This is a genomic window from Streptosporangium sp. NPDC049376, assembly GCF_044466505.1.
Lineage (GTDB): Bacteria > Actinomycetota > Actinomycetes > Streptosporangiales > Streptosporangiaceae > Streptosporangium.
Genome location: NZ_JBITMT010000003.1, coordinates 112,101 through 166,757 on the forward strand (window position 1 = coordinate 112,101; position 54,657 = coordinate 166,757).

Genomic DNA, 54,657 nt, shown 5'->3' on the forward strand with positions numbered 1-54,657 from the left:
GCCAACCTGGCGGGCCTGGCGAGGAACCGCCCGGTGTACGCGGTGGACCTCATGGGAGAGCCGGGCCTGTCCGTGCAGACCCGGCCGCTGACCTCCTCCGAGGACCAGGCGGCCTGGCTCACCTCGCTGGTCGACGCCCTGCCGGAGCCGGAGCTCCACGTGCTGGGGCTGTCGATCGGCGGCTGGTCCGCGCTCAACCTCGTCGTCCGCCGACCGGCCGGGATCCGCTCGCTCGTCCTGCTCGAACCGGCCGTCACCTTCGGCGGCATCACCTGGAAGGTCGTCGTCGTCTCCCTGGGGTCGGTGCTCCCCATGCCCGGCGCGGTACGGCGACGCCTGCTGAGCTGGATCTCCGGTGGCGCCGACGCCTCGGAGGACGAGCCCGTCGCCGAGCTGATCGCCTCCGGCATGCGTGACTTCACCGCCGCCCTTCCCCGGCCCGACTACCCCACCGACGAGCAGATCGCCGGGATCGACCTGCCCACCCTGGTGGTGATCGGCGGCCGGAGCATCATCCACAATCCGGAGAAGGCCGTGGCACGGGCACGCCGCCTCCTGCGGCACGGCACCGTCAAACTCTGGCCGGAGGCGTCGCACGCCGTCAACGGCGAGTTCCCCGAACGCGTCGAGACCACCGTCAACGCCTTCCTGGCCGAGGTCGAGCGCCGCCCGTGAACATGACGTCCGTCAAGTGAGAAAGCGGATCCGGCGGCCGTCGAACTCCGGAGAATCATCCCGAAAGGACGACCCACAACCACGGTGACCGCGACCGTGGCGACGCCGGTGCGGCCGACGCCCTCGCCTCCCCATCGAGGAACCGTCCGCCCCGCTGCCCGGTGGTCAGCCGGCCCCTCCGAATTCGAGGATTCTCCAGGGGGCGTCGTCCGCCTGCCTGCCGACCAGGAAGCTGTAGGGGTAATGGCGGTCGTCGTCAGGAGGCTCTTCGCTGCACCGGCGGATCTCGACATCGACGTGGACTCTTTGAACCTGCCGATAACCGCCGGGTCCATAGGTGTCGGAAATCGGTCTGCCGACTTTGGAGACCTTCACGTCGGCCCACGTGTTGATCGGGTCGTTCAGCCAGCCGTGGAAACGCCGGTGATAGGACGGCGTCGACAAGGCGCGGGCAACGTTGGAGTCACGCGCCGCGACGGCGGCGAGATAGGCGCGGACCACCACGTCCGCGGTGGCATCGTCCTTCGGCATGGTGACCGGTGGCCCCTGCGAAACGTCGCACGCGGCACAGCTTCTGCCGTTGACCAGGAGGAACAGGATGGTCAGCGCGAGAACCGCACGTCCCGGCTTCGTTCGCACGATGCTCCGATCCCGGCGCCCGTCAGAATAGCCCGATCTTCGTGATTCAAAAGAATGTCATCCGGCGAAATGCTCAGGTGGTGAAACGCTCGCGGTAGTCCGTCGGGGTGACGCCGAAGCGCTGTCTGAAGACCCGGTGGAGTGTCTCGACGGAGCCGAGGCCGACCGTGTTCGCGATGGTCCGCAGGCCGCTGCCGGTGTGGAGCAGGTGCCGCGCCGCGGCCTCCACCCGGATCGTCTCGACGTAGTCGGCGGGTGTGACCCCGACCTGGCGGCGGAAGAGCCGTGAGAAGTGGCGGACGCTGAGACCGGCCCGGCGCGCGAGCGCCTCGTTGGAGAGGTCCTCGGTGAGGTGGTCCGGTATCCACGCCTGCAGGCGAGCGATCCCGGCGTCCGACGCCGAGGGGTGCGCGAGGAGTTCGCTGAACTGGCTCTGCCCGCCGGGCCGTCGCATGTACATGACGAGCCACCGGGCGACCTGGCGGGCCAGTTCGGCGTCGTGGTCCTCGGCGACCAGGGCGAGGGCGAGGTCCATGCCCGCGGTCACCCCGGCCGACGTCCAGATGCGCCCGTCCTGCACGAAGATCGAGTCGGGGGCGACGGTCACCTCGGGGTGGTCGGCGGCGAGCCGTTCCGCCGCCGCCCAGTGCGTCGTCGCCCGCCGTCCGTCGAGCAGCCCGGCCGCCGCGAGGATGTGGGCCCCGACGCAGACCGATGTGATCCTCCGTACGTCGTGGTCGGCGAGGGTGGTGAGCCACTCGACGAGCGGTTCGGCCCGCAGGACCCTGGGGCCGGTCGTGTCCAGCACCAGGCCACCGGGCACGATCAACGTCCCGATCTCGCGGCGCAGCTCCGTCCAGGAGACGTCGGCGGCGATCGAGGCGCCTCCCGCGCAGCGGACGAGGCCCGCCTCCGGTCCGGCGACCACGATCTCGTAGCCGGGTGCGCCCTCGCCGAGAAGGCGGTCGGCGGTGGAGAACACCTCAAGCGGTCCGGCGACGTCGAGCAGTTCGACACCGTCGTACACGGTGATCACGACGAGATGCGAAGTCACGGTGCCCACTCTGCCGTACGGATGCGATGGCCGGATATGACATGTGCATGTCCTTGCGGACATCGGTTTCGCCGATCGACGATGGTGATCGTCCATCCACCGGTGACGTACGGAGCACCCGATGATTCCCTCGATTCCCGACTCGCCCATCGCCCAGGCGGCGGTCGCCCTCGCCGCCGAGGCCGAGCCCGTGGATCTGCTCAACCACAGCTACCGCACCTACCTCTTCGGCCGGTACCTGGTCGCCGAACCCGGGATCGACGAGGAGGCGGCCTTCGTCGCGGCCATGCTCCACGACCTCGGCCTGGCCGAGGACTACCGGGGCGAGGCGGAGTTCGCGCGCGTCGGGGCCGACCACGCGTGCCGCTTCCTCGAAGGGCGTGGCTGGGATCCGGACCGGATCCACCTGGTCGAGGAGGCGATCCTGCGGCACGCCAACATCCACGCCGAGGAGGTGCCCGAGTACCGCGTGATCCAGGCGGGGGCCGCCCTGGACGTCGGCGGACTCGGCTACGAACACGTCAGGAGGGATGATCTCTCCGGCGTCCTGAGGGCCTATCCGCGCCTCGGCTTCGCCTCGCACATGCGCGACCGCTTCCTCGGCGAGATCCGACGGCACCCGGAGGGTTCCTTCGCCGAACTGGAGCGGGCCCTCGGGGCGACCGACCTGATGGGCGCCAATCCGATCGACAGGCTGGAGGAGTAGCCGCCTCAGGGGCTTTCGAGCACGGTGCCGATCAGGGCGGTGCCGCGGTCCGTGCGGCCGCCGGGGCCGGGGTGGTAGCCGACCTGGTCGGCGGTCAGTTCGCCGCCGCACGACCGGCAGGTCACGGTGGCCCGGGTGTCGTCACCGCAGGTGTGGTGCCGGACGATCAGCGGTGGCCCCGCGTCGTCGGCCTCCCAGCGGTCGCCCCACGCGGTCAGCGCGAGCAGGACGGGCACCAGGTCCCGGCCCTTGTCCGTCAGGTGGTAGCCGTACCGGTCGGGCCGTTCGGCGTAGCGCTCACGCCGGAGCAGACCGCCCTCCACCAGCCGTTCGAGACGCTGGCTCAGCACGTTGGTCGCGGCGCCCAGGTCGCGCTGGAGGTCGTCGAACCTGTGCAGGCCGAGCGTCACGTCACGCATGATCAACAGTGCCCAGGGGTCACCCACGATCGCCGCGGAACGGGCGATCGAACATGCGATGCCAGTGAAGTCCGTTCTGGTCATATTTGAGTCCCTTGCTTAAAGCAAGTCAGCAGGATACCTTGCGCTTCATGTATCACGCTATTGTGCGGTCCGTTGTCAGGAGAACCTGGCGCAAGGTGGGCGCGGGCGACTACGAGGCGGCGGTCGCGATGGCCGCTCCCGATGTGCGCTTCCGGTTCGTCGGGGACACGGCGCTGGGCGCGGACGTGCGGGGCCGCGACGCGTTCCGGGCGTGGTTCGCCCGTTTCGAGGAGCGTCTGCCCGGGGTCCGGCTGAGGCTCGTCGACGTCGTGGCCAACGGCTGGCCGTGGAACACCAAGGTCGCGGTGTGCCTGCAGGTCGTCGGCACCCTGCGGGACGGGACGCCGTACCGCAACCTCGCCATGCAGTGGGTCACCCTCCGCTGGGGCCGCATGGTCGATGACGTCGTCGTCGAGGACACCCTCAAACTCGACGCGGCCCTGCGCGGTTCCGAGGCCTGAATTCCCGGCGCGGGGGCACGGGAAGGCAGGGAGAGGGAAACGCGACGCGGGGACGGCGCCGGGCACCGTCCCCGCGTCCGCGGGCCGTACGGGATCAGATCAGCGAGTGGACCTGCAGGGTCTCGGTACGGCCGGGGCCGACACCGATGGCCGAGATGCGGGCACCGCTCATGCTCTCCAGGGTCTTGACGTACGCCTGGGCGTTGGCGGGCAGGTCCTCGAAGGACTTGGCGCCGGAGATGTCCTCCTGCCAGCCGGGGAACTCCTCGTAGATCGGCTTGGCGTGGTGGAAGTCGGTCTGGGTCATCGGGATCTCGTCGTAGCGGACCCCGTCCACCTCGTAGGCGACGCACACCGGGATGCGATCGAGGCCGGACAGGACGTCCAGCTTGGTGAGGAAGAAGTCGGTGACGCCGTTGATCCGGCTGGCGTAGCGGGCGATGACGGCGTCGAACCAGCCACAACGGCGGTTGCGGCCGGTGGTCACGCCGTACTCGCCGCCGGTCGTGCGCAGCCAGTCGCCCATCTCGTCGTCGAGCTCGGTCGGGAACGGGCCGGAGCCGACACGGGTCGTGTAGGCCTTGAGGATGCCGATCACGCGGGTCAGACGGGTCGGCGGGATGCCGGAACCCGAGCAGGCGCCGCCGCTGGTCGGGGAGGAGGAGGTGACGAAGGGGTAGGTGCCGTGGTCGATGTCGAGCAGGTTGCCCTGACCGCCTTCGAGCAGCACGACCTTGTTCTCGTCGAGGGCCCTGTTCAGGATCAGGGAGGTGTCGGCGATGTGCGGCTTGAGACGCTCGGCGTAGCCGAGGTACTCGTCGAGGACCTTGTTCGCGTCGATGGACCTACGGTTGTAGATCTTGGTGAGGATCTGGTTCTTCTCACCCAGGGCGATCTCGATCTTCTTCTGCAGGATGCCCGGGTCGAGCAGGTCCTGGACCCGGATGCCCATGCGGTAGATCTTGTCGCCGTACGCGGGACCGATGCCGCGGCCGGTCGTGCCGATCTTGGCCTTGCCGAGGTAGCGCTCGGAGACCTTGTCGAGGGCCTTGTGGTGCGGCATGATCAAATGCGCGTTCGCGGAGATGAGCAGACGCTCCGAGGAGACGCCACGGGCCTGGAGGCCGTCGATCTCACTCAGCAGCACACCCGGGTCGATGACGACACCGTTGCCGATCACCGGGATGACGTTGGGGGAGAGCACTCCCGTCGGCAGCAGATGCAGCGCGTACTTCTGGTCGCCGATGACGACCGTGTGTCCCGCGTTGTTGCCACCCTGGTATCTGACGACGTAGTCGACCTGGTCACCGAGCAGATCGGTCGCCTTGCCCTTGCCCTCATCGCCCCACTGGGCACCCACGAGAACGACAGCCGGCATCGTTAGTCTCCAACCGCAAAAACCAAAGCCCCTGACGCAATCGCGACAGGGGCTCTTGCGAGGTGAGAATACCTGACCTGGTGGGAAATGGGGATTGTCCGTTTCCTGGCGGGTCAGCGTCCGTTCAGTTCCTCGGCGGCGGTGGCGCTCGAATCCCTCAGGAACTGCTGGCAACGTTCCGCCTCGTCCTTCTCGCCGATGGCCTGGGCCGCGCGGCCCAGAGCGTGCAGGCAGCGCAGGAAACCGCGGTTGGGCTCGTGTTCCCAGGGGATGGGACCGTGGCCCTTCCAGCCCGCCCTGCGGAGCTGGTCGAGGCCGCGGTGATAGCCGGCCCTGGCGAAGGCGTAGGAGGTCACCGCGTGTCCGGCGGCGAACGCCTCGTCGGCGAGGGCGCCCCAGGCGGCGGGGTAGGCGGGGAAGCGCGCGGCGACGTCTGAGGCCTGGGCGCCGGACTCCAGCGCCTGCCTGGCCTCGGGCAGGTCGGGCAGCCTGGTGGGCGGCGGACCGGCGAGAAGGTTCTCGGATTCCATAGGGACAGTCCTACCCGTTGGGACGGGGTCAGGCCAAGATCGGCCGCCTGAGACGTGCCTTACTTCTGCGGACTCAGCGGCGGTAGCCCGGATGGACTCCGGGGGTGAGGCCCTGCTGTACGGCGACGGCCTCCAGGAGGGCGGCGAGCTGCTCACGCTGGGCCTCGTCGAGGGCGGCGCAGATGTCGTTCTCGTGCGCGGTGCCCACCTCGCGCATCCCGGCCATCACGCGTGAGCCCTCCTCGGTGAGGTACAGGGCGTAGTTGCGGCGGTCCTGGGGGTTGCGCCGCCGTTCGACGAGCCCCTTGCGCTCCAGGCCGTCGACCAGCGTGACGACCCGGCTGGGCACGACCCCGAGCTCCCCGGCCAGGGACTGCTGGCTGCGTCCGGGGCGCATGGCGATCATGCGCAGCAGACCGACGTCCGAGGGGGCGACGCCCAGGGCGCCGACCCGCTCGGCGAAGCGCGCCGCCGCGTGCGCGCCCACCTGCGAGAGCAGGAACGCGGTGCCCCTGGGCTTCGACCATGGCGCCGTCCCGCTGTCGTGCTCCTCTGTGGTCATGGAGCGATGGTAGCTGTAGTGAATAGTTCTCTGCTATGAATAGTTCAATAAAGAGAACGGAGAAGAGCGTGTCCCACGACATGACGGGCAGGGTCGCGCTGGTGACCGGCGGCTCACGGGGGATCGGTGCCGAGACCTCCCGTGTCCTGGCGGCCAGCGGCGCGAAGGTCGCGGTGAACGGCCGCGACCGGGCGGCGATCGACGAGGTCGTCGCCGACATCACCGCACGGGGAGGTACGGCGCTTGCCGTACCCGCGGACGTCACCGACGAGGACCAGGTGTCGGCCATGCGCGAGCGGATCGAACGAGAGCTCGGGCAGGTCGAGATCCTCGCCGCCTTCGCGGGCGGCTCCGGGGCACCCGCCCCCACGGCCGATCTCGGGGCCGCCCGCTGGCGCGCGGTCATCGAGTCCGACCTGACCTCGGTCTACCTGACGGTCTCCGCATTCCTGCCCGCCATGGTCGAGCGGGGCCGGGGCGCGATCGTCACCATGTCCTCGACGGCGGGACGCCACCCCGGCGGGGCGAACGCCGCCTACGCCGCCGCGAAGGCCGGGGTGGTGATGTTCACCAAACACCTGGCCAACGAGGTCGGCGGCCACGGCGTCCGCGTCAACTGCGTGGCCCCCTCGGCCGTGCTCAACGAACGCATGCGGCGGTTCATGTCCGACGAGCAACTCGACGGGCTGGCCGCCTCCTACCCCCTGGGCCGCATCGGGCGTCCCGAGGACGTCGCCCAGGCCGTCCTGTACCTCGTCTCGGACGCCTCGTCCTGGGTGACCGGGGTCGCCCTCGACCTGACCGGCGGCCGGGTGATCGTGTGAGCGAGACGACCGTACGGCGCAACGGCCAGGGCGGCCCTCCGCTGGGCGTCCTCGGCGTCGTGTTCACCGTGCTGTTCCTGGCCGGGATCATCGTCAGCACGATCATGGCGGGCGGCGCGACCTTCCCCTCGCCCTTCGGGGACGGGGCCGTCGACTACTTCAGGGAGAACGGCAACGCCGTCGCGGTGACCGGGTTCCTGCAGTTCGCCGCCTCGGTCCCGCTGGCCGTCTACGCCGCGACCGCCTCGGCCCGGCTGCACAACCTCGGCGTCCGCGCGCCCGGCGCCGTCATCGCCCTGACAGGCGGCGCGCTCGCCTCGGTCATGCTGACCATGTCCGCGCTGTTCAGCTGGACGCTCTCGCGCCCCGAGGTGATCGCGGAGCCCGGTGTGGTCCGCGCGCTGCACTTCCTGGCCTTCGCCGCCGGCGGCGTCGGGCACGTCGTCTTCCTGGGACTGCTCATCGCGGGCGTCGCCGTACCGGGCTGGCTGGCCGGGCTGCTGCCGCGCCCGTTCGCGCTGGCCGGCCTGGTGATCGCCGTGGTGGCCGAGCTGACCACCCTCGTCATCCCGCTGACCGGGCTGGCCGTACTGCTGCCCGTGGCCCGTTTCGGCGGCATGGCCTGGCTGGTGGCCGCCGGATTCCTGCTGCCCCGCACTCGGACCCGCGGCAACGGCCGCCCGACCGTCACGAAGGAGACCCCGTGAACACCGCGATACTCGAAAAGCTCATCAGGTTCCAGCACCCGGAGAAGGTCCTCGGCTATCTCGGCGGGCTCGACGACACCCGCGTCGCCGCGCTCTTCGGTCTCGACGAGGACGCCTACCTGCGGATACGCCGTGACCACGAGGACCAGGTGCGCCGGACGGCGGAGGAACTGCTCGACGACCCGGCGTTCGCCGCGAAGGTGGACAGGCTGCCCTTCGAGCCAGGCCGCCGCGTCGTGGCCGTCGGCGAGAGCACGACCGACGACCTGCTGTCCTGGTTCGAGATCCTGCGCCACCTCCTCGCCCTGCGGCGTCCCGGCGACGGGATCGTCCTGGTGAACACGGCCGTCTCCGGGCAGACGAGCACCCAGGCCCTGGCCGGCTCGCCCGCGGTTGCCTTCCAGCGGCCCGACTGGGTGCTGTGCATGCTGGGTGCCAACGACGTGCGGCGCTTCGGCGGCCCCGAGGGGCCGATCCTGGTCAGCCCCGCCGAGACCGGCCGCAACCTGGGAGCGCTGCGCGACATCGTCACCGCGCGCACCGGCGCCCGCTGGGTGTGGGTCGCGCCGAGCCCGATCGACGACGCGCGGGTCGCGGCCTACCAGCCGTTCCTGCAGGGCGGCTTCTCCTGGAGCGACCGCGACCTCGACCCCGTGGGCGCCTTCCTGGCCGCCCAGCCGGAGCCCGTGGTCGGCGGCGGCTCCGCCGTCGCGAAGGAGGGCGCCCACGCCCACCTCGACGACGGGGTGCACCTGTCCCTCGCGGGCCAGCGGGCCCTGGCCGTCGCCGTGGTCGAGACCCTCGCGGACCTCACGTGAAGCTGATCGTCTTCGGCGCGACGGGCGGCACCGGCCTGCAGGTCGTGGTCCGGGCCCTCGACGCCGGTCACGACGTCACCGCCGTCGTGCGGGACCCGGCGAGGCTCGGCGCGGGCGGTGCCGTGGGTGGGGCTGTCGGTGGTGCTGTGGGTGGGGGCCCCCGGCTGACCGTGATCCGGGGCGACGTCCTGGAACCCGCGACATGGCGGCAGGACGTCGGCGGCCACGACGCGGTCCTGTCCTGCCTGGGCAGCAGGGACCGCAAACACCCCACGACCGTCTACTCGCGGGGCACGTCCAACATCATCGACGCCATGCTCGGCACCGGGGTACGGCGGCTGCTGTGCCTGTCGTCCGCGGGCCTGGAGATCCCACCGGGAACCCCCTTGGCCCAGCGCCTGGTCACCAGGCTTGTCATCCAGCGCCTCTACCGGTACGGCTACGCCGACATGGCCGCCATGGAACGCCTCGTCAAGGCGGGCTCCGTGGACTGGACGATCATCCGCCCGCCCATGCTCACCGACAAACCGGCGACCGGGCACCCCCGCGCCGCGATCGACGGCCACCTGGAGGGGCTGCGCAGCGTCTCCAGGGCGGACCTGGCCGACTACATGATCGGGCACGTCGAGGACCGGGAGACCTGGGGAAGGACGGTCGAGGTCGGCTCGTGACCCGGTGTCCGGCCCCACGACGGGGGTGGGCCGGAAACGGTTTCCCGGCGGCCCGCCGTCAACCCCGAACGAGGCGGGCCGCCGGGATCTCCGAACGAGGTGACCCGCCGGAGCCTCCGAACGAAGCGGCCGGTCAGGGCCTCCGGACGGGGCGGGCCGCCGGGATCTCCGGACGAGAGAAGCCCGGGTCCGAACGCGGACCCGGGCTCGAAGGACTCAGGCCCAGGCTCAGGTGAGCCTGGTGCCCGCGGACTTCAGGTGCCGGCAGGCCTCGGCGATACGGTCCGCCATGGAGGTCTCGGCCGCCTTGCCGTACGAACGGGGGTCGTAGGCCTTCTTGTTGCCGACGTCGCCGTCCACCTTGAGCACGCCGTCGTAGTTCTTGAACATGTGGTCGGCGATCGGGCGGGTGAAGGCGTACTGCGTGTCGGTGTCGATGTTCATCTTGATCACGCCGTACGAGATCGCCTCGTGGATCTCTTCGAGCAGCGAACCGGAACCGCCGTGGAAGACCAGGTCGAAGGGCTTCTCCTTGCCGTACTTCGTGCCGACGGCCTCCTGGATCTCCTTCAGCACGCCGGGACGGAGCTTGACGTGGCCCGGCTTGTAGACGCCGTGCACGTTGCCGAAGGTCGCCGCCAGCATGTAGCGGCCCCGCTCGCCCAGACCGAGGGCGTCGGCGGTGGCCAGGGCGTCCTCGGCCGTGGTGTAGAGCTTCTCGTTGATCTCTCCGACGACGCCGTCCTCCTCGCCGCCGACGACGCCGATCTCCACCTCAAGGACGATCTTCGCGCGGGCGGTCTTGTCCAGCAGCTCCTGCGCGATGTCCAGGTTCTCCTCAAGCGGTACGGCGGAGCCGTCCCACATGTGCGACTGGAACAACGGGTCCTGGCCGCGGGCGACGCGTTCGAGGGAGATGTCCAGCAGCGGCCGCACGAAGCCGGGGAGCTTGTCCTTGGGGCAGTGGTCGGTGTGCAGGGCGACCGTCACGGGGTACTTGGCCGCGACGACCCTGGCGTACTCCGCCAGCGCGGTCGCGCCGGTCACCATGTCCTTGACGGTGGTTCCGGAGAGGAATTCGGCGCCACCGGTCGAAACCTGGATGATGCCGTCGCTCTCCGCCTCGGCGAACCCTCTGAGCGCGGCGTTGAGGGTCTGGGACGAGGTCACGTTGATCGCCGGGTAGGCGAACTCACCGGCCTTGGCCCGGTTGAGCATCTCGGCGTAGACCTCTGGAGTCGCGATGGGCATCGGTGTCATCTCCCTAGAGACGGCGGTGAACTGCTGGCGCGGGGTCCGGCCGGGGCCAGGCCCTCAGCCAGTATTCCGGGTTCCTTCCCAGCCGGACAGTCCGGGCAACACTTGTGCCCGCGAAGATCTCTCGATCCGGGGGCTTTGCCCGGGTAGGCTTCACGCCGATGGACCTCCTGCATAACATCCTCGACCCGAAGTGGTGGCTCGGCCTTCTCGGCCCGTTCGCCACCATCGGCGTGCTCGGCATCATCTTCGCCGAGACCGGGCTGCTGCTCGGCTTCTTCCTGCCAGGTGACTCGCTGCTCGTCGCGGCGGGGGTGTTCAGCACGGCCGAGGCGGCCAAGGCCATACCCGGCCTGGAACCGCTCTCGTTCCCGGTGCTGCTCGTCCTGGCTCCCCTCTGCGCGATCGTGGGGGCCCAGCTCGGCCACCACCTCGGCGCCAGATACGGCCGCAAGATGTTCGACCGGCCCGACTCCCGGCTCTTCAAGCGGGAGTACGTGGAGAAGGCCGAATACTACTTCCAGCGGTTCGGCCCGGCCAGGGCGGTGGTCATCGCCAGGTTCATCCCGATCGTGCGGACGTTCCTGAACCCCGTCGCGGGCACGCTCGGCATGGACGCCAAGCGGTTCTTCCTGTGGAACTGCGTCGGCGCCGTGCTGTGGACCGACAGCCTGTTGATCTTCGGCCGCCTGGTCGGCTCCGCGGTGCCCAATGTCGACAGGTACATCCTGCCGGGCGCCCTTGTGATCATCCTGCTGTCCGTCATCCCGATCATTCGGGAGGTCCTGAAGAGCCGCAAGGAGGGCAAGGCCGTACAGACTCCGCAGGGCAGGCACCACCGGGGCGCGCCGACCGGCACCCCTGGTGAGCCCGGTCTCTGACCGTTCTTCCTCAGTCCGGCCGAAGCCCCTCCCAGGTCCGCTGCCTGCCGCTACTCTCCACACTGTGGGACGCCACAGGTCTGATCCGATGGGTATAGCGCGCCTCGGCCTCGCGGCTCTGGCGGTGCTGGCGCTCGTCGCCTTGGTCGTGATCGGCGTCAGGTCCCTGTCGGGAGCGCTCTCCGTCGCGGCCCCGAAGCCGACGCCGACCGTCACTCCGCCGTCCCCTGAGCCCTCCGCCGCCTCGCCGCGGCGGGTGCCCACGGTCGTGGTGCGGTGTGTGCGGGAACGTTGCCCCACGGTCTTCCTGAAGGAGGCCGGGGGCGACGTGCTGATCAACCGGGAGATGGACGACGGCGAGCAGGTCCGTTCCTTCGAGCGGAAGCTCGAAGTGGTGCTGGCCGACTCCGCCTCGGTCAAGGTGCTGGTGAACGGGGAGGAGCGCCCCCCGGGCAGTCCGGGGAAGCGCCAGGAGTTCACCGTCTCCCGTGACTGATCAGGCCAGGCCGAGGTCCCCGAGGGTGTAGGCGGTCAGGTACGGCAGGCCGGCGGCGGCGATCGCCGAGGCCGCGCCACGGTCCACGATCGTGGCGACCGCGACGACCTCGGCGCCCGCCTCGCGCAGCGCCTCGACCGCCGTCAGCGGGGAACCACCGGTCGTCGAGGTGTCCTCGACGGCCAGCACCCGCCGCCCGGCCACGTCCGGCCCCTCGATCCTGCGCTGCATGCCGTGCGCCTTCTGCGCCTTGCGGACGACGAAGGCGTCGAGCCTGCGGCCCCGCGCCGCCGCGGCGTGCAGCATGGCCGTGGCCACCGGGTCGGCGCCCAGCGTCAGCCCGCCGACGGCCTCGTAGTCGAGGTCCTCCGTGAGGTCCAGCATGACCCGGCCGACCAGCGGCGCCGCGTGCCCGTCGAGGGTCACCCTGCGCATGTCCACGTAGAAGTCGGCCTCCTTGCCGGAGGACAGCACGACCTTTCCGTGCACGACGCCCTTGTCCTTGATCTCGGTCAGCAGGTTCTCGCGATCGCTCATGGCAACAAGGTTAGGGTGGCCGCCGAGAGCCTTGTGCGGCGGGCGAATCCACGTGCCGCGGGGGCCTCAAGAACGGGACAAACTGGTACGGTCTGCGTAAACCCTCCGGCGTATGGTCATGCGCGGGTCGAATCGTCGGGATTCACCCTCGGACGATCAGCGGCTTGATTACCCTGAGAAAGGGCCGCCTGTTCTGGTCTCTCAAGGGGTTCTTTCAGGCGTTTGTGAGCCGGAAGGGCCGGGCCACGCAAGAAAGGGCGGTTTCGCGTGGATCGCTGCGCGCTTTTCGTGGACGCTGGATATCTGCTGGCCGACGGCGCTATGGCGGTGCACAGTACCCGTCATCGGGAGGAGGTCTCGTGGGACTACCGGGGACTGCTCTCCCTGCTCAACGAACTCTCCAGGGAACGCACCGGTCTGCCGCTGCTGCGCTGCTACTGGTACGAGGCCACCGTCGAGGGCCGTCGCACTCCCGAGCATGACGCGCTGGCCGACCTTCCCGGGCTCAAGCTTCGTCTGTCCCGCATCCGTCCCGGCCGCCGCGAGGGTGTGGACGCCCAGGTCCACCGCGACCTGATGACCCTGGCACGCAACGGCGCGGTCTGCGACGCGGTCGTGGTCAGCGGCGACGAGGACCTGGCCCAGGTCGTGTGCGACGCCCAGGACTTCGGGGTCCGGGTCACCGTCGTGCACATCACCGCGGACGGCAGCTGGGCCGTCTCGCGCTCGCTCCGCCAGGAGTGCGACGACCTGATCGAGATCAGCGCCTCCCATCTGAGACCGTACGTCACCGTGACGTCGAGCGTCTCGGTCGGCGTCACGGTCACCCCCGCGGTGACCTCGGCGACGACCGAGACCCCCGCGCTGCCCACCGGCGGCAGGACGAGTGCGAACGGGCAGACCCCCGTGGTCTCCCTCGGCACCGGGCCCTCGCAGACCGGCCCCATGCCCGCCGTCCCGCCCTCGCGGGCCGCCCACGCGCTGCCCACCTATCCCGGCTACTCGACCGAGCCGCCTCCGCCCGCGCCCCCGGCGCCGCCCGTCCCCCAGTCGCAACCGCAGCCCCAGCCGCAGCAGCAGGCTCCGGCCCCGCCCGCCTCGTCCGGCCAGGGCGGTTCGGCGGGCTCGCCGCAGTCGCCGTACGGCTCGGCGGGCACCGGCGGGCCCTCGGCCTACCGGCCGGGTCAGATGGGCGCCTACACCGGGCCGCACCCCGCGCCCGTCCCGCAGCAGAGCACGGGCGGCAACGGCACGACCACCCTCTCCGAGGCGGTGAAGGCCGCGCACAAGGAGGGATACGACTTCGGCGAGTCCGTCGCCAAGGACGCCCCGGCCCTGTGGCTTGAGGCCGTGCTCGCCCGCAAGCCGCGGATGCCCTCCGACCTTGAGGCCCGTCTCCTGCAGGGCTCCTCCCTGCCGATCGACTTCCTGCTGCACGACGAGGTCCGTCACGCCCTGCGCCGGGGCTTCTGGGACGCCCTGGAACGAGCCCGCCGCTAGTCCCGGGCCCCGGGGCCGCCGCGTGAAAGCCGTCGCCTGAAAACGGTGAGGCCGCCGGGGAAGGTCCCCGGCGGCCTCATGCTCCGTGTCAGGAGAGGGCGTCGAAACCTGCCCTGAGATGGTTGAGACGGTGGGAGAGGTCGGACAGGGGGCCGACGAGGTTCGGGTCGCCGCCCTTGCGGGCCAGCTCGACGACCCGGGCGAGCTCCTCCTCAACGGCCGTCAGCCGCCCGGACAGCTCCGGCAGCACGGCCGTATGGACGTCGGCCTCCCCCGAGGGGATCTCGGAGGCCAGCCGGTCACGGAGCATGAAGGCCTGCTCGGCCAGACGGCGGTTCATGTTGTACAGCTCGACGAAGACCGCGACCTTGGCCCGCAACACCCAGGGGTCGAACGGCTTGGTGAGATAGTCGACCGCCCCGGCCGCGTAACTGCGGAAGGCGTAGTCGGGGGCGCTGTCCACCACCGTCAGGAAGATGATGGGGATGTTGCGGGTACGCTCACGGCGCTTGATGTGCGAGGCGGTCTCGAACCCATCCATGCCGGGCATTCGCACATCCAGCAGGATCAGTGCGAACTCCGTGTTGAGCAGGGCCTTCAACGCCTCCTCTCCCGATCTGGCCCGTACGGGCACCAGATCGAGCGAACTGAGGATCGCCTCAAGCGCGATGAGGTTCTCCTCCCGGTCGTCGACCAGGAGGATCTTGGCGCGGTCCGCCATCTACTGTGCCCCTTCGTTGGAGTCGTCCGCCGGCCTGCCCCTGGTGAGCCAGCCGCGCAGCCGTTCCAGTAGCCGGTCGACGTCCACGGGCTTGGGAACGTAATCCGAGGCACCCGAGGCTATGCTCTTCTCCCGGTCGCCGCGCATGACCTTGGCGGTCAGCGCGATGATCGGCAACTCGGCGAACTGGGGCATCCGGCGGATCGCCGACGTGGTCGCCCAACCGTCCATCTCGGGCATCATGATGTCCATCAGCACGAGGGCGACGTCCTCGTTGCGTTCGAGCTGCTCGATGCCCTCACGGCCGTTCTCCGCGAAGACGACCGTGGCGCCGTGCCGTTCGAGCACGCTGGTCAGCGCGAACACGTTGCGGATGTCGTCGTCCACGATCAGGATCTTGGTCCCGGTGAGCGGATCGTCGCCCTTCCACGTCTTGGTCTCCTGCTTCGGGAAGTGCGAGACCGGCATCTCCTCCGGCATCGGGATCTCGGGCAGCTCCTCGGGCTCCTCGGCCACCCCCACGATCGTCTGGCCGCGCGGCAGCGTCTCGGAGACGGCGGCGCCGCCGTCCCGTGAGGCCAGCGGGCCGACGTAGGAGGGCGGGAGGTACAGCGTGAAGGTGCTGCCCTGCCCGACCTCGCTGGCGACGTGGATCTCACCGCCGAGCAGGCGGGCGATCTCCCGGCAGATCGACAGACCGAGGCCGGTGCCGCCGTACTTGCGGCTGGTCGTCCCGTCGGCCTGCCGGAACGCCTCGAAGATGAACTCCAGCTTGTCGGCGGCGATGCCGATGCCGGTGTCGATCACCTCGAAGGCCAGGGTGCCCTCGGCGCCACGCAGGGTGTCGTCGACGTAGGGGACGTTCGAGGGGGCGCGGACGACGCGCAGCCGTACCTCGCCCTTGGGGGTGAACTTGATCGCGTTGGACAGCAGGTTGCGCAGCACCTGCTGCAGGCGCTGCTCGTCGGTGCGCAGCTCCTGCGGGACCGAGGGGTCGACCTCGACCGCGAACGACAGCCCCTTGTCCTGAGCCAGCGGGGCGAAGGTGGCCTCGAAGTAGTCGACGAGCTTGGGCAGCGAGATGCGCTGCGGATGGATGTCCATCCGCCCCGCCTCGACCTTCGACAGGTCGAGGATGTCGTTGATCAGCTGGAGCAGGGCGGAACCCGCGCCGTGGATGGTCTTGGCGAACTCGACCTGCTGCACGGTGAGGTTGCCCTCGGCGTTCTCGGTGAGCAGTTTGGCCAGCACCAGCAGGCTGTTCAGCGGGGTGCGCAGCTCGTGGGACATGTTGGCCAGGAACTCGGTCTTGTAGCGGGAGGAGACCGCCAGCTGCTCGGCCCGTTCCTCCAACGTACGGCGCGCCTGCTCGATCTGGAAGTTCTGGATCTCGATGGCGCGGTTCTGCTTGGCCAGCAGGGCGGCCTTGTCCTCAAGCTCGGCGTTGGAGCGGCGCAGCTCCTCCTGCTGGCGCTGGAGCTCGTCGGAGCGTTCACGGAGCTCGGTGGTCAGGCGCTGCGACTCGGTCAGCAGGTCCTGCGTCCGGGAGTTGGCGATGATCGTGTTCATCGTGACGCCGATTGTCTCGACGAGCTGGTTCATGAAGTCATGGTGTATCTCACTGAACTGGCTGAAGGAGGCCAGTTCGAGCACTCCCAGGACCTGCGTCTCGAACAGGACGGGCAACACGATGATCTGGGCGGGCACCGAACTGCTCAACCCGGTGTCCACGGTCAGATATCGGGCGGGCACCTCTCCCAGGAAGATGCCCTTGCCGTCCATGGCGGCCTGCCCTACGATGCCCTCGCCGGTCGCGAAGCGCTGCCTGATCCGCGAACCCGGGCGGGCGCCGTACCCGGCGATCAGGTGCAGGTCGTGGTCACCGGACGGGTCGGCGAGGTAGAAGGCGCCGTAGTGGGCCGCGACCAGCGGGGTCAGCTCGCTCATGATCAGCCTGGCGACCTCCATCAGGTCGCGGTGGCCCTGCATCAGACGCGAGATCCTGGCCAGGTTGGACTTCAGCCAGTCCTGCTCCTGATTGGCCTTCGTGGTGTCGCGCAGGTTGGACACCATCGTGTTGATGTTGTCCTTCAGCTCGCCGATCTCACCCCCGGCGTCCACGGTGATCGAACGGGTCAGGTCACCCCTGGCCACGGCCGTGGTGACCTCGGCGATCGCGCGGACCTGCGTGGTCAGGCGGCCCGCGAGCTCGTTGACGTTCTCGGTGAGCCGCCGCCAGATGCCCTCGACGCCCTCGACCCGGGCCTGGCCGCCGAGCTTGCCCTCCGAACCCACCTCACGGGCGACCCGGGTGACCTCTGAGGCGAAGGAGGACAGCTGGTCGACCATGGTGTTGATGGTGGTCTTCAGCGCCAGGATCTCGCCCTGGGCGTTCACGTCGATCTTGCGGGTGAGGTTGCCGTTGGCGACGGCGGTGGTGACCTCGGCGATGTTGCGGACCTGGTAGGTCAGGTTGTTCGCCATCGAGTTGACGTTGTCGGTGAGGTCCTTCCAGACGCCGGAGACGCCGCGGACGCGGGCCTGGCCGCCGAGTTGCCCCTCGGTGCCGACCTCGCGGGCGACGCGGGTGACCTCGTCGGCGAACATGGACAGCTGGTCCACCATCGTGTTGAGGGTGTCCTTGAGCTGGAGGATCTCGCCCTGGGCGTCGGCGGTGATCTTCTTGGACAGGTTGCCCTGCGCCACCGCGGTCGAGACGGCCGCGATCTGCCGGACCTGCGTGGTGAGGTTGTTGGCCATGACGTTGACGTTGTCCGTCAGGTCCTTCCAGGTGCCCGAGATGCCGGGAACCTGTGCCTGACCGCCGAGCTGCCCCTCGGTGCCGACCTCGCGCGCCACCCGGCTCACCTCGGAGGCGAAGGAGGACAGCTGGTCGACCATGGTGTTGATGGTGGTCTTCAGCGCCAGGATCTCGCCCTGGGCGTCGACGTCGATCTTCCTGGTCAGGTCGCCGTTGGCGACGGCGGTGGTGACCTCGGCGATGTTGCGGACCTGGTAGGTCAGGTTGTTCGCCATGAAGTTGACGTTGTCAGTGAGGTCCTTCCAGACGCCGGAGACGCCTCGGACGCGGGCCTGGCCGCCGAGCTGCCCCTCGGTGCCCACTTCGCGGGCGACGCGGGTGACCTCGTCGGCGAACATGGACAGCTGGTCCACCATCGTGTTGAGGGTGTCCTTGAGCTGGAGGATCTCACCCTGGGCGTCGGCGGTGATCTTCTTCGACAGGTCGCCCTGCGCCACCGCCGTGGCGACGGAGGCGATCGCGCGGACCTGCGTCGTCAGGTTGCCCGCCATGAAGTTGACGTTGTCGGTGAGGTCCTTCCAGACGCCGGAGACCCCGCGGACCTGCGCCTGACCGCCCAGCTCACCCTCGGTGCCGACCTCACGGGCCACCCTGGTGACCTCCTCGGCGAACGCCGAGAGCTGGTCGACCATCGTGTTGACCGTGGTCTTCAGCTCGAACATCTCGCCGACCGCGTCGACGGTGACCTTGCGGCTCAGGTCGCCCTTCGCGACCGCCGTCGTGACCAGCGCGATGTCACGCACCTGCGCCGAGACGCGGCTGGACATCGTGTTCACGGCCTCGGTCAGGTCCTTCCAGCTGCCCGACATGCCCCGCACGTTCGCCCGGCCGCCCAGACGACCCTCGGTGCCGACCTCGCGCGCGACCCGGGTCACCTCCGAGGTGAACAGCGAGAGCTGGTCGACCATGCCGTTGATCGCCTTGCCGAGGCGGCGCACCTCGCCCCGGGAACCGCGAACCAGGTCGATCCTGCGCGACAGGTCGCCCTTGGCCACCGCGTCGATCACGTCCGCGGCCCCGCTGACCGGGCCGACCAACGCGTCGATCAGAGCGTTCACCGAATCGACGCTCTCCGTCCACGAACCGACCCCGGGGCCGGGGGAGAGACGTTCACCGAAGCGGCCCTCCCGCACCACCTCCCGGCGCACCCGGTGCAACTCGTTCGCGAGGTGCTCACGGCGGTCGGCCACCTCGTTGAGCAGCAGGCGGATCTCGCTCAGGATGCCCGGCGGGGCATGCGGCACCCGGCGGCGGAAATCGCCATCGCGCCAGGTGATCAGTGTCTGGAGAATCGGCTGCAGGTCCGATTCGGTGTACCGTCGTTCTTCGACGCCAGACACGGTGTTGGCCGTGGTCATGAGACCTCCTTGACTCCCGGGGGGCGCAGCCGTGAGTCATCCCAGTCTGTCACGGTGCGCAACTCCGAGTCCCGCCTTCGATTTACCCCATGTCAGCAGCAAGTGTGGTAGGCACGGAACAGTGACGAACGCTCCCCGCGCCGTCCTGGCCGCGACATTCGCCCCAGGAGACACGGCCGTCCCGGCAGCCAGGCGGTTCACCATGGAGGTGATGACCGCCTGGGCGGCCGCGTCCCTGCTCACGCCCGCCGAGCGGCTGGTCGCGGAGTTCGCCCGCCAGGCCGGGGACGCGCCGTTCGAGGTCGTCTGGAGTCACCTCGGCGACGGCCTGCGGATCGAGGTGCGGCGGCAGGACACCTCGGAGACGGCGTTCGAACGCCCGACCGTGCCGGTGGAGGAGTGGGGCGTCACCTTCACCGACGACCAGCGTACCCACTGGGCGGTGCTGGGCCTGTCCGGCGAGGCCGAGGGGCAGGCCGCCGAGTGGAAGGCGGAGGAGCCGAGTCGCGGGCCGCTCTGGATGGGCTTCCTCGCCAACGCCAGCGACCTGCTCGCCGGGACTCTCAACCCCGACATGGTGCCCGCGATCATCTCGCAGATCGTGGTGCCCCGCCTGGCCACCTGGTGCGCCGTCTACACCTGGAGCGACAACGGCGGCCCGCAGCGCCCCGCCTACCTGTGGCACACCGACGAACGCGGCATCGACGGGCTGCGCGAGGAACTCGCCACCGTCCAGATACCGCAGGCGGGCGGCGGCGCCATGCAGCTCGGCGACTGGCAGATGCTCGTCGTCCCGCTGCTGGCCAGGGGCAGGGCACTCGGCGCGATGTGCCTCGGGCGCCCCGACCACTTCGCCGAGGACGTCTTCCAGTACGCCGAGGACATCGGCCGCCGCGCCGCCCTCGCCATGGACAACGCCAGGCTCTACGCCACCCAGGCCGCGGCCAACCGGGCGCTCCAGCGCAGCCTGCTGCCTCCCGACGAACCCGGCGAGATCCCGGGCCTCGACCCGGCCGTCGTCTACGAGCCCGCCGGTGAGACCAACGAGGTCGGCGGCGACTTCTACGACCTGTTCGCGGCCGGGGACGACTGCTGGCGCTTCGCGGTCGGCGACGTCTGCGGCACCGGCCCCGAGGCCGCCGCCGTCACCGGCCTCGCCCGCCACACCCTGCGCCTGCTCGCCAGAGAGGGGTACGGCGTCGCCGCCGTCCTCGACCGCCTCAACCAGGCCATCCTCGAAGAGGGCGACCGTGCCCGCTTCCTGACCCTGCTGCACGGGGAGATCAAGCCGGTGCCGACCGGGCTGGACGTCTCCATGGTCTCCGCGGGCCACCCCGAGGCGCTACGGCTGCGGCCGAGCGGCGTCGTGGACACGGTGGTGACCTCCCAGTCGCTGCTCGGCGTCTTCCCCGAGGCGACGTTCAAGGCCCAGCTCGTCCACCTCGACCCCGGCGACGTCCTGCTCGCGGTGACCGACGGGGTGACCGAACGCCGCCAGGGCGGCAGGCTGCTCGACGACGACGGGGGACTGGCCAAGCTGTTCGCCGAGTGCGTGGGACTGTCCGCGCGGGCGGTCGCCGAACGGATCCGCCGCGCCGTACAGGACTTCGCCACGGAACCCAGCGCGGACGACCTGGCGATCGTGGTTCTAAGAGCTAGGTGATTGTGTTTCTTTGCGACGCCTGGCGGCGTCGCGGGTTGTGTCCCTTTGCGACGCCTGGCGGCGTCGCGGGTTGTGTCCCTTTGCGACGCCTGGCGGCGTCGCGGGCTTGGGCGCTTCGGGTCGGTGTCTTCCCTCGTCTCTGCGTCGCTGCGCTCCTGCGTTCCTCAGTCCAGACACCGACGCGCCCAAGCCGACACTCTTCACGCTGAGGGCCGGTGAAGCACAAGCCGAACTCTTCACGCGGAGGGGTCAGGGGCCTGGGGTTATGTGTTTGCGGGCGAAGTCGAGTTGGGCGGACATCTGGGTGATGCGTTCGGCGACGACCAGGGAGCCGTGGCCGGCGTCGTAGCGGTAGACCTCGTGGGGGTGGTCGCGTTCGGCCAGGCGGGAGACGTAGGTCTCGATCTGTCCTATGGGGCAGCGGGGGTCGTTCTCTCCGGCCAGGATCAGCACCGGGGCCTCGACCTGGTCGACGTAGGTGATGGGGGAGCACCTCGCGTAGCGTTCCGGCTGTTCCTCTGGGGAGCCGCCGAGCAGGGCGCGGTGGTAGGCCCGCAGCGCCTCGGTCTCCTCGCGGTAGGTGGCCAGGTGGTCGGCGATGGGTACGGTGGCGATGCCCGCCGCCCACATCCCCGGCTGGGTGCCCAGGCCGAGCAGCGTGAGGTAACCGCCCCAGGAGGCGCCCGCCAGCACGAGGCGGGTGGGGTCGGCGATACCCCGTTCGATCATGGTGGTCCGCACCGCGGCCACGTCGGCCAGCTCGATGTGGCCGACCTCGCCGACCAGGGCGTCCCGCCAGGCGGAGCCGTACCCGGTCGAGCCCCGGTAGTTGATCCGCACGACGGCGAAGCCGTGGTCGACCCAGGCGGCCACCTGCGGCACGAAGGAGTCGTCGTCCTGCGAGGTCGGGCCGCCGTGCAGCAGGAAGACCGCAGGGAAGGGGCCGGAGCCGCGTTCCGGGCGTGAGACCAGGGCGTGGATGCGCCCGCCGGGCCCCTCGACGTCCAGGTCCTCGACCGGTACGGACAGCGGCGCGGTCGGGCCGCCGTGGCTCACCACGATGTGGCCGTTGGTCGACCTGATCACCGGTGGGTGGGCGCCGCTCGACCAGGAGTACTCGACGGAGTCGTCGGGCCGGGGCGTGGCACCGTCGATCACCCCGTGCGGGGTGTCGATCGGGGACATCCTGCCGCCGGGAAGGTCGTAGTGGTGCAGGTACGTACGGCCCCGGTTGGCCCGCACGAGCAGCAGGGAGCGGCCGTCGTCGTACCAGTCGGCGGTGATCTCACCGGAGTCGCGCAGCCAGATCTCCCGCTGGTCGCCGGTCTCCGGGTCCCAGACCAGGGGTTCCCTGCGGCCTCTGCGCTCGTGCAGGGCCAGCAGCCTGCGGTCGCCGAGCACGGGCGCGAAGCGCAGGCCCAGCACGCCCTTGCCCTCGCCGTCGCGCAGGTCGCCGACCACCGTGCCGTTGCGTCTGAGCACCCGCAGCGCGGGGTGGCGCGAGTCGCCGTGCTCGCTGTGGCTGATCGCGATGAGGGAGCCGTCCAGGGAGATCGCGGCGACGGAGGCGGCCTCGGTGTGCTCGTAGATCACCCGGGCGGGTTCGCCGGGCCGTACGAGGCTGACGGTGAAGCCCTCGCCGGGCCTGGCCATGCCGATGGCCGCCTCACCCGTCGCGGCCAGGGCGATTCCCGAGGGGAAGCCGGGCTCCAGGTCGATGGGCTCGTCGGGGCCGCCGTAGAAGGGCTGGCGCATCCAGCCGCCCCACTCGTCACCGTCGGTGTCGGAGAACCACCAGACCCACTTCCCGGTGGGGTCGATCGTGCCGTGCGAGGTGCCCTTGGGACGCGTGGTCACCTGGCGGGTCGCGCCTGTCGTGCGGTCCCAGGCGTAGATCTCCCAGGTGCCCGAGGCGTTGCTCCGGTAGACGTTCCTGGCGGGGGCCCGCCGCGCCCACACGGGCAAGGTCACGCGGGGCGCTCGGAACCTGGATTGCCAGCGTTCCTCCGCCTTCATATATCGCTTCCCCTCGTCAAGGCGTGGCTTCAAGCGTCCAGGCGCGGGCTCGCCGGATTGCCGTCCAGTATGTCGCCTCCACCACTGGTTTGCTTCATTAATGTGTGGGAATTTCGGACTAAATGTCACTCCAGTAACACGAATCTCGGAGGCGTCTGTCAAGTTAACGGCTTGATCAGAGACGGCGGTGAAAGATAGACATATAGAAAGAAGCTGTCACTTCACTGGATTCCGGTAGGTCTGCGATCCTCGCTCGCATAGCGTGAGAATCGGTGTGCCAGGCGCTCGGTCCCATGCCCACGACGGCCTCGACCGCGTCACGTCCGAGGGTCATGCCGAACTCGTGCAGGCTCCGCCCGGCCTCGACGAACCGGTCGCCCAGGCTGTCGGCGACCCGCCGCTCCTTGTCCTGGTCGACCGAGAGCAGCCCGAGCCGTTCGACCAGCGGTTCCAGGTGCCTGGAGGTCGGGGTGACCACGACCAGCGTGCCGTCGGGCGCGAGGACCCTGGCGAACTCGGGACCGTTGCGCGGCGCGAACACGTTCAGCAACACCTCGGCCGAACCGCTCCTGAGAGGCAGTGGCCGCCACACGTCGGCCACGACGGCGCCGAGCCGGGGATGGGCCCGCGCGGCCCGCCTGAGCGCGTGCTTGGAGACGTCGAGCGCGACACCGACCGCCCCCGGAAGCCGGTCGAGCGCCCGGGCCAGGTAGTGCCCCGTGCCCGCCCCCGCGTCCACGACCACCCCGGAGTCCGTACGGCAGGCGCCCGCGACGGCCTCGGCGAGGGGGGCGAAGTGCCCGGCCCCGAGGAAGGCGCCCCTGGCCGCGACCATGTCCGCGCTGTCGGCCGTCCCCGGCGCCCGCGAACCGGTCAGCAGGCTGACGTATCCCTGCCTGGCCACGTCGAAGGTGTGTCCCGTGTCACACCGTACGGCCCGCTCGTCGAGGGCCAGGTCGCCGCCGCAGACCGGGCAGACGAGAAGATGGACGACGTCGGCCAGCATCCGTCCATCATCCCGCCTCCCGGGGAGTGCCCCGCCCCGGCCCCTCGTCCTGTTCTGAAGGGGAATTCAACTCAGTGCCGTACAAGCCGGTTCCAAGTGGCGGGCCGTACAAATTCGAAGCATGAGAAGGACATTTTTCGCCGGTGCCGTCCTCGTGGCCCTCGCGGCGGGCCCGGTCACCGCGCTTCCCGCCGCGGCGGACTACCGGCTGGGGTCGGTCAGGACCTCGGCCGGCCACGGCGGCTACGCGAAGGCGACCGTCAGGATCACCTCTTTCAGCGCCGAGACGTTCAAGGTGTACGGCACGCTCTACGACCGCGACCCGCACCGTGACCACTGCGCCTACATCAGGGCCAGGTTCCACTACACGGGCGGCGGGACGGGGTGGGCGCAGCCGCGCGTGACATGCGCCCCCAGCGGCTCCTACCGGCTCGGCTCGGACGGCGAGATCACGAGGGTCGACATCAAGATCTGTCTCTACGACCGCAGGACGCGTTCACTCGGGTACTGCCGGGTCGACTCGATCAGGAACGAGGACCTGGCGTACTGAGCGGGGTCGGCGAGGCTTGACACCCCTGGCGCCCTGGTCGGGAGATCTCGGACGGGTCGGCACGGGGAGAGGAAAGGGGCGGTGAGGGAGAATGGGCGGATCATCGCACGCGGCCCGGCCTGCGGTGCGTCACACCCACATTCGCCATAGCGCCGTCAAGCCGTGGACGAACAGGAGAGCCGATGCCACATCAGCCGATGACAGTCGCCGGAGTCGAGGTGTTCCCCCTCTGCAACGCCGTGGGCCCGATGGGCGGGACGGTCCGGCGCCCGCTGACGGAGCTGTTCCCCGGGGGCGGGCACCGGGAGACCGACGAGTGGGTGCTGCACTTCCACTGCTACCTGCTGCGTGACGCGGCCGGCCGTACGGTGCTGGTGGACACGGGGGTCGGGCCGGAGGACTCGCCCGCCGCGAGCTGGGCGCCGGTTCCCGGCGTGCTCGGCGCGGAGCTCGCGCGGGTCGGCGTCGCCGCAGAGGAGATCGACGCGGTGGTCGTCACCCACCTGCACAGCGACCACGCGAGCGGCGTCGTGGTCGGCGGGTCGCCCGCCTTCCCCAACGCCAGGCACCTGCTCCAGCGGGCCGAGATCGAGGCGGCGGAGGAGACGGCCCTCGACCGGTTCGTCAGGCCGCTGGGCGAGCGGGTCCAGGTCGTCGAGGGCGGGGCCGAGGTGTTCCCCGGCATCAGGGTCCTGCACACCCCGGGCCACACACCCGGCCACCAGGTCGTCCGGGTGGGAGACCTGGTGCTGACCGGTGACGTGGTGCTGCACCCGGTGCAGCTGGCCGATCCGTCGATCCCCTACCTGTACGACGACGATCCCGACCTCGCCGTGGTCACCCGTACGAAGCTGCTCGAACAGGTCGAGGCCGAGCGGGGCGTGATCGCCACCGCCCACTTCGCCGAGCCGTTCACCCGGCTTGGGGGGTGACCTCGGGCTCGGCCGTCCGTACGGCCGCCAGCAGCCTCCGGGTCCTGCGCCGGTAACGCAGGACCTGGAGGGCGCTCAGCGCCCAGATCGGATACTGGACGGCCAGGGCCCAGCGGAAGGACTCCAGGGTCGTCTGTCCCGTCAGGTCGAGGACGATCCCGACCAGGGCGATCAACGACATCGAGGCCACGAACCCGCCGCCGTTGACGATGCCGGTCGCCGCGCCGATCCTGGCGGCCGGGTTGAAGGTCCTGGCGTAGTCGAAGCCGATCATCGACCCCGGCCCGTTGGAGGCCAGCACGACCACGAGCACCACCAGCAGCCACAGCGGGGCCCGTCCCGGCCAGGCCAGTACGGCGGTCCACGCCGCGGCCGTGCTGCCGACCACGACGAACACCATCCGTGAGCGGTGGAAGGGGAAACGGCCCGCGAGGTAGCCCATCAGCGGTCCGCAGACCATGCCGCACAGCGTCAACGTGGACAGCAGCACACCCGCCGTCGCGGGGGACAGGCCCTGCCCCTGGACCAGGAACGGATACCCCCACAGCAGCAGGAACGCGGCGGCCGAGCACTGGGTCGCCGCGTGGGTCCACATGCCGAGGCGGGTCCCCGGCTCGGCCCAGGCGGCGCCCAGGCTCGGCCGCTCCGCCGTCCGCGCGGGCCGGGCGTCGCGGAGCACGACCAGCAGTAGCACCGCCGAGACCGCCCCGAGCCCGGCCGCGCCGACGAAGGTCGGGGTCCAGCCGTTGACGCGCAGGGAGTGGATCAGCGGCACCGTGGAGGCGATCGCGCCCACCTGCCCGATCAGGCCGGTGAGCTGCACCATCAGCGGGTTGCGGCGGGCGGAGAAGTGGACGTTGACCAGCCGGATCACGCTGATGAACGTCATCGCGTCGCCGCAGCCGATCAGCGCCCTGCCCGCGATGCCGCCGGTCAGGCCGTCGGCGAACGCGAAGACCAGCTCGCCGCAGCCCATCACGACCGCGCCGGTCACCAGCATGCGCTTCGAGCCGAACCGGTCGACCAGCACCCCGACGGGCACCTGCATGGCCGCGTAGACCAGCAGCTGCAGCATCGCCAGGACGGAGAGCCCGGCCGCGCCGACCCCGAGCCGCGCGGCGGCCTCGATGCTGGAGACGCCGAGGGACTGGCGGTGGAAGACCGCGATCACGTAGGCAAGGACGCCCACGGCCCAGAAGAGCCCCGCCTTGGCTCGTGGAGTCATGGGATGAATATACGTTTATGCCCTTTTTGCCGCACCATTGGGGTCCCCGGGGTGGGGCTGTGGGCGGTACGTGTGCCCCGGGTCGTCTTTGGGCGGGTAGTGGGCGGACTTCGGTGTCGCGCTCCGGACGGGCTGTGGGCGGTGCGTGCCCCGGCCGGCTTTGGGCGGGCGGGATCGTGGTCGGGTTTCGGTGGTGTGTCCTGGGTGGGGCCGTGGGCGACGCTGATGTCGTGGATGGGCGGTCAGCGTCGTGGGTAGCGGATGAGCAGGCTCGCGTGGACGTCCTGGTCGCCGACGGCCTCGTAGGAGTGCGGCACGTCCGACACCCAGCCGATGTGCTCGCCCGCCCCGGCCGTCAGCGTGCGGTCCGCGGCGACGACCCTGAGCGTCCCGGAGAAGACCGTGATGTGCTCGGTCACCCCCCGGTGATGGGCCGGGGAGGTCTGCGCGGCGCCCGCCGGGACCGTCATCCGGTAGAGCTCGTAGGTCACCTCCCTCTCCTCGAACACCTCAAGGAGCACGGCGGCGACGGCCGTACCCCTGATGGTGGTGCCCGGGGCGGCGGGGGCGGTGCCGAGGGCCACGGCCAGCGGCACGCCGAGTTCGGCGGTCACCGACCAGAGCGTCTCCAGGGTCGGATTGCGGGTGCCGTTCTCCAGGCCGGAGAGGGTGGCCTTCCCCACGCCCGCACGACGGGCCAGTTCGGAGAGCGACATGCCGCGTTCCTCACGCAATTGGCGGATTCGCAGGCCGATGTCGTGAGTATTGCTCTCCAGAGCCGGACGAGGGGTTTGTGAGTGGCACTCCATGGGGCTATGGTGCAGCATGCCCGCTGTTCCGTTTACGGAACGATCGTCCGCGCGTCGTTCGGAACGGGCCGGGTGAGATGCGCATGCCGTCGGGCGGGGTCGCGTGCCGCCGGGCGGAGAACGGAGAACGATGTCACGCCTTCTGCAACCGGCCCTCGCCGGGATCGTCACCGCGCTCGTCGGCTTCGCCAGTTCCTTCGCCGTGGTCCTGGCCGGGCTGCGGGCGGTCGGCGCGGACCAGGACCAGGCGGCGTCGGGACTGCTCGCCCTGTGCCTGGCCAACGGGGTGGTCGCGATCTGTCTCGGGCTGTGGCGGCGGATGCCGATCACCATCGCCTGGTCCACCCCCGGCGCCGCGCTGCTGGTCGCAACCGGCGCCGTCGAGGGCGGCTTCCCCGCGGCCGTCGGCGCCTTCGTCGTCTGCGGCCTGCTGATCGTCGCCGCCGGGCTCTTCCCCGCGCTCGGCCGCCTGGTCGCGGCCATCCCGGCCCCCATGGCCAGCGCCATGCTCGCCGGGGTCCTGCTCGACCTGTGCGTGGCCCCGGTCAGGGCGCTTGGCGAGGTGCCGCTGATGGCCGCCCCCGTGGTGCTCACCTGGGCGCTGCTGAGCCGCTTCGCCGCCCGGTGGGCCGTCCCCTGCGCCCTGATGGTCGCGGTCGTGGCCATCGCGCTGACCAGCTCCGGCCTCGGTGCCGTGGACATCCGTCCGGTCGTGGAGTTCACCGTCCCCACCTGGAGCCCCCAGGCCATGATCAGCGTCGCCCTGCCGCTGTTCCTGGTCACCATGGCCTCCCAGAACGTGCCGGGCATGGCGGTCCTCGCCCAGTACGGCTACCGCCCCCCGCTGCGCGGCATCCTGCTCGGCACCGGCCTGGCCAGTACGGTCGGCGCCCCCCTCGGCGGCCACGCGGTGAACCTGGCCGCCATCACCGCCGCCCTGGCCGCGAGCCCCGACGCCGACCCCGACCCGGGACGCCGCTGGATCGCCTCCGTCACGGCCGGTGTCTCGATGATCGTCCTTGGCGTCGGCTCCGGACTGGCCACCGCGCTGGTCCTGCTCTCCCCGCCGGTGCTCATCGAGGCCGTGGCGGGCCTGGCCCTCGTCGGCGCGCTCGTCTCCGCGCTCGCCGCGGCTCTGGCAGACCCGGACGGCAGGCAGGCGGCCGTGATCACCTTCGTGGTCACGGCCTCCGGGATGACCCTGTTCGGGATCGGCGCCGCCTTCTGGGGTCTGGTCGCCGGAGGCCTGATGACCCTCCTGTACGGCGGACGGAGGGCTCCGGTGGCTCCGGCGGAGCCGGAGAAGGCCGAGTCCGCCCTACGCTGACCCGCCTTCCCGTCCGGCGGCCGGGCGCGGAGCCGTACCGGGCGGGAAGGCGCGGTCCCACCTCGTGGTCCCTACTTCGACGGGCGGGTGTGGCGGCCCGCGACGAGCTGGTCGGCCGAGTGCTGACGAGGGACCTCGACACGGGGGTGCGGGGCCGTCGTCTCGGGGTCGGCCGTCTCGGGGGTCTCCGCGAGCTTGCGTTCGAGCTCCTGCTTCTCCCGCTCCAGGCGGTTCATGCGGTCACGCGCCTCAAGACGGGAGGCACGCAGCCTGCTTCGCCGTACGGCGGAGCGGCGGGTCCCGGCGATCAGCAGGGCCAGGCCGAGCAGGAAGACCGCGCCGGTCGCGGCTCCGGCGAAGAAGAACTCCAGCTGGGAGAGCTGGAGGGTGCGGTCGAAGACCGTGAACGTCGCGGTCGCCGTCGCGGTGGCGGCCTCGTCCCAGGAGACCGCGACCACAGTCGCGCCCGCGAGGACGATCAGGAGGACTCCAAGAACCAACATGTGACCTCATCTCGGGCTGCTTGTGCTGTGCTGGTCACCCAAACTGCCCCGGGACGGCCCGATTATGCGGGTCCGGCCGCAGGAGGGGGGATCGCCCGAGGTGGGCGGCCCGACACGGTCCGGTGCGCGTCGGGCCGTGTGTGGAGGCGTCCACGGCTGACATGGTCAGGCGCGCGTTCGGCCGCGTGGGGGATTCGCGGGGGATTATCCGTGGATGGGCCGTGGTTGCCAGGGAGCATGACGCAGATCGACGTCGTGGTCATCGGAGCGGGGCAGGCCGGGCTGTCCAGCGCCTACTTCCTGAATAGGGCCGGTCTCGACTTCGTCGTGCTCGACCGCTCACCGGCTCCCGGCGGCGCCTGGCAGTTCCGCTGGCCCTCGCTGACCCTCGGCGCCACGCACCGGGTGCACGACCTGCCCGGCCTGCCGCTGGGCGACCCCGACCCCGGCCGTCCCTCGGCGGAGGTCGTCTCCGAGTACTTCGCCCGCTACGAGCGGACCTTCGACCTGCCGGTGCTGCGCCCGGTCGAGGCGCGCTCCGTCGAGGAGGGGCCCGAGGGCAGGCTGCTGGTGCGGACCTCGGCCGGCGACTGGTCGGCCCGTGCCCTGGTCAACGCCACCGGCACCTGGGAACGCCCCTTCTGGCCGCGTTACCCCGGGCAGGAGACCTTCGCCGGACGGCAACTGCACACCGCCGACTACGTGAGCGCCGAGGAGTTCGCGGGCAGGCACGTCGTGGTGGTCGGCGGGGGCGCCTCCGGGGTGCAGCTCCTCATGGAGATCGCCCGCGTCACCACGACCACCTGGGTCACCCGCCGCCCGCCGGTCTTCCGCGAGGGACCGTTCGACGAGGAGGCGGGCCGTGCCGCCGTCGCCAGGGTGGACGCCCGGGTCCGGGCGGGCCTGCCGCCGGGCAGTGTGGTCGGCGCGACCGGTTACCCGCTGACCCCCCAGGTGAGGGCCGCGATGGCGGCCGGGACGCTGGACCGGCTGCCGATGTTCGACAGGATCGTCCCCGAAGGGGTGGTCTGGGATGACACCGGTGATCTTGTCAGGGCCGACGTGATCCTGTGGGCCACCGGGTTCCGGCCCGTCGTCAACCACCTGGCCCCGCTGCGCCTGCGTGAGCCCGGCGGTGGCATCCGGGTCGAGGACACCGTCGCGGTCCTCGACCCCCGCGTCCACCTGGTCGGATACGGTCCCTCCGCGAGCACCATCGGGGCCAACCGCGCGGGCCGTACCGCCGTCAGGCACATCAGGAGGCTTCTCGAAGCCGTTTCCGAGGCCGCCTTACCGGGTTAGTGTGAAACGCCATGGACCGCACCCGCCTGTACCGCAACGGGGCTCTGAAGGCCGAGGGTTTCCCCATCGACGAGGTCTCCGAGCATGTCGGGGACCCCTCCGCCGTGGTGTGGTTCGACCTGTGCTCGCCGACGCCCGCCGACCTGGAGACGATCAGCGAGGAGCTCGGACTCCACCGCCTGGCCGTCGAGGACGCCCTGCAGAGCCACCAGCGCCCCAAACTGGACAGCTACGACAGCCACCTGTTCATCACCGTCTACGGTGCCAAGCTGAACAGCGGGAGTCTCGACCTCGTCGAGATATCCGTCTTCGTCACCAAGAACGCCCTGGTGACGGTGCGGGAGAACCCCGGGTTCGACATCGACGAGGTGGTCCGGCGCTGGGACGCCAACCCCGAGATGGCCAGGTACGGCGTGCCGTACCTGCTGCACGGCCTGCTCGACTACGTCGTGGACGGCTACTTCGACGTGCTGCAGGCCATGGACGACCGGGTCGAGGCGCTTGAGGACGACCTGTTCGCCGACGTGCCGGGGGACCGGGTGCACATCCAGCGGCTGACGTTCGAGATGCGCAAGAAACTGGTGCGTTTCCGGCGGCTGGCCGTACCGGTGCGGGAGGTCGTCGGCAGTCTCCTGCGGCGCAGCGTGGAGATGGTCGACCCGGCGCTGACGCCGTACTACCAGGACGTCTACGACCACACCCTGCGTGCGGCGGAGTGGACGGACTCCCTGCGCGAACTGGTCGGCAACGTCAGGGAGGCCCACATCAACCAGCAGGGCTTCCGGCTCAACGACATCATGAAGCGCATCACCAGCTGGGCCGCGATCATCGCGGTGCCCACGATGATCACCGGCTTCTACGGCCAGAACGTCCCCTACCCGGGCTTCGGCCACACGGCGGGCTTCTGGATCTCCACCCTGGCCATCGTCATCACCTCGGCCGCCCTCTACACCGCCTTCAAACGCAAGGGCTGGCTGTAGCGTCAGGGCTGGTACGGCGGCATGACGCCCCAGCCCCAGCGCGGCACCGGCTCCTCGCCCGGCTGGGAGACGCCCGGCTGGGAGAAGTGGACGGCCAGCCGGGTGCCCCATTCGATGTAGCCCGCGAACGCCGCCCTGAACTCCGGGTCTGAGGGCAGGCCGACCTCGTCGGCCGCGTCCATGAGCAGGCTGACCCACCTACGGCGCTGCGGTTCTGTGATGCCCCTGCCGAGGTGGTGGGAGATCATGTGCGAGTGGCCGCCGCGTTCTCCGGTGTAGCGGGCGGGGCCGCCGAAGACCTCGCCGAGCCACATCGCCACGTACGCGGGGTGGCGGGGATCCATGTGCGCGAAGAGCGGTCCGATCAGGTCGTCGTCCATGACCCGTCCGTAGAACGTCTCGGTCAGCCGTTCGAGCGCCTGCGCGCCCCCGGCCCATTCGAACAACGTGGGCTCGGTCTTCTCGATCACCTTCTCGTAGTGCCGCATCTCCTCGATGTTCGACACATACGGCTTGATCTCCGCGAAGAACTCCTGGAAGTGCTCACTGCCGCGGAAGCCCTGGAGATGGTCGTGGGCCGACGTCCAGGTGATGCGCAGGACGTAGCACTCGGGCTCGTCGACGCAGCGGGACAGTTCGTAGTCGAGGCACTGCGGCGCCCGCCCGAGCGGCACGACGGCACGCCGGTAGGCGGCCTCGAACTCCTCCCCGTCGGGAACCCGGTAGCGGATGTACTCAACAACCATCACACAACTCCCTTGTAACTATGTAATCGACATTACATCACCGTTTCATGCCACCTTCGTCGGCCTGACGGGGGCGTCCGGCCCCGGGGGTGGTGCGTCTTCAGGGCGCCCGGTTGCTCCCGCCCCCCGATGGGCCCTCAGGGGCGCAGGCCGTGGAAGACGACGTCGAGTGCTCTGGTTCGTAGGGTCTCGTCCCAGTTCTGGTGTTGGGCGGCCAGGCAGGCGGCGGTCAGGAGGGCCAGGATCTCCGGCATCTCCACCTCCTGGCGCACCTCACCCGCCTGCTGGGCGCGGACCAGCAGGGTCTCGACGGCGCCGCGGATGTCGTGGGCTCCCGCGGTCGCGGCCTTGACGTCTATCCCGGCCTCGGTCAGGGCGTCGGCGAAGATCTTCTTCGGGGTGGCGTCCTCCACGACGCGGGCGAAGAAGGCGAAGAACGCGGCGCCGGGTTCGGCCGCCTCCGCCAACGCCCGCGCCTCCTCGGCGAGCCTGCGTTGACGGTCGACGACGATCGCCTGGTAGAGGGCCTCCTTGGTGGGGAACTGCCGGTAGATCGTGCCCACGCCGACCCCGGCCCGCGCGGCGATCGCCCGCATGGGGGCGGAGAGGCCGTCGCGGGTCAGGACCTCCTCCGCCGCGCTCAGCACGCGCGCCAGATTGCGCTGTGCGTCCGTGCGCATCCTCGTCCTCCGTTCTTCGCGATCATTGACAACCGGAACAAGCGTTCCGTATCGTTTCGCGCATTCCAAGCGGAACGCTGGTTCCGATTCTATCGGGGGTATTTCCATGGATCACGTACGGCTCGGCGGCTCCGGCCTGAAGGTCTCTCGCACCTGCCTCGACACCATGAACTTCGGCACCGGTCCCGGCGTGGGCGGCTGTGAGGAGGTGGAGGCGATCCGCGTCATCGACGCCTTCCTCGACGCGGGGAACAACTTCATCGACACCGCCGACATCTACCACGCGGGCGAGGCGGAACGGATCGTCGGCAAGGCGCTGCGCGGACGCCGGGACTCGGTGGTCGTCGCGACCAAGGCCTTCGGTCCCCAGGGGCCGGGCCCGAACGACCGGGGACTGTCCAGGGCGCACCTGACCAGGGCGCTTGAGGCGAGCCTGCGACGTCTCGGCACCGATTACATCGACCTCTACCAGTGCCACCAGTGGGACCCCCAGACCCCCGTTGAGGAGACGATGGCGACCCTCGACGGGTTCGTCCGTTCGGGAAAGGTCCGCTATCTGGGCTGTTCCAACTTCACCGCGCCGCAGATCGTGGAGGCGCAGTGGGCCGCCGAACGCGTCGGGGGCACGAGAATGGTCAGCCTCCAGCCGCAGTACTCCCTGCTGGCCAGGCTGATCGAGGCGGAGATCCTGCCCGCGTGTGAACGCCACGGTCTGGGCGTCGTCACCTACGCCCCGCTCGGCGGCGGCGTCCTGGCGGGCCGCTACCGCAGGGGTGTCGCCCCCGGCCCGGACAGCAGGATGAGTTCCCTGCTGGCGATGTCCAGCCCCGCGGCCGACCGCTGGGCGGGGGAGATGCTCAGCGAGCGCAGTCACGGCATCGCGGACGAGGTGGCCGGGGTCGCCGCAGAACTGGGCGTCACGCCGGTCGAGGTGGCCGTCGCCTGGGTCGCCGCCAGGCCGGGCGTCACCTCGGTCGTCATCGGCCCGCGCAGCCTGGGGCAGTACGAACGGAACGCGGCCGGATTCGCCCTCGGCCTTCCCGCCGAACTGGCCGCCCGGCTTGAGGAGGTCTCCCGGCCCGCACACCGTCCCGTGACCGGGGCGTCCTTCTGATCGAACTTCGGAAAAGCTGATATTTCCGGGTATGGCATGCCGTACCCGGCAGATAACCCGCTTTCCGGCTGTTCTATTCTGCGAAGGCCATTCTGACCAGCAGGCGAAGGAAATCCCGTGACCTTTTCGGCTCTGAACCTCGACGAGCTGACCGCTCAGCGTGACCGCGCCCGGCGTGACTACGACGCGCTCGTCCAGCGCGGTCTCTCGCTTGACCTCACCCGGGGCAAGCCTTCGGCCGGCCAGCTGGACCTGGCCTCCGCCATGCTGACGCTGCCCAGCGGCCACACCGCCGCCGACGGGACCGACTGCCGTAACTACGGTGGCGGACAGGGTCTGGCCGAGCTTCGGGCGATCTTCAGCGGCCTGCTCCAGGTGCCCGCCGCCCAGCTCGTCGCGGCGAACAACTCCAGCCTGTCCCTGATGCACGACACCCTCGTCCACGCGCTGCTCAGCGGTGTGCCCGGTGGCGAACGCCGCTGGGTGGACGAGCCGAGGGTCGCCTTCCTGTGCCCGGTGCCGGGGTACGACCGTCACTTCGCGCTGGCCCAGCGCTTCGGCATCGAGCTGATTCCGGTGCCGATGAACGACCAGGGCCCCGACATGGACGTCGTCGAGGACCTCGTGCGGCAGGACGCCCAGATCAAGGGCATCTGGTGCGTGCCCAAGTACAGCAACCCCAACGGCGTCTCCTACGCCGACGAGACCGTACGGCGCCTGGCCGCCATGCCGACGGCCGCCTCTGATTTCCGGATTTATTGGGACAACGCCTACGCCGTACACCACCTGACGGACACCCAGGTCGAGATCGCCGACATCCTGGCGCTGTGCGCGGAGCACGGCAACCCCGACCGCGCCTTCGTCTTCGGCTCCACCTCGAAGATCACCTTCGCCGGGGGCGGCGTCGCGTTCTTCGGCTCCTCCCCGGCGAACGTGTCCTGGCTGCTCGGCCACACCGGCAAGCGCACCATCGGCCCCGACAAGATCAACCACCTGCGGCACGTGGAGTTCCTCAAGGACGAGGCGGGCGTTCTCGACCACATGCGCCGCCACCGGGAGCTGATCCGGCCGAAGTTCGACACGGTCGACCTGATCCTCGGCAAGGAGCTCGGCGGAACCGGCCTGGCCACCTGGTCCAAGCCCCTCGGCGGCTACTTCATCAGCCTCGACGTGCTGCCGGGGTGCGCCCGCCAGGTGGTCAGCCGCGCCGCGGAGGCGGGCATCGCGCTGACCCCGGCCGGTGCGACCCACCCCTACGGCGACGACCCCGCCGACAGCACCATCCGCATCGCGCCCACCTACCCCGAGCTGCCCGAGGTCGAGCTGGCGATCAGCGGCCTGGCCGTCTGCGTCCGCCTGGTCGGCACGGAGAAGCTGCTTGAGCAGGCCCGGTAACGGCTTGGGCGAGCCTGACTGGTCGCGGCTGTTCCACGCCTACGGCGTCGCCGTCGACGTCCCCGCCCACCTCGACGCGCTCGTCGGCGACGACGAGCGGGCGCGGGTCAAGGCCGTCGACCACCTGTGGGCGGCGGTGATCCACCAGGGAACGCCCTGGTCGGCAACCCCGCCCGCGGCGCTGGTCGTCGCCGGGCTGCTGTCCGATCCCCGTACGGCCCGGCACCGGGTGGCCTCGGCGCCGCTGCGGGCCGTACTGCTGGACTTCCTCGGGGAGGTCGGCGAGGCCGCCCAGCCCGAGGTGCCGCAGGAGGAGATCAGGGCCGCGGCCGACCCCCGGGGGCGGGAGGCGGAGATCGCCGCGACCCTGGAGACGCTGCTCAGCGAGGACCCCGAGGACTCCGAGGAGAGCGAGGACGTCTGGGACGAGGAGGCCATTGAGGTGATCATGGCCCAGGCCGTCCTCGATCTCAGGGCCGCGGTGCCGTACCTGACCGAGGCGGTGACCGCGTGCCTGGCCGACGAGGAGTCCGCGGTGCGCGACGCCGCCTCGAAGGCGCTGGCCGTCCTCAGGCGCGTGCCGGCGGACGGTTCCTCAGGCACGTAGGGGCCGGCTCGCGGGTACGTCGGTCAGGCGCGCGGTCGGCTCACGGGTACGCCGGCCAGGCGCGCAGGGCCGGTTTCGCGGGCGCGGCGGTCAGGCGCGCAGGGCGCTGACCAGGGTTCGGAGCTCGGAGACGCGCAGCGCCCACGCGGCCAGGCCGTACAGCAGGGCTCCGCACGCGCCCGCCACGAGCACCACGGCGAGCGAACCCGCCCACCCCGGTCCGGTGACCTGCCCGGTCAGGCGTGCCACGACGGCCGCGGCCCCGCCCGCGACGAGCGCGGCGGGGAGCATCCGGCCGTGCGCGCGCAGCAGACGGTGACCGTCGACCCTGCCGAGTCTGCCCCGCAGTACGGCCGCCGCCACGAGGAACCCGGCGCAGTTGGCCAGCGCGTACCCGACCGCGACCCCGACGACCATCCGTGGGCCGGGCACCAGCCACGCCGAGACCACCGCGCCGCCGATCGTGGTCGCCGTGACGAGCAGCCCGATCATGGCCGGGGTACGGGTGTCCTGCATGGCGTAGAAACCGCGCAACAGAACCTGATAGCCGCAGAACGGCACCAGGGCCAGGCCGTAGGCGGCCAGGACCGACCCGGTGAGCGCGGCGGCCGAAGGGGTGGCGTTGCCGTGCGCGAACAGGACGGTGGCCAGGTACGGGCCGAGCACGACCAGGAAGGCGGCCACCGGCAGGAGCACCACGCCGGACAGCCGCAGACACCGGGACAGTTCGGTCGTCACCAGCGACAGGTCCCGCCGCGCCGCGGCCCGGCTCAGCCCCGGCAGCACTCCGGTGACGATGGACACGGTGACGACCGCGTAGGGCAGCTGGAACAGCGTGTAGGCGTTGGCGTAGGCGCCGAGGGCTCCCTCCCCCGAGGCCAGGGCGAGCCGGTTGACCACGATGATCGCCATCTGCGCGGCGGCCACGGACAGGAGCGTCCAGCCCGCCATGGCCGCGATCCGCCGGACACCGACCCCTCGCGGATCGGCGCGCAGCCGTATCCGGAACCCGGTGCCGCGCGTGGCCAGGCAGAGCACGAGCGCCTGTACGGCGACGCCCGCCGTGGTGCCCACGCCGAGCAGCCAGGTCTGGGCGACGGTCAGCCTCTCAAGGCTGCCGGTGCCGCCGATCGCCAGGTAGGCGGCGGTGGTCGCGACGACCACGAGGTTGTTGGCCACCGGCGCCCACATCGGTACGGCCTGGCGGCCCCGGGCGCTCAGGACGGCGGCCAGGGTCGTCCCCACGCCGTAGAACAGGACTTGCGGCAGGAAGAAACGGGTGAGCGCGATCGCCACCCGCCGCTGGTCCGCGCCGAGGTCACCGGCGCACAGGTCCACGATCTGCGGGGCGAACAGGGTGGTGACCACCACGGTGGCGCCCAGGCCGTAGACCACCAGCGACAGCAGCCGTTGCGCGTAGAGCTCGTCGGGATACCGGACGAGCAGCGGGACCAGGACGCTGGTCAACGCCCCGCCGAGCACCAGGTCGTAGATCGAGTTGGGTAGCGTGTTGGCGACGGTGTAGGTGTCGAACAGGCCCTTCCCGAGCCCGAGCGCGGCGACCAGTGCCAGTGTGCGCAGGAAACCGGTGACCCTGGAGACGAACGTCCCCACGGCCATGGCCCGCCCCGCACGCGCGAGTCCTTCGTCCATGAACGCCATATTTCATGAACAGGACATGGCAGGTGAGGCATTCGACGGGAATTGGATCAGGACTTTCGGTCAAATATGCTTATATTGGACAGAAAGTCCTACGGTGTGTGAGCGTCGGCGTGGATGGCTCCGGCTCTATTCCGCTCAAGCTGCTTGACCTCTGTTGATGTGCCGTACACGCTCAGGGTGGCGATTTGCGACCTTGGGGGTGCAATCTCATGCAAGGTTCCGGCGCAGCCAAGCCGATCACGGTTACCTTCTTCTGCAAGGACCCTGACTCCAAGGATGAGGAAGACTGCCCCAGCCTCTACCGCACCAACCGGGGAAGCTGGATGGTTCAGGGTCTCCGTCATGGTGAGGACGTCGCGGTCCAGCTACGCGCCTTGAAGGATGACGAGAGTTTCGTCGAAATCTCCGAGGCGCTGGTGGAGCGGTTCGTGAGGATGTATGTCAAGGAGCACTATGGAGTCGATCTCAGTCCAACGTCGGGCTGAACTGGCGCGGGCGAGTCGAGACACCCGCAAGCTTGAGCTACACGACTATTACGGTGCTGACAAGGAGGATCTGAAGCTCTTCCTGGCGGGTGATCTGGACGCTGTGGACGCCTCCTACCGGCAATGGGCCGCCAAAGTCGCCGAGAAGGAACGCGATGGCAGACATCTGCGCCGAGTGAGACTGGTCTCCGAACCACTCTCGGACTACCAGCGCATGTCCCTCCGCTACTCCGGCAGCGCGGTCGACGCGGGTGAGGATCTGCGCTGGCTGCCCCGGCGGCTCGCTTCCACGGTGCTGCTTCCCGGCAACGACATGTTCGTCCTGGACGGCAGGCTCGCCATGTTCAACGTTCTGGACGGGAACGGGGAGCGGGCCGACATCCAGTTCACTGACGATCCCGCTGCCGTCGCTCGCTGCCTGGAGATCTTCGAGGCGGCTTACTCCGCAGCGATTCCACATCATGAGTACCGCCCGGTCTGACCCACGTGCAAGACCAGTCGGCTGAGGCGCGGAAAGCCTTCGGCATCAGACTCCGGGATCTGCGCCGAGACGCTGGACTGAACGGCAGGAAGCTGGCCGACCTCACGGGCATGCACCCCACCAAGGTCAGTCGTATCGAGCATGCCCGGCAGAATCCCTCTGAACAAGACATTCGTGACTGGTGCATAGCCTGTGGCGTCGAGGGCCTCGTTCCCGAGCTGATCGCTGTCTACCGTGACGTGCGACGCATGTGGCAGGAGTATCGGACGACCTTCCGCACGCACAGCCGGCAGGCAGTTCAGGCTCGCGGTACCCCGTTGTACGAGCGGACCAAGCTCTTGCGGGTGTACGAAGCCATCGTCGTGCCCGGCATCCTGCAAACTGTGGGCTACTCGCGTGGCATCCAGACCATCAGTGCCATGCTCCATGACCTGCCGATGGAGGGCGTGGAAGGAGCAGTTCAGGCCCGCCTGGGGAAACAGCGCTTTCTCACCGGGGGCACGGCTCATATGTACAGCTTCGTTATCGAAGCTGCCGTTCTCACCTATGCCTACGGCGACATGGATGCGATGAACGAGCAGTTCGACTTCCTGTCACGGGTTACCCGCTTGCCCAACGTTGCGTTTGGCATTATTCCACCCGGATTCCGTAAGATTTGGGGTGGAGAATGCTTCTATATGTTCGACTCCGGCCTTGTGCGCAGCGAGATGTGGTCTGGGCGTTTCCAGACCACTCGTGCCGAAGACCTCGCCTACTTCATGAAGGTTTTCACCCTGCTGCAGGGGCAGGCCGTTTATGGGGACGAAGCACGGGCCCTTATCGAACAGGCGCGTGACTTTCTGCAATCACATGAAATCTCCTAGCCTCCGCTCCGGGCCGTTGGCACATTGAGGTCGTGACCTTCACTCGGCACCACGAGCGGTGCCTGAGAGAGGCCGCTGACACGTGCGTCGACGTCTGAGCGGGCTTGGTCCCGTGGAAGCCCGGAAACGAAGGGAACCCGATGAGACCTCTGGTGGGTAAGCACGACGACGACAAGAAGTCCGGCGACAAGCCGTTGCCCAAGCAGCCGAAGCCGTCTCAGGATGGTCAGCAGCCGGGTGGGCAGGGAGACGGCAAGCACGCGGGCGGCGGTAAGAAGTGACCGATCTCATCGACCGGATAGCCGGGCCCTTCGAGGCGCTGGGCCCTCGGTGGCTGGAGGCCCTGAAGGCGAACCCGAGAGAGCTGTTCATCCCAGGCCAGGCATGGGTGTCGCCGGGTGACGGGCCCGGCTATGTGATCGACCGGGACGCGGACACCTCAGCCTGGGAGAAGGTCGTCTACAGCGACATCTCGATCGTCACCCAGATCGACGACGGGGCCGCACCCCTGGTCGAGGGGTATGAGGAGGGAAGCCTCTACAGCTCCTCCAACTCCATGCCCACGATCGTGGCCACCGAGCTTGGGCTTCTCGGCCTCCACGCCGACGACCACGTGCTGGAGATCGGCACCGGCACCGGCTGGACGGCGGCGCTCGTCTCCAGTTTCGTCGGCGGTGGCCAGGTCACCAGCGTCGAGATCGACGCCGACGTCCACCGGCAGGCGCGAGCCAACCTGGCGCGGGCCGGTCGCGACGCCGTCCGGTTGGTCCATGGGGACGGAGCCCTGGGGTATCCAGGCGGTCAGCCGTACGACGCGGGCATGTCACCGTCGGCGCGACCGAGGCGTCACCCGCGTGGATCAGGCAGACGCGGCCGGGCGGCACCGTCGTGTTTCCGTGGATGCCGATGTGGCGGTATGGCGCGTTCGTCGTCCTGCGTGCCCTCGGCGACGGTACGGCGGTTGGTCGTGTCGAATCGGGCTGTTCGTTCATGATGATGCGCGGTCAGCGTCCGGAGGAGCTTCGGGGTCTCGGCGATGACGTGCGCAGGCGTCCGGCCCGGATCGACCCGCGGAGGATCACCGGGGAGTGGGCCGCCTCCGTCTTCCTGAACGCGATGCTGCCCGGCGTCGTCTGTACCACTGAGCACGACGGTGGGTTCGTCCTGTGGGCGCACTCCGACACCTCGGCCGCCTACGTGGCCTGGAGCGAAGGGGAGAACGACTGGATCGTGCGGTACAGCGGCGACCGTGACGTGTACGGCGAAGCCGAGGAGGCGTTCCTGCGCTGGATCTCCTGGGGTTGCCCGGCCGGCGACCGGTATGGCTACACCGCCACGCCTGAAGGCGACGTCATCTGGGTGGACCATCCAGGACGCGTCGTCAATCCGTGACGGTCAGAAGGGGCGGCCGCCGCCTGCGCCGAAGTTGGTTTCGTGGCTCCACAGGTGGGTGCAGCCGGGGCACTGCAGGTGCAGCAGGCTTCCCGTGGTGCGGATGAGATAGCGCCAGTGGTCCGAGCAGTTGCGGCCGTCGGAGCAGGGGGCGCAGTCCCTGTCGTCGCGGCATCCCGGGCAGGGGACCCAGGCCCTGCGTCCCAGGTCGGCGTGCGGATCAATCGGCAGCATGCCCCGCCCCCCGGTACGGCAGGACCCCGGCGGCGACGAGCATGTCGTAGATCTCCTGCTGCCGCTCGTCGAGGCCCGAGTAGAGCAGGTCGTAGGCCTCCTCCTCGCCCCGCATCACCGCGATCGGGTCCCAGTCGTCTCCCAGGGCCTCCATGACCGCGGCCCGCCGCCGGGCCTCCTCAAGCGTGAGGTCGATCTCGACGACGACGTGTGCGTTGCTGTTGTCCTGACTCATGAGACTTTCCTGTGGGTCGCTCTGGGCTTTCCTTGGCGGGGTTTCGCGGGGGCCGGGCCCGTGGGCTTCCCCGCTGCTTCGTGGGGCTCGCGGAGCTCATGGGCTTCCCGCACGCCTTCACGGGGTTTCCGTGACGGAGACGTGGCGGATCTTTGTGATCAGTCGGACATCCGGCGACGCGCCACGAGGCCTCTTTATACCTTTTTATACCTTATGTCGTTTTTCTTGCCTAGTTCGTGACGTGTCTCACGGGATGTCGTGCCATGGTTGACCTGAACATATGTTGAGGTCTTAGTGTTCGGGGAGGCCACACCTGGAGGGCGGCCACGCCCCGTCTCCACGCGGACGCGGTCACGCGGCGGTTTTGTCGGTGACGGATGAGAGCCTTTCGGTGTCGTCAACCTGTTCGAAGAGCGGTCGGAAGGCCACCACCCCCCCGGAGAAGAGCGATGGACATAGAAGTCACCGCGTGGACGTCGATGTACCACGCGATGCACGCCCAGAACGAGCGCAGGCCCTTCTCCCGGGCGACCCTGCGGCGCATCGGCGCCTTCGCCAGGCCGCACCGCCGGTTCCTGACGTGGTTCCTGCTGCTCAGCGTCACGACGGCGGTTCTCGCGGTCGCGACTCCCGTGCTCGCGGGCCGGGTCGTCAACGCGATCGTCGAGGGCGCCGACTTCGGCCTCGTCGTGCTCCTGGCCTCCCTGATCGCCGTCATCGCGGTCGTCGAGGCCGGGCTCGGGCTGGTCACCCGCTGGCTGTCGGCGAGCATCGGCGAGGGGCTCATCCTCGACCTGCGCACCACCGTGTTCGACCACGTGCAGCGCATGCCGATCGCCTTCTTCACCCGCACCCGCACCGGCGCCCTGGTCAGCAGGCTGAACAACGACGTCATCGGGGCGCAGCGGGCCTTCAGCGACACCCTCTCCGGCGTGGTCGGAAACATCGTGACGCTCGTGCTCACGCTCATCGTGATGGTCGGGACCTCCTGGCAGATCACCCTGCTGGCCCTGCTCCTGCTGCCGCTCTTCGTGCTGCCGGCCCGCCGGATGGGCACCCGTCTGGCCAGGCTCGAACGCGAGTCGGCCGACCACAACGCCGCGATGATCACCCAGATGACCGAGCGCTTCTCCGCGCCGGGCGCCACGCTGGTGAAGCTCTTCGGCAGGCCCAGGCGCGAGTCGGCGGAGTTCGAGGGGCGGGCCAGGAGGGTGCGCGACATCGGCGTGCGCACGGCCATGTCCCAGTCGGTGTTCGTCACCGCGCTGGTGCTGGTCTCCGCGCTCGCCCTGGCCGTCGTCTACGGCCTCGGCGGGTTCTACGCGCTGCGCGGGCAGCTCGAACCGGGCGCGGTCGTGGCCATGGCGCTGCTGCTCACCCGGCTCTACGCCCCGCTGACCGCCCTGGCCAGCGCGCGGGTCGAGGTGATGACCGCGCTGGTGAGCTTCGAGCGGGTCTTCGAGGTGCTCGACCTCAAGCCCCTCATCACCGACGCCCCGGACGCCAGGCCGGTGCCCGAGGGGCCGGTCTCCATCGAGTTCGACGGGGTCGGCTTCGCCTATCCCTCGGCCGACAAGGTGTCGCTCGCCTCACTTGAGGAGGTCTCGACCCTCGACACCCGTGGTGGCGTCGAGGTGCTGCACGGGGTGTCCTTCCGGGCCGAGCCCGGGCAGATGGTCGCGCTGGTGGGCTCCTCGGGGGCGGGCAAGTCGACGATCGCGCAACTGGCGGCCCGTCTCTACGACGTCGACAGCGGCGCGGTGCGGCTGTCCGGTGTCGACGTCCGTGACCTGAGCGCCGAGTCGGTGCGTGAGACGCTCGGCATGGTGACGCAGGACGGGCACCTGTTCCACGAGTCCGTCCGCGCCAACCTTCTGCTGGCCCGCCCTGAGGCCACGGATGAGGAGATCTGGGAGGTGCTGCGGCGCGCCCGGCTGGCCGACCTCGTCTCGGCGCTGCCCGACGGGCTGGACACGGTCGTGGGTGAGCGCGGATACCGCCTGTCCGGTGGTGAGCGTCAGCGTCTGACGATCGCCAGGCTGCTGCTGGCACGCCCCCGGGTCGTCATCCTCGACGAGGCGACCGCCCACCTGGACTCCACCTCGGAGGCCGCCGTCCAGGAGGCCCTGGGTGAGGCGCTCGCCGGGCGGACCTCGGTGGTGATCGCCCACCGGCTCTCCACCGTCCGCGCCGCGGACCTCATCCTCGTGGTCGAGAACGGCCGCATCGTGGAGCGCGGCACCCACGCCTCCCTCCTCGCCGCCGGCGGCCGCTACGAGGAGCTCCACCGCACCCAGTTCAACCAGTCAGAGGAGAAGGAGCCCGTCCACTGAGCCAGTCTCCACGGTCTGAACTCGTCCCTACGGTCTGAGCCCTCTTTCTCAAGGGCTCGGGGCGTGGGGACGCAGCCGATGAGACCGCGGACCGGGGCGTCAGAGAGGTGCTTGGGCCGGCGAAGAGACAGCCGCTCCGCCACAACTTGCGATATCCCGGCGATACGAAGAGCGCGACTGATCACAGCTCGCCATTGAGGTCGAGGTCACGGCCGGTTCCGAACCGGCCGTGACCTCGTCTCGCGAGTTTCCACGGGCCTCTACGGGTCTCTGCGCGACAGAGCGGCTCCCGCGGCGGCAAGCGAGACCACGATGTAGCCGAGCAGCACGAGCGTCGCCGCCATGGGCGGGAACCAGTCACCCGTTATCCGTCCGGACAGAAGGTTGGACGCCATCGGCAGCGTGAGCGAGCCGATCCATTCGTGCCAGGGAGCGGGCAGGAACGAGGTCAACGGGGGAACGACGAACAGCAGCGCGAAGATCGAGACGAACGCGGCTCCGGTGGACCTCAGAAGTGTCCCAAGTCCCAGGCCCACGAGCGCCATGACCATACAGCTGAAACGGCCCAGGACGCTAATGAGGGTAAGGGCCTCTGGTGTGATCCGTCGAAGTTTCCTGCTCTTGAAGGACTGATCGAGGGCGTCGTCCCGAGGGGGCACGAGCTTTCACAGATCGCGCCCACCTCGCGGCAACACCGTCTCAGCCAACCACCGTTTTTGGTGGTCTAGCTGAGACGCGTGTCTTGGAACGGCCACCCCTTCACAGAAGGGATGTGGGCCGTGCGCCCCGGACTTTCGGTACGGATCTTGCTCGTCGCTTTGGCAACCACCCTGTCTCTGCTGGTTGCGGACATCGCGAGTGTGCTGTCCTGGGCAGCGGACGGAAGCATTCCACGCGCACTGCTCTACGGTGGTGGGGCGTTCGTCGTATGGATGACCCTTTCCGTCTCTCTCTGCTCAGCTCTGGGAATGCTCGACAAAGACAGCGGGCAGTGACGTACCTCCCGGTCGGGCGATCGGACGGGTGCCGTTACGCGTCCACCAGCTGCATGAACGTCCCGAAAATCATCTTGAACCGGACAGTGTTTGGGGTGGTGTTCGATGTCGGATGTCTTTTCCCAGGTCAACACGGCACAAATATCGAACAGAATCTCGATTCTGTCCGGTTCCCGGGACACCGCCTGACCAGGTCCAGAGCAGCGGAGGTGACGCGGGGAAGTCTGCCCCTGCGCCGGGCATAGCCATCCACAGCCAAAACCCTGAATTCTACGAAACCCTCGTTAGCACAGCTCAGACAGCACTTCGTCGAAAATTTCTTCGTTGCCACCGGGACCCCTCGAAGGAGGTATTCCTCAAGCAGTCTGCTGGTCTTCTCGTCGATCCGGAGCCGGACACCCGGCCGATCACCGCCACCGCGACCATACCGGCCGTGGCCACCAGAGCATTGCAGTTCATGTCCTCTTGGGCATCTGCTGGGTGGCGCAGTGGATGCCGCCGCCGCCCTCGCCCAGAGTGTCGACGCCCACCTGAACGACCTCGCGGCCAGGGTAGAGGTCGCGGATGATGGAGACCGCGTCCCTGTCGGCCTTCTTGTCGCCGAAACGGGGCAGGACGACGCCGCCGTTGACCACGTAGTAGTTGACGTAGGTGGCCAGGAAGCCCTCGCCACGCCGACCGACGTCCTCGGGTTCGGGCAGTTCGACCAGTTCCAGCCGCTTGCCGCGGGCGTCGACGGCTGATCTCAGTACCGCGTGCGCCTGGTCGTAGGCGGCGGTCCAGACGTCCTGCGGGGCGTCCTCGGGCGGGGTACTGACCACAACGACTCCGGGCTCGGAGAAGCGGGCCAGCGCGTCGATGTGGTAGTCGGTGACGTCCTTGCCCTTGACGCCCTTCACCCAGATGAACGTGGTCGCGCCGACGGTCCGGGTCAAGGCGGCCTCGATGTCGGCCTTGGTCTTGCCCGGGTTGCGGTTGTTGTTGATCAACGAGCTCTCGGTGGCCATGAGCGTGCCGACGCCGTCGACCTCGATCGAACCACCCTCGCCGACGATGGGCGCGGCGATCCGGGCGACCTTCTCCATGGCCAGGATCTCGCGGGCGACGCCGGAGTCACGACCGTGTTCCTGCTTGCCGCCCCAGCCGTTGAAGTGGAAGTCGACCCCGGCGAGCTTCTTGCCGTCCAGCACGAAGGTGGGGCCGATGTCGCGCATCCACAGATCGTCGACCGGGATCGAGACCACCTCGACCTGGGAGCCGCAGGCATGCTGCGCCGCCTTGACGTCCCGGGGGCCGGCCAGCAGCACGACCGGCTCGAAGCCGGCGATCACGCGGGCGACGCCGGCGATATCGTCGCGCACCCCGGCGATGTCGGCCCCCCAGATCAGCTCGGTCGGCCATGACATGAACGTCTGCTCGTGCGGATGCGTCTCCTCGGGCATCAGCCATCCACCCTTCGTGCCTGTTGCGGCCGGAATGTTCTGTGCCGTGGCAGGCGTCGACCCCGCCCCCTTTTCCGTCGAGGACGGACCGCAGGCGCCCAGCGCGTCTCCGACGGCCGCCAGAATCACGGCTTGCAGTGCCTGACGTCGCGATATCCGCACAACAGCCCCCTGACTGAAATTGCCGCGGTCGCCGTACCCACATCAAGATCGAAGCTTCTGTCATGGGAGACGAGGGCTGGGGGCTGGCTGGAGTCGCCCGTGAACATGAAGGTGGAACGTACCTACCCGGCTGGCGAACTTCTATCTGGTCTACGCCTTCTGCGCCACTTCTACTGAGTCGGCGCCGGTTCGACTGAGCCGGGACAGTCAGGGCGTGTCGGTTGCCGTCGGTCCGGCTGCCTGGCTCCTGACAACCGGCCGTGCCGGGGCGGAGCAGTATCTTGAGCGGTCGTCAGCGGGATGGAAGAGCCAGCTGGCTCAGGGCACCGGCGGACTCGTTTGGGAATCGACTTCACCGGCAACCCAAGGCGAGACGCTCTCGCGCATCCGCGTCTCAACGGCAACGAGAAGTGAGACGAGTCCGGCGACGCGATCTCACCCCCGATTACGTTCGTCCAGCTCGGCGACCAGGCCGCCGACAAAGATCAAATGAGACAGAACAACCAGCGCGGCACCCGAGCGCCCCGATTCGGCCCTGTTCTCGTACAGCCCCGGCGAATGGACGTGTAGCGCTGGGTAACGCTCGGGGCTGCGCTCGCCGTGAAGGCTGGTGGTAGCGATGGTTCCGTTTCGAGGTCGGCTGAGTGGCCTGATGGCTCGTCAGGGTGCTGCCGCAGTAAATGCCGGATTTACTGCCGCCCGTCTCCCCCGTCGCCGCCATCGACGACCCTGCGCTGCCGGAGGTGCCGGTCAAGTCGTCGGCGGCGCGAGCAGACGAGATGAACGCCGGCACCGTCAACCGGGAACTGTCCATCACCGCAAGGCGATCGGCTGGTGGCAGCGCCAGGGCTGGATCGTCTGCGATCCGACGATCGGCATCGAGCGGCGGCGGGCCCCGCCGGACCGCACCAAAGCCCTCGCGGAGAACCAGATTGCCGCCCTGCGGCGTCTCGACATCGCGCTGCGGGAGAAGACGTTTATGAGTCCGCCGCCCGCGCCAATGAGGTGCTCTACCTGAACGTGGAGGACCTCCACCCGCAGGACAAACGTGGGAAGACCACCGCCAAGAGGGGCGACGGAGTGGATCCACTGGCAGTTCTCCGGAGCGGTACGCACGCCCCGGCATCGACGCCGTCGCCCGGCATGTCGCTGAACGCGACTCCGTAGCCCGCCACCGACGCTGGGCCTCACGCCGACACCACGGTGTACGGGGAGACATGGCCGTCGAGTGCGTGCCTGCCGGCGGCCAGTAGACTCGGCCGCCGTGGCGGACACTCAGTACGAAGACCTTTTGCGGCTGGTACACACCTCCGGGACGGCCAAAGCCGACCGGACGGGTACCGGCACCCGAAGTGTCTTCGGGCATCAACTACGCTACGACCTCTCACAGGGGTTCCCGCTGGTCACCACCAAAAAGGTGCATATCAGGTCCATTGTGTACGAGCTGCTGTGGTTCCTGCGTGGCGACTCGAACGTCGGCTGGCTACAGGAGCACGGCGTCACCATCTGGGACGAATGGGCTGACGTGAACGGCGAACTCGGTCCGGTTTACGGCGCGCAGTGGCGATCCTGGCCCGCCCCGGATGGCAGGCACATCGACCAGGTCAGCGAGGTTCTCGACACTCTGAGCCGGGACCCGGACTGCCGCCGGATGATCGTCTCCGCCTGGAACGTCGCCGAGCTCGACAAGATGGCTCTCGCGCCCTGCCACGCCTTCTTCCAGTTTTACGTCGCCGACGGCAGGCTCTCCTGCCAGCTGTACCAGCGCAGCGCGGATCTGTTCCTCGGCGTCCCGTTCAACATCGCCAGCTATGCCCTGCTCACGCACATGGTGGCTCAGCAGGCCGGCCTCAAGGTCGGCGACTTCATCTGGACCGGCGGCGACTGCCATATCTACGACAATCACGTCGAGCAGGTGACCGAGCAGCTCTCGCGCACCCCGTTCGAGTTTCCCGGGTTGCGTCTGCGCCGGGCCAACTCGCTTTTCGACTACGCCTACGCCGATGTGGAGGTGCTCGACTACCAGCACCACCCGGCCATCAAAGCCTCGGTCGCGGTGTGAACGTCGGGCTGATCTGGGCGCAGACCCTTGATGGCGTGATCGGTGCGGACAATGCGATTCCGTGGAGCCTGCCTGAGGACATGGCACATTTCAAGGCAACCACCCTCGGCCATCCCGTGGTGATGGGGCGCAAGACGTGGGATTCGCTGCCTCCACGCTTCCGCCCGCTGTCCGGCAGGCGCAACATCGTGGTGACTCGTGATCCGCAGTGGGTGGCCAGTGGTGCCGAACGCGCTGAGTCTGTCGCCGAGGCTCTGGAGCTTGCAGCCCAGCCGTTGGAGCGAGCTGCCCCTGCAACAGCATGGGTGATCGGAGGCGGGGAGATTTACCGGGCCGCCCTGGAGTACGCAACAATGCTCTCGGTGACTGAGGTCGACTGGACAGTGGACGGCGACACCTATGCGCCGGCACCGGGCCCGACGTGGAGAGTCTCCGAGGATAAAGGCTGGCGGTCTTCCGTGTCCGGACTGCGCTACCGCATCCGCAGGTACACCCGGTGACAGTTGACTCACGACCCCGGTGGGCTGCCCCATCCTGCGCCATGTGAGGGTTGGGCACCGTAGCCGCCCTGATACGGGCCGTCCACGGGGCACCGCACACCGGAGCCAGTGGGTTCGTCCTCAAGGACACCCCGCCCGCTGACCTTCTTTCCGCCGTCCGTGTGGTCGCGCGAGGGGAGTCCCTGACCTCGCCGGCCGTGACCCGCAGGTTGATCGCGGAGTTCGTGCGAAGCCCCGGGCCGGTGAGCACGCGAGGCCATGGCCGCCTACTCGCCGGTGTCACGGACAGGGAGCGCGAAGTGCTCTTCCATGTCGCGCGCGGCCTGTCGAACACCGAGATATCCGACCATCTCCATATCAGTCTGGCAACCGTCAAGACGCACATCGGCAGCCTGCTCGCCAAGCTGAGAGCCCGTGACAGAGCCCAGCTTGTCATCGTCGCCTACGAGTCCGGGCTGGTCGGCGCCGCACGGAGAAAGTGACCCGCCCCCCGGCGGCGAACCGAAGAGGACGTCAGCCCAGGAGGTTGGGGAGGCGGTCGTTGACGATGCCGTACAGGAGGTCCAGGCTCTCCTCGACCGGGAGGTTCGTGTCGAAGCGGACCAATCCCTCCTCGTCGGCGACGATCTGGTAGTTCATGTAGAGCTGCTGGTCGTGGTCGGCCTCGATGTAGGAGTCACGCCAGTCGGTACGGCGTCCGACCCGGCCCTGCGAGACCTGGAAACCCGGGTCGCACAGCAGCGTCAGGTCCGGCCTGGGCACGTGCTTGCAGATCTCGAAGAACCACTCCTCGTTGGCGAAGCCGCGTGCCCTCATCTGCGCCAGCGCCGTGAAGACGTACCTGTCGGTGATGACCGTGCGCCCCTCGCGGAGGGCGGGCAGCACCACCTCGTGGAGGTTCTGCAGCCGGTCGCTGGTCAGCAGGCAGATCAGGGCGCGGTAGTCGACCTGGTGCCGCTCCTCCGGGTGGTAGATGTAGCGGGTGAACAGCGGGGACTCCCGGGCATACCTGGACGGCTGCATGGTCACGACCGGTTCCACACCACCCGAGGCCAGCCGCTTGGAGAGCCCCTCGATGAGGCTGGTCTTCCCACTGCCGTCCATGCCGCAGAAGGCGATGAACGTGCCGGGGAGGTCGTGGTCGTAAAGGGGAAGGGCCATGTCCGGGCTCCTCTCAGAGTCCTCTCTTGGGCAGATGACGGTACAGCTGATGGGGCGGCCCCGGGGCAAGCCGGTTCCTCTCGGGGCCGGACGGTGCTCCGGCCCCGGGCCGGGTCAGATGGCGGTGTAGCCGCCGTCCACCAGCAACTCGGTGCCGGTGACGAACCGGGCGTCGTCACCGGCGAGGAAGTGGATGGCACCGGCGATCTCCTCGGGGCGTCCCTCGAAGCGTAGCGGCGCCCCGAAGGAGTGACGCTCCCGCCGGGGACCGTCGGCGGAGGTGTAGACGGTCTCGGCGAGTCTCCGGGTGTTCTCGCCGAGCCGGGTGGCCGTCCGTCCCGGGCTCACGATGTTCGCCCGCACGCCGTACGGGGCGTTCTCCACGGCGAAGGCGCGTACCAGCTGCACCAGGCCCGCCTTGGACGCCTCGTAGGCGGCGCACCCGCCACCGGCGCCGATCACGTGGGCCGAGACCGAGCCGACCGCGACGACCGAGCCGCCGGAGGAGAGCCGCAGCAGCGGCGCCGCCCGCTTCAGGCACAGGAAGGGGCCGGTGAGGTTGACGCCCAGGATGTAGGACCAGTCGTGTTCCGACATGTCGGAGACGAACCCGTCGCTGGTGACGCCCGCCGCCAGGACCAGGGTGTCCAGCCCCCCGGCGTCCGCGATCCCGGCGAAGAGGTCCTCGACCTGCTCGGCCACGGAGACGTCCACCGCGTACGGCCGGACCCGGTCGGCGCCGTGTTCGGCGGCCAGCCGTTCGGCGGCCTGGGCGAGGGCGGTCTCGTCGCGGTCGACCAGGGTGACCTGGTCGCCGCGTTTGAGGAAGATCTCGGCGGCGGCGTGACCGATGCCGCTGGCGGCACCGGTCACGCACACGCGACGGGGAGCCGTCACCGCCTGCCTCCCAAGGCACCGGGAAGTTCGCCGCCCGAGGGGCCGGGGAGCGCGCCGCCCGAGGCGCGGGGGAGTTCACCGCCCGAGGCACCGGGAAGTGCGCCACCCCAGGAGCCCGGAGTCTCGCGGGGCGTCTGACGTTCCCGGGAGGTCGTCACTCCCACTCCACGGTCGCCGGGGGCTTGCTGGTGATGTCGTACACCACGCGGCTGATGCCCGGCACCTCGTTGACGATGCGGTTGCTCACCGTCGCCAGGAAGTCGTGGGAGAAACGCGACCAGTCGGCCGTCATCCAGTCTTCGGTGTCCACGGCGCGCAGGGCCAGGACGTCCTCGTAGGTCCGGGCGTCGCCGAGCACGCCGACGGTCCGCTCGGAGGTGAGGACGGCCAGCGCCTGCGCGGTGTGCCGGTAGAGACCGGCCGCGCGCAGCTCCGAGATGAAGATGTGGTCGGCCCGGCGCAGCCGTTCCAGCCGCTCCCGGGTCACCGCGCCGGTCATCCGTACGGCGAGGCCGGGGCCGGGGAAGGGGTGGCGGTCGACGATCTCCTCGGGCAGGCCGAGGCTGCGGCCCACCTGGCGCACCTCGTCCTTGAACAGGAACGACAGCGGGTCCAGGAGTTCCAGGCGCATGGTGTCGGGCAGCCCGCCCACGTTGTGGTGCGTCTTGATCTTCGCCGCGGCCGAGGAGTGGCGCTTGGAGTCGCCGGCGCTCTCGATGACGTCCGGGTAGGTGGTGCCCTGGGCGAAGAAGTCGGCGTCGCCGAGGGTGGGGGCGACCTCCTCGAAGACCTCCATGAAGCTGCGGCCGATCCGGCGGCGCTTCTCCTCGGGGTCGACCACGCCGTCGAGGGCGCTGAGGAACTTCTCGCTGGCGTCCACCTTGACGACGCGCATGTTCAGGTGGCGGGAGAACACGTCCATGCACTGCTCGGCCTCGCCGAGGCGCAGCAGCCCGTTGTCGACGAACACGCAGGTCAGCTGGGAGCCGACGGCCCGGGAGACCAGGGCGGCGGCGACGCCGGAGTCGACTCCGCCCGACAGCGCGCAGATGACGCGCCGGTCGCCGATCCGGGTGCGCAGCCAGTCGACGGTGTTCTCGATGAACGACGTGGCCGACCAGTCGCCCGCGCAGCCGCACAGGTCGAGGGCGAAGTTGCGCAGCAGGTCGCGGCCGAAGGCGGTGTGCGCGACCTCGGGGTGGAACTGCACGCCCCAGAACAGGGCGCCGTCGCCGATGACGGCGATCAGGCCGTCGCCGCTGCGCGCGAACACCTCGAAGCCGGGCGGCACCTCGACGATGTGGTCGGTGTGGCTCATCCACGCGACGGAGTTCGACTCGACGCCGGTGAGCAGGGGGGAGTCGCCTTCGAGGAGCACCTCGGCGCGGCCGAACTCCCGGCTGGGGGCGGAGGCCACCCTGCCGCCGAGGGAGTGGGCGAGCAGCTGGGCTCCGTAGCAGATGCCGAGGACGGGGATCCCCAGGTCGAGCAGTCCTTCGGGCAGTCCGGCGGCGCCGTCGTCGTAGACGCTGTGCGGGCCGCCGGACAGCACGATCCCGCGCGGTTTGCGCGCGGCGATCTCCGAGACGTCGGCGGTCGCGGGCATCAGTTCGCAGTACACGCCCAGTTCACGGATTCGGCGGGCTATCAGGAGGCTGTACTGCGAGCCGTAGTCGAGCACGACCAGCTCAGCCTGCTCGACGGAGGGGCGGTTGAAGGTGGGGCTCACGTCGGAGCGTGACATGCGAATCCATTCGGGCGGTCTCGGTGGTCCCACGCGGGTTCCACAAGTACTCAGATCATACGTATTAAGTATGAGGACGAGGCCTGGAAACAAGCCCCGCGTGAGGCCCTTCACATTTATGCAGGTCAAGGCCTCGTGACTGATTGGAGAGCCAGCGGATCCGGCCCTCGTGAACGGTAAACCTTCTTAACTATAGGTCCTTGACACTACCAAAGTCATACGTATGATGAGGCTCACTTGTAAGCCCGTTTGTGGGCTAATGGGTGCTTTGGCCGCCTGAAAAAGCGTGTCTCCCGCCCATAACTCTGCAGCTGGGAGTGAGCACAGATGTCCACCAAATCTGAACTCCAGCGGTCCATCGACGGCGGGGCCATCCCTCCCTTCGTCTACTGCTATCCGGTGCGTTCCTCCTACCGCCCGCTGGATCCGGGACGGGCCGTCGAGGCCATCTGGGAAGAGGACCTGAGCCATTCGCCGACGCGCGAACTCAACCTCTACCTGCACGTTCCCTTCTGCAGGTACAAATGCGGGTTCTGCAACCTGTACACCGTCATCTCCGAGGACGCGGACGTGTACGACGCCTACACCGAGGCGCTGTGCGCGGACATCCGCAGGCACGCCTCGGTGATCCGGGACCGGCGATTACGGACGGTCTACATCGGCGGGGGAACGCCGAGCCTGCTGCACCGCCGCAACTTCGACCAGATCTTCGACACGCTGACCGAGGTCTACCCCAACTGGCGCAGCACCACCGAGGAGGTCGCGGTCGAGGCGACGCCCGACTCCATCGTCGACCGGCCCGACACCCTGCGCCACCTGATCGCACGCGGCCTGACCAGGGTCAACATGGGCATCCAGTCCCTGCGGCCGCAGGAGATCCGTGAGGCGGGACGCGGCCAGGCCAACGAGCGCACGGTCCGCAAGGCGATCGAGATCGTCAAGACGACGGACCTCGCCAACCTCAGCACCGACCTGATCATGGGATTCGCCGGACAGGACGACCAGTCCTGGCGCGAGTCGGTCGACGAACTGGTCTCCCTGGCCCCCGAGACGATCAGCACCTACTTCCTGACGATCCGCCCGGACGCCTGGTTCTCCAAGACCGGCAGGTACCGGTACATGCGCAACGGCGCCCTGTACGACCGCTACGACTACGCGCAGGAGAAACTGCTGTCGGCGGGATACGTCCAGGAGTCCAACGTCCGGTACAAGAAGCCGGGACGCGGGGGCTACGTCCAGAAGGTCCTGCAGTTCCACGGCGTCCCCGTGCTCGGCCTGGGCGCCGGGGCGCGGACCTACACCAACACGGTCGACTACATCGTCGGCGGCAGCGCCAACCCCACGCTCGCCGAGGTCGGCGACTACATCAAGGGCGCCAACACCGGCAGCCTCGCCCCCCGGGCCGGGTTCGTCTACGACGACGTCGAGCGGATCCGTAAGCGGCTGGCCCTGGACCTGTTCGACCTGAACCTGCACGACCTCGACAGGTACGGCTACCGCGAGCACGCCCACCTGTTCGAGCCCGTCCTGCTCGCCGCCGAGGAACTCGGCCTGCTGACCCGCCTGCCCGGGGACCGGGTGCAGCTCACCAGGACCGGCTTCAAGTACCGCGACATCATCTCCTGGATGTTCTACTCCCCGGAGGTCGTGCGCCTCGACGAGGAGTTCTACCGGGAGCTGCACAACCAGAACTCCCGGGCCACCCGCCTGCTCGGCAACCCCTCGTTCATCTCCGGCCTGTCGGCCGCGGTCTGAGAGGGGACGAGATGCCGGTACTCGCCGTCCTCGGAGCCCACTGGGGAGACGAGGGCAAGGGAAAGATCGCGGCGGCCCTCAGCCGGGACGCCCACGTGTGCGCCCGCTTCCAGGGCGGGCCGAACGCCGCACACTCGGTGCTCGCGCCGGGCCGTACCGAACCGTGGGTGCTGCGGATGGTGCCCAGCGGGATCCTGAGCGGGGCCGTCGGCGTCGTCGGCGGCGGCTGCGTCATCGAGCCCAGGATGCTGCTGAACGAGGTGGCGACGCTGCGCGCCGCCTTCCCCGACGTGACGGACC

At 69.4% G+C, this 54,657-nt stretch carries 56 protein-coding genes (2 of these 56 running past the window's edge); 31 read left to right on the top strand and 25 right to left on the bottom strand.

What is annotated here, in order from left to right; all coding sequences use genetic code 11:
• Positions 1-675 carry the 3' portion of an alpha/beta fold hydrolase gene (locus tag ACIBVQ_RS10200; protein ID WP_399176824.1) on the top strand. 249 nt of this gene lie to the left of the window's left edge, so 675 of the gene's 924 nt are visible here — the last part of the coding sequence; its start codon lies off the left edge, out of view; it ends in the stop codon at positions 673-675.
• A 165-nt stretch (positions 676-840) separates the two neighbouring features.
• On the opposite strand, the gene ACIBVQ_RS10205 is transcribed toward ACIBVQ_RS10200, so the two are convergent.
• Positions 841-1,314, bottom strand: a complete 474-nt coding sequence (locus tag ACIBVQ_RS10205; protein WP_399176826.1) for a hypothetical protein — start codon at positions 1,312-1,314, stop codon at positions 841-843.
• Positions 1,315-1,387: 73 nt separating this feature from the next.
• Complete coding sequence (locus ACIBVQ_RS10210) at positions 1,388-2,368, bottom strand: GlxA family transcriptional regulator (protein WP_399176828.1); 981 nt, start codon at positions 2,366-2,368, stop codon at positions 1,388-1,390.
• A gap of 121 nt (positions 2,369-2,489) precedes the next feature.
• Here ACIBVQ_RS10210 and ACIBVQ_RS10215 point away from each other — a divergent pair, with 121 nt between their 5' ends.
• Positions 2,490-3,074, top strand: coding sequence for an HD domain-containing protein (locus tag ACIBVQ_RS10215; protein ID WP_362777720.1), 585 nt, complete (start codon positions 2,490-2,492; stop codon positions 3,072-3,074).
• 5 nt (positions 3,075-3,079) lie between these two features.
• Here ACIBVQ_RS10215 and ACIBVQ_RS10220 read toward each other — a convergent pair whose 3' ends face one another.
• Entirely contained in the window at positions 3,080-3,577 is a 498-nt protein-coding gene (locus ACIBVQ_RS10220; protein WP_352011110.1) for a helix-turn-helix domain-containing protein, read from the bottom strand.
• A 62-nt stretch (positions 3,578-3,639) separates the two neighbouring features.
• Between ACIBVQ_RS10220 and ACIBVQ_RS10225 the strand changes: the two genes are divergently transcribed.
• Positions 3,640-4,038, top strand: coding sequence for a nuclear transport factor 2 family protein (locus tag ACIBVQ_RS10225; RefSeq protein ID WP_352011109.1), 399 nt, complete (start codon positions 3,640-3,642; stop codon positions 4,036-4,038).
• Between the two features lie 94 nt (positions 4,039-4,132).
• On the opposite strand, the gene ACIBVQ_RS10230 is transcribed toward ACIBVQ_RS10225, so the two are convergent.
• The 3 genes from ACIBVQ_RS10230 to ACIBVQ_RS10240 all read right to left on the bottom strand — a co-directional run bounded on the left by ACIBVQ_RS10230 (position 4,133) and on the right by ACIBVQ_RS10240 (position 6,508).
• The gene (locus tag ACIBVQ_RS10230; RefSeq protein WP_399176832.1) at positions 4,133-5,416 is read right to left on the bottom strand and encodes an adenylosuccinate synthase; all 1,284 of its coding nucleotides are present in this window, start codon (positions 5,414-5,416) and stop codon (positions 4,133-4,135) included.
• Positions 5,417-5,529: 113 nt separating this feature from the next.
• Entirely contained in the window at positions 5,530-5,946 is a 417-nt protein-coding gene (locus ACIBVQ_RS10235; RefSeq protein ID WP_399176834.1) for a DUF3151 domain-containing protein, read from the bottom strand.
• 73 nt (positions 5,947-6,019) lie between these two features.
• Positions 6,020-6,508 carry a MarR family transcriptional regulator gene (locus ACIBVQ_RS10240; RefSeq protein ID WP_362777731.1) on the bottom strand — a complete coding sequence of 163 codons (489 nt, stop codon included), beginning with the start codon at positions 6,506-6,508 and terminating at the stop codon, positions 6,020-6,022.
• Between the two features lie 68 nt (positions 6,509-6,576).
• On the opposite strand from ACIBVQ_RS10240, the gene ACIBVQ_RS10245 reads away from it, so the two are divergent.
• From ACIBVQ_RS10245 to ACIBVQ_RS10260, 4 genes are read left to right on the top strand one after another with little or no spacing between them, the layout of a single operon-like run.
• Positions 6,577-7,332, top strand: coding sequence for an SDR family NAD(P)-dependent oxidoreductase (locus tag ACIBVQ_RS10245; protein ID WP_399176837.1), 756 nt, complete (start codon positions 6,577-6,579; stop codon positions 7,330-7,332).
• Positions 7,329-8,039, top strand: a complete 711-nt coding sequence (locus ACIBVQ_RS10250; protein ID WP_362912334.1) for a hypothetical protein — start codon at positions 7,329-7,331, stop codon at positions 8,037-8,039. The genes ACIBVQ_RS10245 and ACIBVQ_RS10250 overlap by 4 nt, the downstream gene beginning before the upstream one ends.
• Complete coding sequence (locus ACIBVQ_RS10255) at positions 8,036-8,857, top strand: SGNH/GDSL hydrolase family protein (RefSeq protein ID WP_399176839.1); 822 nt, start codon at positions 8,036-8,038, stop codon at positions 8,855-8,857. Before ACIBVQ_RS10250 ends, ACIBVQ_RS10255 begins: the two co-directional genes overlap by 4 nt.
• Entirely contained in the window at positions 8,854-9,528 is a 675-nt protein-coding gene (locus ACIBVQ_RS10260; protein WP_399176841.1) for an NAD(P)-dependent oxidoreductase, read from the top strand. The genes ACIBVQ_RS10255 and ACIBVQ_RS10260 overlap by 4 nt, the downstream gene beginning before the upstream one ends.
• A 228-nt stretch (positions 9,529-9,756) precedes the next feature.
• On the opposite strand, the gene fbaA is transcribed toward ACIBVQ_RS10260, so the two are convergent.
• Positions 9,757-10,779 carry a class II fructose-bisphosphate aldolase gene (gene fbaA, locus ACIBVQ_RS10265; RefSeq protein WP_352011101.1) on the bottom strand — a complete coding sequence of 341 codons (1,023 nt, stop codon included), beginning with the start codon at positions 10,777-10,779 and terminating at the stop codon, positions 9,757-9,759.
• Positions 10,780-10,946: 167 nt separating this feature from the next.
• Between fbaA and ACIBVQ_RS10270 the strand changes: the two genes are divergently transcribed.
• Both ACIBVQ_RS10270 and ACIBVQ_RS10275 read left to right on the top strand, forming a co-directional pair.
• A complete protein-coding gene (locus ACIBVQ_RS10270; protein ID WP_352011100.1) occupies positions 10,947-11,666 on the top strand; it encodes a VTT domain-containing protein in 720 nt (239 codons plus the stop codon).
• An 88-nt stretch (positions 11,667-11,754) separates the two neighbouring features.
• Positions 11,755-12,162: a hypothetical protein gene (locus tag ACIBVQ_RS10275; protein WP_352011099.1), complete on the top strand. Its 408-nt coding sequence runs from the start codon at positions 11,755-11,757 to the stop codon at positions 12,160-12,162.
• Here the strand turns inward: ACIBVQ_RS10275 and pyrE are convergent, their stop codons facing one another.
• A complete protein-coding gene (gene pyrE, locus ACIBVQ_RS10280) occupies positions 12,163-12,699 on the bottom strand; it encodes an orotate phosphoribosyltransferase (RefSeq protein ID WP_362777740.1) in 537 nt (178 codons plus the stop codon). It abuts the gene before it with no gap.
• 288 nt (positions 12,700-12,987) lie between these two features.
• Between pyrE and ACIBVQ_RS10285 the strand changes: the two genes are divergently transcribed.
• Positions 12,988-14,199, top strand: coding sequence for an NYN domain-containing protein (locus tag ACIBVQ_RS10285; protein WP_399176845.1), 1,212 nt, complete (start codon positions 12,988-12,990; stop codon positions 14,197-14,199).
• A gap of 88 nt (positions 14,200-14,287) precedes the next feature.
• Here ACIBVQ_RS10285 and ACIBVQ_RS10290 read toward each other — a convergent pair whose 3' ends face one another.
• Together ACIBVQ_RS10290 and ACIBVQ_RS10295 are read right to left on the bottom strand one after the other, a co-directional pair.
• Positions 14,288-14,920 carry a response regulator gene (locus ACIBVQ_RS10290; protein WP_352011096.1) on the bottom strand — a complete coding sequence of 211 codons (633 nt, stop codon included), beginning with the start codon at positions 14,918-14,920 and terminating at the stop codon, positions 14,288-14,290.
• Positions 14,921-19,099: a HAMP domain-containing protein gene (locus ACIBVQ_RS10295; RefSeq protein WP_352011095.1), complete on the bottom strand. Its 4,179-nt coding sequence runs from the start codon at positions 19,097-19,099 to the stop codon at positions 14,921-14,923. It lies immediately after the preceding gene.
• A 121-nt stretch (positions 19,100-19,220) separates the two neighbouring features.
• On the opposite strand from ACIBVQ_RS10295, the gene ACIBVQ_RS10300 reads away from it, so the two are divergent.
• Complete coding sequence (locus ACIBVQ_RS10300; protein WP_362912343.1) at positions 19,221-20,762, top strand: GAF domain-containing SpoIIE family protein phosphatase; 1,542 nt, start codon at positions 19,221-19,223, stop codon at positions 20,760-20,762.
• A gap of 249 nt (positions 20,763-21,011) precedes the next feature.
• On the opposite strand, the gene ACIBVQ_RS10305 is transcribed toward ACIBVQ_RS10300, so the two are convergent.
• Together ACIBVQ_RS10305 and ACIBVQ_RS10310 are read right to left on the bottom strand one after the other, a co-directional pair.
• Positions 21,012-22,778: a S9 family peptidase gene (locus ACIBVQ_RS10305; protein WP_399176848.1), complete on the bottom strand. Its 1,767-nt coding sequence runs from the start codon at positions 22,776-22,778 to the stop codon at positions 21,012-21,014.
• A 175-nt stretch (positions 22,779-22,953) separates the two neighbouring features.
• Complete coding sequence (locus tag ACIBVQ_RS10310) at positions 22,954-23,784, bottom strand: putative RNA methyltransferase (RefSeq protein WP_399176849.1); 831 nt, start codon at positions 23,782-23,784, stop codon at positions 22,954-22,956.
• A gap of 121 nt (positions 23,785-23,905) precedes the next feature.
• On the opposite strand from ACIBVQ_RS10310, the gene ACIBVQ_RS10315 reads away from it, so the two are divergent.
• A complete protein-coding gene (locus tag ACIBVQ_RS10315; RefSeq protein WP_352011091.1) occupies positions 23,906-24,334 on the top strand; it encodes a hypothetical protein in 429 nt (142 codons plus the stop codon).
• Positions 24,335-24,531: 197 nt separating this feature from the next.
• Positions 24,532-25,266 carry an MBL fold metallo-hydrolase gene (locus tag ACIBVQ_RS10320; protein WP_399176851.1) on the top strand — a complete coding sequence of 245 codons (735 nt, stop codon included), beginning with the start codon at positions 24,532-24,534 and terminating at the stop codon, positions 25,264-25,266.
• Here ACIBVQ_RS10320 and ACIBVQ_RS10325 read toward each other — a convergent pair.
• Both ACIBVQ_RS10325 and ACIBVQ_RS10330 read right to left on the bottom strand, forming a co-directional pair.
• The gene (locus ACIBVQ_RS10325) at positions 25,247-26,491 is read right to left on the bottom strand and encodes an MFS transporter (RefSeq protein WP_352011089.1); all 1,245 of its coding nucleotides are present in this window, start codon (positions 26,489-26,491) and stop codon (positions 25,247-25,249) included. The two genes, ACIBVQ_RS10320 and ACIBVQ_RS10325, sit on opposite strands and share 20 nt — an antisense overlap.
• A 242-nt stretch (positions 26,492-26,733) precedes the next feature.
• Entirely contained in the window at positions 26,734-27,318 is a 585-nt protein-coding gene (locus tag ACIBVQ_RS10330; RefSeq protein ID WP_362912352.1) for an XRE family transcriptional regulator, read from the bottom strand.
• Positions 27,319-27,430: 112 nt separating this feature from the next.
• Here ACIBVQ_RS10330 and ACIBVQ_RS10335 point away from each other — a divergent pair, with 112 nt between their 5' ends.
• On the top strand, positions 27,431-28,627 hold the full coding sequence (locus ACIBVQ_RS10335; RefSeq protein WP_399176854.1) for a benzoate/H(+) symporter BenE family transporter: 1,197 nt from the start codon (positions 27,431-27,433) through the stop codon (positions 28,625-28,627).
• Positions 28,628-28,698: 71 nt separating this feature from the next.
• Here ACIBVQ_RS10335 and ACIBVQ_RS10340 read toward each other — a convergent pair whose 3' ends face one another.
• On the bottom strand, positions 28,699-29,130 hold the full coding sequence (locus tag ACIBVQ_RS10340) for a hypothetical protein (protein ID WP_352011086.1): 432 nt from the start codon (positions 29,128-29,130) through the stop codon (positions 28,699-28,701).
• Between the two features lie 237 nt (positions 29,131-29,367).
• Here ACIBVQ_RS10340 and ACIBVQ_RS10345 point away from each other — a divergent pair, with 237 nt between their 5' ends.
• Positions 29,368-30,432, top strand: a complete 1,065-nt coding sequence (locus tag ACIBVQ_RS10345) for an FAD-dependent oxidoreductase (RefSeq protein ID WP_399176857.1) — start codon at positions 29,368-29,370, stop codon at positions 30,430-30,432.
• Between the two features lie 11 nt (positions 30,433-30,443).
• Positions 30,444-31,412, top strand: a complete 969-nt coding sequence (locus tag ACIBVQ_RS10350; protein ID WP_399176859.1) for a magnesium transporter CorA family protein — start codon at positions 30,444-30,446, stop codon at positions 31,410-31,412.
• Positions 31,413-31,414: 2 nt separating this feature from the next.
• Here ACIBVQ_RS10350 and ACIBVQ_RS10355 read toward each other — a convergent pair whose 3' ends face one another.
• On the bottom strand, positions 31,415-32,158 hold the full coding sequence (locus tag ACIBVQ_RS10355; RefSeq protein WP_399176861.1) for a group II truncated hemoglobin: 744 nt from the start codon (positions 32,156-32,158) through the stop codon (positions 31,415-31,417).
• Between the two features lie 137 nt (positions 32,159-32,295).
• Complete coding sequence (locus ACIBVQ_RS10360; RefSeq protein ID WP_362912361.1) at positions 32,296-32,838, bottom strand: helix-turn-helix domain-containing protein; 543 nt, start codon at positions 32,836-32,838, stop codon at positions 32,296-32,298.
• A gap of 106 nt (positions 32,839-32,944) precedes the next feature.
• Between ACIBVQ_RS10360 and ACIBVQ_RS10365 the strand changes: the two genes are divergently transcribed.
• The 3 genes from ACIBVQ_RS10365 to ACIBVQ_RS10375 all read left to right on the top strand — a co-directional run bounded on the left by ACIBVQ_RS10365 (position 32,945) and on the right by ACIBVQ_RS10375 (position 35,954).
• Positions 32,945-33,952, top strand: a complete 1,008-nt coding sequence (locus ACIBVQ_RS10365; protein ID WP_399176863.1) for an aldo/keto reductase — start codon at positions 32,945-32,947, stop codon at positions 33,950-33,952.
• 117 nt (positions 33,953-34,069) lie between these two features.
• The gene (locus ACIBVQ_RS10370; protein WP_362912365.1) at positions 34,070-35,347 is read left to right on the top strand and encodes an aminotransferase class I/II-fold pyridoxal phosphate-dependent enzyme; all 1,278 of its coding nucleotides are present in this window, start codon (positions 34,070-34,072) and stop codon (positions 35,345-35,347) included.
• The gene (locus ACIBVQ_RS10375) at positions 35,331-35,954 is read left to right on the top strand and encodes a hypothetical protein (RefSeq protein WP_399176865.1); all 624 of its coding nucleotides are present in this window, start codon (positions 35,331-35,333) and stop codon (positions 35,952-35,954) included. Before ACIBVQ_RS10370 ends, ACIBVQ_RS10375 begins: the two co-directional genes overlap by 17 nt.
• A 90-nt stretch (positions 35,955-36,044) precedes the next feature.
• Here the strand turns inward: ACIBVQ_RS10375 and murJ are convergent, their stop codons facing one another.
• Positions 36,045-37,607: a murein biosynthesis integral membrane protein MurJ gene (murJ, locus tag ACIBVQ_RS10380; protein WP_399176867.1), complete on the bottom strand. Its 1,563-nt coding sequence runs from the start codon at positions 37,605-37,607 to the stop codon at positions 36,045-36,047.
• Positions 37,608-37,825: 218 nt separating this feature from the next.
• Here murJ and ACIBVQ_RS10385 point away from each other — a divergent pair, with 218 nt between their 5' ends.
• The 6 genes from ACIBVQ_RS10385 to ACIBVQ_RS10410 all read left to right on the top strand — a co-directional run bounded on the left by ACIBVQ_RS10385 (position 37,826) and on the right by ACIBVQ_RS10410 (position 40,837).
• Positions 37,826-38,101 carry a hypothetical protein gene (locus tag ACIBVQ_RS10385; protein ID WP_352011077.1) on the top strand — a complete coding sequence of 92 codons (276 nt, stop codon included), beginning with the start codon at positions 37,826-37,828 and terminating at the stop codon, positions 38,099-38,101.
• Positions 38,070-38,582, top strand: coding sequence for a DUF6879 family protein (locus ACIBVQ_RS10390; RefSeq protein ID WP_399176869.1), 513 nt, complete (start codon positions 38,070-38,072; stop codon positions 38,580-38,582). The genes ACIBVQ_RS10385 and ACIBVQ_RS10390 overlap by 32 nt, the downstream gene beginning before the upstream one ends.
• Positions 38,583-38,587: 5 nt before the next feature.
• The gene (locus ACIBVQ_RS10395) at positions 38,588-39,445 is read left to right on the top strand and encodes a helix-turn-helix domain-containing protein (protein WP_399176871.1); all 858 of its coding nucleotides are present in this window, start codon (positions 38,588-38,590) and stop codon (positions 39,443-39,445) included.
• Positions 39,446-39,585: 140 nt separating this feature from the next.
• Positions 39,586-39,726 carry a hypothetical protein gene (locus ACIBVQ_RS10400; protein ID WP_352011074.1) on the top strand — a complete coding sequence of 47 codons (141 nt, stop codon included), beginning with the start codon at positions 39,586-39,588 and terminating at the stop codon, positions 39,724-39,726.
• Positions 39,723-40,439 (top strand): protein-L-isoaspartate O-methyltransferase, encoded by a 717-nt coding sequence (locus ACIBVQ_RS10405; protein ID WP_399176873.1) that lies wholly within the window; start codon positions 39,723-39,725, stop codon positions 40,437-40,439. Before ACIBVQ_RS10400 ends, ACIBVQ_RS10405 begins: the two co-directional genes overlap by 4 nt.
• Positions 40,436-40,837 carry a hypothetical protein gene (locus ACIBVQ_RS10410; RefSeq protein WP_399176875.1) on the top strand — a complete coding sequence of 134 codons (402 nt, stop codon included), beginning with the start codon at positions 40,436-40,438 and terminating at the stop codon, positions 40,835-40,837. The genes ACIBVQ_RS10405 and ACIBVQ_RS10410 overlap by 4 nt, the downstream gene beginning before the upstream one ends.
• Before the next feature lie 3 nt (positions 40,838-40,840).
• On the opposite strand, the gene ACIBVQ_RS10415 is transcribed toward ACIBVQ_RS10410, so the two are convergent.
• Positions 40,841-41,071 (bottom strand): hypothetical protein, encoded by a 231-nt coding sequence (locus tag ACIBVQ_RS10415; RefSeq protein WP_352011072.1) that lies wholly within the window; start codon positions 41,069-41,071, stop codon positions 40,841-40,843.
• Positions 41,058-41,306, bottom strand: coding sequence for a DUF6400 family protein (locus ACIBVQ_RS10420; RefSeq protein WP_352011071.1), 249 nt, complete (start codon positions 41,304-41,306; stop codon positions 41,058-41,060). The genes ACIBVQ_RS10415 and ACIBVQ_RS10420 overlap by 14 nt, the downstream gene beginning before the upstream one ends.
• Positions 41,307-41,755: 449 nt before the next feature.
• On the opposite strand from ACIBVQ_RS10420, the gene ACIBVQ_RS10425 reads away from it, so the two are divergent.
• The gene (locus tag ACIBVQ_RS10425) at positions 41,756-43,639 is read left to right on the top strand and encodes an ABC transporter ATP-binding protein (protein ID WP_352011070.1); all 1,884 of its coding nucleotides are present in this window, start codon (positions 41,756-41,758) and stop codon (positions 43,637-43,639) included.
• 260 nt (positions 43,640-43,899) lie between these two features.
• Here the strand turns inward: ACIBVQ_RS10425 and ACIBVQ_RS10430 are convergent, their stop codons facing one another.
• Together ACIBVQ_RS10430 and ACIBVQ_RS10435 are read right to left on the bottom strand one after the other, a co-directional pair.
• On the bottom strand, positions 43,900-44,184 hold the full coding sequence (locus tag ACIBVQ_RS10430; protein WP_362912371.1) for a hypothetical protein: 285 nt from the start codon (positions 44,182-44,184) through the stop codon (positions 43,900-43,902).
• A 905-nt stretch (positions 44,185-45,089) separates the two neighbouring features.
• Positions 45,090-46,076, bottom strand: coding sequence for an agmatine deiminase family protein (locus ACIBVQ_RS10435; protein ID WP_399176878.1), 987 nt, complete (start codon positions 46,074-46,076; stop codon positions 45,090-45,092).
• A gap of 1,426 nt (positions 46,077-47,502) precedes the next feature.
• Between ACIBVQ_RS10435 and ACIBVQ_RS10440 the strand changes: the two genes are divergently transcribed.
• Genes ACIBVQ_RS10440 through ACIBVQ_RS10450 form a run of 3 tightly spaced genes read left to right on the top strand, consistent with a single transcriptional unit; the run spans position 47,503 to position 49,282 of the window.
• Entirely contained in the window at positions 47,503-48,300 is a 798-nt protein-coding gene (locus ACIBVQ_RS10440) for a thymidylate synthase (RefSeq protein ID WP_362912377.1), read from the top strand.
• The gene (locus ACIBVQ_RS10445) at positions 48,297-48,800 is read left to right on the top strand and encodes a dihydrofolate reductase (RefSeq protein ID WP_362912379.1); all 504 of its coding nucleotides are present in this window, start codon (positions 48,297-48,299) and stop codon (positions 48,798-48,800) included. Before ACIBVQ_RS10440 ends, ACIBVQ_RS10445 begins: the two co-directional genes overlap by 4 nt.
• Before the next feature lie 50 nt (positions 48,801-48,850).
• Positions 48,851-49,282 carry a DNA-binding response regulator gene (locus tag ACIBVQ_RS10450; protein ID WP_399176880.1) on the top strand — a complete coding sequence of 144 codons (432 nt, stop codon included), beginning with the start codon at positions 48,851-48,853 and terminating at the stop codon, positions 49,280-49,282.
• Positions 49,283-49,313: 31 nt separating this feature from the next.
• Here the strand turns inward: ACIBVQ_RS10450 and tmk are convergent, their stop codons facing one another.
• The 3 genes from tmk to guaA all read right to left on the bottom strand — a co-directional run bounded on the left by tmk (position 49,314) and on the right by guaA (position 52,602).
• Positions 49,314-49,961 carry a dTMP kinase gene (gene tmk / locus ACIBVQ_RS10455; protein WP_362777816.1) on the bottom strand — a complete coding sequence of 216 codons (648 nt, stop codon included), beginning with the start codon at positions 49,959-49,961 and terminating at the stop codon, positions 49,314-49,316.
• A gap of 114 nt (positions 49,962-50,075) precedes the next feature.
• Positions 50,076-50,858 (bottom strand): SDR family oxidoreductase, encoded by a 783-nt coding sequence (locus ACIBVQ_RS10460; protein WP_362912381.1) that lies wholly within the window; start codon positions 50,856-50,858, stop codon positions 50,076-50,078.
• A 154-nt stretch (positions 50,859-51,012) separates the two neighbouring features.
• Positions 51,013-52,602, bottom strand: coding sequence for a glutamine-hydrolyzing GMP synthase (gene guaA, locus ACIBVQ_RS10465; protein WP_352011067.1), 1,590 nt, complete (start codon positions 52,600-52,602; stop codon positions 51,013-51,015).
• A 327-nt stretch (positions 52,603-52,929) separates the two neighbouring features.
• Between guaA and ACIBVQ_RS10470 the strand changes: the two genes are divergently transcribed.
• Both ACIBVQ_RS10470 and ACIBVQ_RS10475 read left to right on the top strand, forming a co-directional pair.
• The gene (locus tag ACIBVQ_RS10470) at positions 52,930-54,357 is read left to right on the top strand and encodes a radical SAM protein (RefSeq protein ID WP_352011066.1); all 1,428 of its coding nucleotides are present in this window, start codon (positions 52,930-52,932) and stop codon (positions 54,355-54,357) included.
• Positions 54,358-54,368: 11 nt separating this feature from the next.
• A protein-coding gene (locus tag ACIBVQ_RS10475) for an adenylosuccinate synthetase (RefSeq protein ID WP_399176883.1) crosses the window boundary here: on the top strand, positions 54,369-54,657 show its 5' end (the start). It continues 893 nt past the right edge of the window; the window shows 289 of its 1,182 coding nt (coding positions 1-289); the start codon lies at positions 54,369-54,371; its stop codon lies off the right edge, out of view.

What these genes read in the sequence shown, in the direction of transcription:
- ACIBVQ_RS10235 (WP_399176834.1), bottom strand. Translation starts at nt 5,946, where the DNA reads ATGGAATCCGAGAACCTTCTCGCCGGTCCGCCGCCCACCAGGCTGCCC.
- fbaA (WP_352011101.1), bottom strand. Translation starts at nt 10,779, where the DNA reads ATGCCCATCGCGACTCCAGAGGTCTACGCCGAGATGCTCAACCGGGCC.
- ACIBVQ_RS10275 (WP_352011099.1), top strand. Translation starts at nt 11,755, where the DNA reads ATGGGTATAGCGCGCCTCGGCCTCGCGGCTCTGGCGGTGCTGGCGCTC.
- ACIBVQ_RS10350 (WP_399176859.1), top strand. Translation starts at nt 30,444, where the DNA reads ATGGACCGCACCCGCCTGTACCGCAACGGGGCTCTGAAGGCCGAGGGT.
- ACIBVQ_RS10295 (WP_352011095.1), bottom strand. Translation starts at nt 19,099, where the DNA reads ATGACCACGGCCAACACCGTGTCTGGCGTCGAAGAACGACGGTACACC.
- ACIBVQ_RS10410 (WP_399176875.1), top strand. Translation starts at nt 40,436, where the DNA reads ATGATGATGCGCGGTCAGCGTCCGGAGGAGCTTCGGGGTCTCGGCGAT.
- ACIBVQ_RS10435 (WP_399176878.1), bottom strand. Translation starts at nt 46,076, where the DNA reads ATGCCCGAGGAGACGCATCCGCACGAGCAGACGTTCATGTCATGGCCG.
- ACIBVQ_RS10355 (WP_399176861.1), bottom strand. Translation starts at nt 32,158, where the DNA reads ATGGTTGTTGAGTACATCCGCTACCGGGTTCCCGACGGGGAGGAGTTC.
- tmk (WP_362777816.1), bottom strand. Translation starts at nt 49,961, where the DNA reads ATGGCCCTTCCCCTTTACGACCACGACCTCCCCGGCACGTTCATCGCC.
- ACIBVQ_RS10430 (WP_362912371.1), bottom strand. Translation starts at nt 44,184, where the DNA reads ATGGCGCTCGTGGGCCTGGGACTTGGGACACTTCTGAGGTCCACCGGA.
- ACIBVQ_RS10325 (WP_352011089.1), bottom strand. Translation starts at nt 26,491, where the DNA reads ATGACTCCACGAGCCAAGGCGGGGCTCTTCTGGGCCGTGGGCGTCCTT.
- ACIBVQ_RS10290 (WP_352011096.1), bottom strand. Translation starts at nt 14,920, where the DNA reads ATGGCGGACCGCGCCAAGATCCTCCTGGTCGACGACCGGGAGGAGAAC.
- ACIBVQ_RS10240 (WP_362777731.1), bottom strand. Translation starts at nt 6,508, where the DNA reads ATGACCACAGAGGAGCACGACAGCGGGACGGCGCCATGGTCGAAGCCC.
- ACIBVQ_RS10320 (WP_399176851.1), top strand. Translation starts at nt 24,532, where the DNA reads ATGACAGTCGCCGGAGTCGAGGTGTTCCCCCTCTGCAACGCCGTGGGC.
- ACIBVQ_RS10390 (WP_399176869.1), top strand. Translation starts at nt 38,070, where the DNA reads ATGGAGTCGATCTCAGTCCAACGTCGGGCTGAACTGGCGCGGGCGAGT.
- ACIBVQ_RS10215 (WP_362777720.1), top strand. Translation starts at nt 2,490, where the DNA reads ATGATTCCCTCGATTCCCGACTCGCCCATCGCCCAGGCGGCGGTCGCC.
- ACIBVQ_RS10340 (WP_352011086.1), bottom strand. Translation starts at nt 29,130, where the DNA reads ATGTTGGTTCTTGGAGTCCTCCTGATCGTCCTCGCGGGCGCGACTGTG.
- ACIBVQ_RS10345 (WP_399176857.1), top strand. Translation starts at nt 29,368, where the DNA reads ATGACGCAGATCGACGTCGTGGTCATCGGAGCGGGGCAGGCCGGGCTG.
- ACIBVQ_RS10365 (WP_399176863.1), top strand. Translation starts at nt 32,945, where the DNA reads ATGGATCACGTACGGCTCGGCGGCTCCGGCCTGAAGGTCTCTCGCACC.
- ACIBVQ_RS10420 (WP_352011071.1), bottom strand. Translation starts at nt 41,306, where the DNA reads ATGAGTCAGGACAACAGCAACGCACACGTCGTCGTCGAGATCGACCTC.
- ACIBVQ_RS10400 (WP_352011074.1), top strand. Translation starts at nt 39,586, where the DNA reads ATGAGACCTCTGGTGGGTAAGCACGACGACGACAAGAAGTCCGGCGAC.
- ACIBVQ_RS10360 (WP_362912361.1), bottom strand. Translation starts at nt 32,838, where the DNA reads ATGCGCACGGACGCACAGCGCAATCTGGCGCGCGTGCTGAGCGCGGCG.
- ACIBVQ_RS10470 (WP_352011066.1), top strand. Translation starts at nt 52,930, where the DNA reads ATGTCCACCAAATCTGAACTCCAGCGGTCCATCGACGGCGGGGCCATC.
- ACIBVQ_RS10335 (WP_399176854.1), top strand. Translation starts at nt 27,431, where the DNA reads ATGTCACGCCTTCTGCAACCGGCCCTCGCCGGGATCGTCACCGCGCTC.
- ACIBVQ_RS10415 (WP_352011072.1), bottom strand. Translation starts at nt 41,071, where the DNA reads ATGCTGCCGATTGATCCGCACGCCGACCTGGGACGCAGGGCCTGGGTC.
- ACIBVQ_RS10270 (WP_352011100.1), top strand. Translation starts at nt 10,947, where the DNA reads ATGGACCTCCTGCATAACATCCTCGACCCGAAGTGGTGGCTCGGCCTT.
- ACIBVQ_RS10305 (WP_399176848.1), bottom strand. Translation starts at nt 22,778, where the DNA reads ATGAAGGCGGAGGAACGCTGGCAATCCAGGTTCCGAGCGCCCCGCGTG.
- ACIBVQ_RS10310 (WP_399176849.1), bottom strand. Translation starts at nt 23,784, where the DNA reads ATGCTGGCCGACGTCGTCCATCTTCTCGTCTGCCCGGTCTGCGGCGGC.
- ACIBVQ_RS10220 (WP_352011110.1), bottom strand. Translation starts at nt 3,577, where the DNA reads ATGACCAGAACGGACTTCACTGGCATCGCATGTTCGATCGCCCGTTCC.
- ACIBVQ_RS10330 (WP_362912352.1), bottom strand. Translation starts at nt 27,318, where the DNA reads ATGCTGCACCATAGCCCCATGGAGTGCCACTCACAAACCCCTCGTCCG.
- murJ (WP_399176867.1), bottom strand. Translation starts at nt 37,607, where the DNA reads ATGGACGAAGGACTCGCGCGTGCGGGGCGGGCCATGGCCGTGGGGACG.
- pyrE (WP_362777740.1), bottom strand. Translation starts at nt 12,699, where the DNA reads ATGAGCGATCGCGAGAACCTGCTGACCGAGATCAAGGACAAGGGCGTC.
- guaA (WP_352011067.1), bottom strand. Translation starts at nt 52,602, where the DNA reads ATGTCACGCTCCGACGTGAGCCCCACCTTCAACCGCCCCTCCGTCGAG.
- ACIBVQ_RS10425 (WP_352011070.1), top strand. Translation starts at nt 41,756, where the DNA reads ATGGACATAGAAGTCACCGCGTGGACGTCGATGTACCACGCGATGCAC.
- ACIBVQ_RS10315 (WP_352011091.1), top strand. Translation starts at nt 23,906, where the DNA reads ATGAGAAGGACATTTTTCGCCGGTGCCGTCCTCGTGGCCCTCGCGGCG.
- ACIBVQ_RS10385 (WP_352011077.1), top strand. Translation starts at nt 37,826, where the DNA reads ATGCAAGGTTCCGGCGCAGCCAAGCCGATCACGGTTACCTTCTTCTGC.
- ACIBVQ_RS10230 (WP_399176832.1), bottom strand. Translation starts at nt 5,416, where the DNA reads ATGCCGGCTGTCGTTCTCGTGGGTGCCCAGTGGGGCGATGAGGGCAAG.